Annotated in this window: 52 protein-coding genes; 17 read left to right on the plus strand and 35 right to left on the minus strand. The window is 67.1% G+C overall.

All coding sequences use genetic code 11. From position 1 onward, the window contains the following. Positions 1-49: 49 nt before the first annotated feature. From AC07X5_RS28475 to AC07X5_RS28515, 9 genes are all read right to left on the minus strand, one after another. Entirely contained in the window at positions 50-220 is a 171-nt protein-coding gene (locus AC07X5_RS28475) for a hypothetical protein (RefSeq protein ID WP_409957101.1), read from the minus strand. A 3-nt stretch (positions 221-223) separates the two neighbouring features. Beyond that, the gene (locus AC07X5_RS28480) at positions 224-1156 is read right to left on the minus strand and encodes an ABC transporter substrate-binding protein (protein WP_494772865.1); all 933 of its coding nucleotides are present in this window, start codon (positions 1154-1156) and stop codon (positions 224-226) included. A gap of 8 nt (positions 1157-1164) precedes the next feature. After that, entirely contained in the window at positions 1165-2094 is a 930-nt protein-coding gene (locus AC07X5_RS28485; RefSeq protein WP_494772866.1) for an ABC transporter substrate-binding protein, read from the minus strand. Between the two features lie 103 nt (positions 2095-2197). Next, positions 2198-4051 (minus strand): amino acid ABC transporter permease/ATP-binding protein, encoded by a 1854-nt coding sequence (locus tag AC07X5_RS28490; protein WP_494772867.1) that lies wholly within the window; start codon positions 4049-4051, stop codon positions 2198-2200. A 28-nt stretch (positions 4052-4079) separates the two neighbouring features. Further along, positions 4080-4595, minus strand: a complete 516-nt coding sequence (locus AC07X5_RS28495; RefSeq protein WP_494772868.1) for a GNAT family N-acetyltransferase — start codon at positions 4593-4595, stop codon at positions 4080-4082. Between the two features lie 41 nt (positions 4596-4636). Then, complete coding sequence (locus AC07X5_RS28500) at positions 4637-5839, minus strand: M20 aminoacylase family protein (RefSeq protein WP_494772869.1); 1203 nt, start codon at positions 5837-5839, stop codon at positions 4637-4639. Further along, positions 5839-7188: an LLM class flavin-dependent oxidoreductase gene (locus AC07X5_RS28505; RefSeq protein WP_494772870.1), complete on the minus strand. Its 1350-nt coding sequence runs from the start codon at positions 7186-7188 to the stop codon at positions 5839-5841. The genes AC07X5_RS28500 and AC07X5_RS28505 overlap by 1 nt, the downstream gene beginning before the upstream one ends. Before the next feature lie 23 nt (positions 7189-7211). Next, the gene (locus AC07X5_RS28510) at positions 7212-8213 is read right to left on the minus strand and encodes an LLM class flavin-dependent oxidoreductase (protein ID WP_494772871.1); all 1002 of its coding nucleotides are present in this window, start codon (positions 8211-8213) and stop codon (positions 7212-7214) included. Positions 8214-8367: 154 nt separating this feature from the next. Continuing rightward, positions 8368-9705 carry a branched-chain amino acid ABC transporter substrate-binding protein gene (locus tag AC07X5_RS28515; RefSeq protein WP_494772872.1) on the minus strand — a complete coding sequence of 446 codons (1338 nt, stop codon included), beginning with the start codon at positions 9703-9705 and terminating at the stop codon, positions 8368-8370. A 95-nt stretch (positions 9706-9800) separates the two neighbouring features. Here AC07X5_RS28515 and AC07X5_RS28520 point away from each other — a divergent pair, with 95 nt between their 5' ends. Beyond that, positions 9801-10190, plus strand: a complete 390-nt coding sequence (locus AC07X5_RS28520; protein WP_494772873.1) for an Hsp20/alpha crystallin family protein — start codon at positions 9801-9803, stop codon at positions 10188-10190. Between the two features lie 171 nt (positions 10191-10361). On the opposite strand, the gene AC07X5_RS28525 is transcribed toward AC07X5_RS28520, so the two are convergent. From AC07X5_RS28525 to AC07X5_RS28565, 9 genes are all read right to left on the minus strand, one after another. Further along, positions 10362-10493 (minus strand): hypothetical protein, encoded by a 132-nt coding sequence (locus AC07X5_RS28525; RefSeq protein WP_494772874.1) that lies wholly within the window; start codon positions 10491-10493, stop codon positions 10362-10364. Between the two features lie 27 nt (positions 10494-10520). After that, complete coding sequence (locus AC07X5_RS28530; protein WP_494772875.1) at positions 10521-11834, minus strand: nitrate- and nitrite sensing domain-containing protein; 1314 nt, start codon at positions 11832-11834, stop codon at positions 10521-10523. Positions 11835-11895: 61 nt separating this feature from the next. Then, positions 11896-12252, minus strand: coding sequence for a nitrite reductase small subunit NirD (gene nirD, locus AC07X5_RS28535; protein ID WP_494772876.1), 357 nt, complete (start codon positions 12250-12252; stop codon positions 11896-11898). 10 nt (positions 12253-12262) lie between these two features. Continuing rightward, a complete protein-coding gene (gene nirB, locus AC07X5_RS28540; protein WP_494772913.1) occupies positions 12263-14806 on the minus strand; it encodes a nitrite reductase large subunit NirB in 2544 nt (847 codons plus the stop codon). Positions 14807-15167: 361 nt separating this feature from the next. After that, positions 15168-16373, minus strand: a complete 1206-nt coding sequence (locus AC07X5_RS28545) for an ABC transporter permease (protein WP_494772877.1) — start codon at positions 16371-16373, stop codon at positions 15168-15170. Further along, complete coding sequence (locus tag AC07X5_RS28550; RefSeq protein ID WP_494772878.1) at positions 16373-17110, minus strand: ABC transporter ATP-binding protein; 738 nt, start codon at positions 17108-17110, stop codon at positions 16373-16375. Before AC07X5_RS28550 ends, AC07X5_RS28545 begins: the two co-directional genes overlap by 1 nt. A gap of 8 nt (positions 17111-17118) precedes the next feature. After that, complete coding sequence (locus AC07X5_RS28555) at positions 17119-18519, minus strand: efflux RND transporter periplasmic adaptor subunit (protein WP_494772879.1); 1401 nt, start codon at positions 18517-18519, stop codon at positions 17119-17121. A 153-nt stretch (positions 18520-18672) separates the two neighbouring features. Continuing rightward, positions 18673-20088, minus strand: a complete 1416-nt coding sequence (locus tag AC07X5_RS28560; RefSeq protein WP_494772880.1) for an efflux transporter outer membrane subunit — start codon at positions 20086-20088, stop codon at positions 18673-18675. A 128-nt stretch (positions 20089-20216) separates the two neighbouring features. Further along, complete coding sequence (locus tag AC07X5_RS28565; protein ID WP_494772881.1) at positions 20217-21179, minus strand: AraC-like ligand-binding domain-containing protein; 963 nt, start codon at positions 21177-21179, stop codon at positions 20217-20219. 207 nt (positions 21180-21386) lie between these two features. Between AC07X5_RS28565 and AC07X5_RS28570 the strand changes: the two genes are divergently transcribed. Genes AC07X5_RS28570 through AC07X5_RS28595 form a run of 6 tightly spaced genes read left to right on the plus strand, consistent with a single transcriptional unit; the run spans position 21387 to position 27367 of the window. After that, positions 21387-22580 carry an amino acid ABC transporter substrate-binding protein gene (locus AC07X5_RS28570; protein WP_494772882.1) on the plus strand — a complete coding sequence of 398 codons (1194 nt, stop codon included), beginning with the start codon at positions 21387-21389 and terminating at the stop codon, positions 22578-22580. 4 nt (positions 22581-22584) lie between these two features. Next, entirely contained in the window at positions 22585-23463 is an 879-nt protein-coding gene (locus AC07X5_RS28575; RefSeq protein WP_494772883.1) for a branched-chain amino acid ABC transporter permease, read from the plus strand. Beyond that, positions 23460-24401 carry a branched-chain amino acid ABC transporter permease gene (locus AC07X5_RS28580; RefSeq protein WP_494772884.1) on the plus strand — a complete coding sequence of 314 codons (942 nt, stop codon included), beginning with the start codon at positions 23460-23462 and terminating at the stop codon, positions 24399-24401. The genes AC07X5_RS28575 and AC07X5_RS28580 overlap by 4 nt, the downstream gene beginning before the upstream one ends. Continuing rightward, positions 24394-25152, plus strand: coding sequence for an ABC transporter ATP-binding protein (locus AC07X5_RS28585; protein WP_494772885.1), 759 nt, complete (start codon positions 24394-24396; stop codon positions 25150-25152). The genes AC07X5_RS28580 and AC07X5_RS28585 overlap by 8 nt, the downstream gene beginning before the upstream one ends. Next, positions 25149-25859 carry an ABC transporter ATP-binding protein gene (locus AC07X5_RS28590; protein WP_494772886.1) on the plus strand — a complete coding sequence of 237 codons (711 nt, stop codon included), beginning with the start codon at positions 25149-25151 and terminating at the stop codon, positions 25857-25859. The genes AC07X5_RS28585 and AC07X5_RS28590 overlap by 4 nt, the downstream gene beginning before the upstream one ends. Before the next feature lie 56 nt (positions 25860-25915). Further along, entirely contained in the window at positions 25916-27367 is a 1452-nt protein-coding gene (locus AC07X5_RS28595) for an aldehyde dehydrogenase (protein WP_409959978.1), read from the plus strand. 107 nt (positions 27368-27474) lie between these two features. On the opposite strand, the gene AC07X5_RS28600 is transcribed toward AC07X5_RS28595, so the two are convergent. From AC07X5_RS28600 to tsaD, 8 genes are all read right to left on the minus strand, one after another. Beyond that, entirely contained in the window at positions 27475-27963 is a 489-nt protein-coding gene (locus tag AC07X5_RS28600) for a hypothetical protein (RefSeq protein WP_494772887.1), read from the minus strand. A gap of 25 nt (positions 27964-27988) precedes the next feature. After that, positions 27989-29671: a bluetail domain-containing putative surface protein gene (locus AC07X5_RS28605; protein WP_494772888.1), complete on the minus strand. Its 1683-nt coding sequence runs from the start codon at positions 29669-29671 to the stop codon at positions 27989-27991. Between the two features lie 189 nt (positions 29672-29860). After that, positions 29861-31519 carry a bluetail domain-containing putative surface protein gene (locus AC07X5_RS28610; RefSeq protein WP_494772889.1) on the minus strand — a complete coding sequence of 553 codons (1659 nt, stop codon included), beginning with the start codon at positions 31517-31519 and terminating at the stop codon, positions 29861-29863. 21 nt (positions 31520-31540) lie between these two features. After that, positions 31541-33112, minus strand: a complete 1572-nt coding sequence (locus AC07X5_RS28615) for a bluetail domain-containing putative surface protein (protein WP_494772890.1) — start codon at positions 33110-33112, stop codon at positions 31541-31543. 22 nt (positions 33113-33134) lie between these two features. Beyond that, complete coding sequence (locus tag AC07X5_RS28620) at positions 33135-34718, minus strand: bluetail domain-containing putative surface protein (protein ID WP_494772891.1); 1584 nt, start codon at positions 34716-34718, stop codon at positions 33135-33137. 22 nt (positions 34719-34740) lie between these two features. Beyond that, positions 34741-36303 carry a bluetail domain-containing putative surface protein gene (locus tag AC07X5_RS28625; protein WP_494772892.1) on the minus strand — a complete coding sequence of 521 codons (1563 nt, stop codon included), beginning with the start codon at positions 36301-36303 and terminating at the stop codon, positions 34741-34743. Positions 36304-36454: 151 nt separating this feature from the next. After that, a complete protein-coding gene (locus AC07X5_RS28630; protein WP_494772893.1) occupies positions 36455-38038 on the minus strand; it encodes a bluetail domain-containing putative surface protein in 1584 nt (527 codons plus the stop codon). A gap of 150 nt (positions 38039-38188) precedes the next feature. Beyond that, positions 38189-39238 carry a tRNA (adenosine(37)-N6)-threonylcarbamoyltransferase complex transferase subunit TsaD gene (tsaD, locus tag AC07X5_RS28635; RefSeq protein ID WP_494772894.1) on the minus strand — a complete coding sequence of 350 codons (1050 nt, stop codon included), beginning with the start codon at positions 39236-39238 and terminating at the stop codon, positions 38189-38191. 95 nt (positions 39239-39333) lie between these two features. Here tsaD and AC07X5_RS28640 point away from each other — a divergent pair, with 95 nt between their 5' ends. After that, complete coding sequence (locus AC07X5_RS28640; protein ID WP_409959538.1) at positions 39334-40662, plus strand: phenylacetate--CoA ligase family protein; 1329 nt, start codon at positions 39334-39336, stop codon at positions 40660-40662. Between the two features lie 7 nt (positions 40663-40669). Here AC07X5_RS28640 and AC07X5_RS28645 read toward each other — a convergent pair whose 3' ends face one another. Further along, on the minus strand, positions 40670-41800 hold the full coding sequence (locus AC07X5_RS28645; protein ID WP_494772895.1) for a hypothetical protein: 1131 nt from the start codon (positions 41798-41800) through the stop codon (positions 40670-40672). Between AC07X5_RS28645 and AC07X5_RS28650 the strand changes: the two genes are divergently transcribed. After that, the gene (locus AC07X5_RS28650) at positions 41784-42032 is read left to right on the plus strand and encodes a hypothetical protein (RefSeq protein WP_494772896.1); all 249 of its coding nucleotides are present in this window, start codon (positions 41784-41786) and stop codon (positions 42030-42032) included. The genes AC07X5_RS28645 and AC07X5_RS28650 overlap by 17 nt on opposite strands. An 83-nt stretch (positions 42033-42115) precedes the next feature. Here the strand turns inward: AC07X5_RS28650 and cysC are convergent, their stop codons facing one another. Together cysC and AC07X5_RS28660 are read right to left on the minus strand one after the other, a co-directional pair. After that, the gene (cysC, locus tag AC07X5_RS28655) at positions 42116-42646 is read right to left on the minus strand and encodes an adenylyl-sulfate kinase (RefSeq protein WP_409958741.1); all 531 of its coding nucleotides are present in this window, start codon (positions 42644-42646) and stop codon (positions 42116-42118) included. A 69-nt stretch (positions 42647-42715) separates the two neighbouring features. Then, positions 42716-43876 carry a branched-chain amino acid ABC transporter substrate-binding protein gene (locus tag AC07X5_RS28660; RefSeq protein ID WP_409958743.1) on the minus strand — a complete coding sequence of 387 codons (1161 nt, stop codon included), beginning with the start codon at positions 43874-43876 and terminating at the stop codon, positions 42716-42718. Between the two features lie 207 nt (positions 43877-44083). Here AC07X5_RS28660 and AC07X5_RS28665 point away from each other — a divergent pair, with 207 nt between their 5' ends. The 4 genes from AC07X5_RS28665 to AC07X5_RS28680 all read left to right on the plus strand — a co-directional run bounded on the left by AC07X5_RS28665 (position 44084) and on the right by AC07X5_RS28680 (position 48143). Further along, positions 44084-44710, plus strand: coding sequence for an ANTAR domain-containing response regulator (locus tag AC07X5_RS28665; protein ID WP_409958745.1), 627 nt, complete (start codon positions 44084-44086; stop codon positions 44708-44710). Between the two features lie 381 nt (positions 44711-45091). Continuing rightward, positions 45092-46336 (plus strand): CmpA/NrtA family ABC transporter substrate-binding protein, encoded by a 1245-nt coding sequence (locus tag AC07X5_RS28670; RefSeq protein WP_409958747.1) that lies wholly within the window; start codon positions 45092-45094, stop codon positions 46334-46336. A gap of 62 nt (positions 46337-46398) precedes the next feature. Then, on the plus strand, positions 46399-47322 hold the full coding sequence (ntrB, locus tag AC07X5_RS28675) for a nitrate ABC transporter permease (protein ID WP_494772897.1): 924 nt from the start codon (positions 46399-46401) through the stop codon (positions 47320-47322). Then, on the plus strand, positions 47319-48143 hold the full coding sequence (locus tag AC07X5_RS28680) for an ABC transporter ATP-binding protein (RefSeq protein ID WP_494772898.1): 825 nt from the start codon (positions 47319-47321) through the stop codon (positions 48141-48143). Before ntrB ends, AC07X5_RS28680 begins: the two co-directional genes overlap by 4 nt. A gap of 75 nt (positions 48144-48218) precedes the next feature. Here the strand turns inward: AC07X5_RS28680 and AC07X5_RS28685 are convergent, their stop codons facing one another. Continuing rightward, positions 48219-48656 carry a CBS domain-containing protein gene (locus AC07X5_RS28685; protein ID WP_409958753.1) on the minus strand — a complete coding sequence of 146 codons (438 nt, stop codon included), beginning with the start codon at positions 48654-48656 and terminating at the stop codon, positions 48219-48221. 439 nt (positions 48657-49095) lie between these two features. Here AC07X5_RS28685 and AC07X5_RS28690 point away from each other — a divergent pair, with 439 nt between their 5' ends. Together AC07X5_RS28690 and AC07X5_RS28695 are read left to right on the plus strand one after the other, a co-directional pair. Further along, positions 49096-49389, plus strand: coding sequence for a DUF4148 domain-containing protein (locus tag AC07X5_RS28690; protein WP_409958757.1), 294 nt, complete (start codon positions 49096-49098; stop codon positions 49387-49389). A gap of 76 nt (positions 49390-49465) precedes the next feature. Further along, a complete protein-coding gene (locus AC07X5_RS28695) occupies positions 49466-49759 on the plus strand; it encodes a DUF4148 domain-containing protein (RefSeq protein WP_494772899.1) in 294 nt (97 codons plus the stop codon). An 89-nt stretch (positions 49760-49848) separates the two neighbouring features. On the opposite strand, the gene AC07X5_RS28700 is transcribed toward AC07X5_RS28695, so the two are convergent. From AC07X5_RS28700 to AC07X5_RS28715, 4 genes are read right to left on the minus strand one after another with little or no spacing between them, the layout of a single operon-like run. Continuing rightward, positions 49849-50862, minus strand: coding sequence for a TRAP transporter substrate-binding protein (locus tag AC07X5_RS28700; RefSeq protein ID WP_494772900.1), 1014 nt, complete (start codon positions 50860-50862; stop codon positions 49849-49851). 56 nt (positions 50863-50918) lie between these two features. Then, positions 50919-52214, minus strand: coding sequence for a TRAP transporter large permease (locus AC07X5_RS28705; RefSeq protein WP_494772901.1), 1296 nt, complete (start codon positions 52212-52214; stop codon positions 50919-50921). 5 nt (positions 52215-52219) lie between these two features. Then, positions 52220-52738: a TRAP transporter small permease gene (locus tag AC07X5_RS28710; protein WP_494772902.1), complete on the minus strand. Its 519-nt coding sequence runs from the start codon at positions 52736-52738 to the stop codon at positions 52220-52222. After that, positions 52735-53274 (minus strand): gluconokinase, encoded by a 540-nt coding sequence (locus tag AC07X5_RS28715; protein ID WP_409958202.1) that lies wholly within the window; start codon positions 53272-53274, stop codon positions 52735-52737. The genes AC07X5_RS28710 and AC07X5_RS28715 overlap by 4 nt, the downstream gene beginning before the upstream one ends. 169 nt (positions 53275-53443) lie before the next feature. On the opposite strand from AC07X5_RS28715, the gene gntR reads away from it, so the two are divergent. After that, positions 53444-54469 carry an HTH-type transcriptional regulator GntR gene (gene gntR / locus AC07X5_RS28720; RefSeq protein ID WP_409958204.1) on the plus strand — a complete coding sequence of 342 codons (1026 nt, stop codon included), beginning with the start codon at positions 53444-53446 and terminating at the stop codon, positions 54467-54469. Between the two features lie 134 nt (positions 54470-54603). Here gntR and AC07X5_RS28725 read toward each other — a convergent pair whose 3' ends face one another. Further along, entirely contained in the window at positions 54604-55461 is an 858-nt protein-coding gene (locus AC07X5_RS28725; protein WP_494772903.1) for a DUF6279 family lipoprotein, read from the minus strand. Between the two features lie 88 nt (positions 55462-55549). Here AC07X5_RS28725 and AC07X5_RS28730 point away from each other — a divergent pair, with 88 nt between their 5' ends. Beyond that, positions 55550-55702: a hypothetical protein gene (locus AC07X5_RS28730; protein ID WP_494772904.1), complete on the plus strand. Its 153-nt coding sequence runs from the start codon at positions 55550-55552 to the stop codon at positions 55700-55702. Positions 55703-55859: the final 157 nt, after the last annotated feature.

Below are 55859 nucleotides of genomic sequence, written 5' to 3' on the forward strand. Positions count from 1 at the left end.
GCGGCGTTGCGGCGCTTGTTGATAGCTGAGCTATCAACAAGCGCCTCGCCTAGCATCCCATCCCGAAAAGGGACTTGCGCGGCTTCAAAAAGGCATTGAACAGGCTCACTCCCAGGGCCTCGCCATAGGCGAACAGCTGCAGCGTGTGCTCCAGCCCGTCGAAGGGGTCGGTGTCGGGGAAATTGCCGGGTGACAGAAAGGCGAGATGGCGGATGGGCATGGCTCAGAACTTCGGCAGGCCGGGCGGGTTGGTTTCCGAGCGCGGCAGCGCTTCTTCTGCCAGGCGCCAGCGCGCGAGTGTCTGCGTGTACTTGCCGCTCTGGATGATGGCATTGCCTGCCAGCGTCAGCGCATCGGCCAGGCCGCTACCCTTGCGCGTGGTGATGGCCACATCGGACTTGAGCGGCCAGCCCGCGTTCACCGTGCCCACGAGCTTGATCTTGCCGTCCTTGGCCGCGTGGTAAGCCTGGGGCGCATTGGGGTTGAAGTTGGCATCGGCCCGGCCCGAGACCACGCCCAGCAGGCGCGCGGCATCGTCGTCGAAGTAGACCAGCTCCGCAGGCTTGAGGCCTGCCGCCACGTTCTTGCGGTTCCATTCGAGCAGGATGCGCTCCTGGTTGGTGCCCGAGGCGGTGATGACCTTGAGGCCAGCCACGTCCTTGGGCTCCTTGATGGAGGCGATCTTGCTGTCGGCGCGCACATAGAAGCCGTGCAGGCCCAGGCGGTAGGTGGAGAAATCGAACTTCTCCTTGCGCTGCTCGGTAACGCCCACATTCGAAATCACGGCGTCGTACTTGCCCGACGACAGGCCCAGTGGCCAGTCGGCCCACGCGATGGGCTGCAGCTCGAGCTTCAGGCCCAGCGCATCGGCGATGAGCTGGGCGTAGTCGGGGTCGAAGCCCACCACGGTCTTGGCGTCGCTGGCATAGGTGGAGATGGGCGGCGCAAAGGGCGCGATGGCCACGGTGAACGTGCCCTCCTTGACGAACTTGAAGTCCTTGGGAATGGCGGCAATCGCCGCGGCATTGCGCTCGGTGCGCAGCCGGCCCTTTTGCTCGGGCGTGAAGTCGAAGGTCTGTGCGAGGGCGGCACTGCCCCATGCAACCAGGGCCACGGCGGCCAGCCCGCGCAGAAGGGGTGAAGAGATGGTGCGCATGCGATGCCTCACTTCTTGGGCAGGCCGGGCGGGTTTGTGCGCGAGACCTGGATGGCCTCGGACTGCAGGTTCCAGCGTTCCAGCGACTTGGCGTAGTTGCCGTTCTGGATCTGCGTGTTCAGCGCCGCAGTGATCGCCTCGGCAATGCCCGAGCCCTTGCGCGAGGTCACGGCGATCTCGGCGTTCTGCGGCCAGCCGCCCGAGAAGGTGCCGACCAGCTTGGTGCGGCCGTCGCGCGCGTTGTGCGCGGCAATGCCGTTCGGCGCGAGGTAGGCGTCGGCCCGGCCCGAGAGGATGGCCAGGTACAGCACCACATCGTCGTCGTAGTACTGGATTTCCACGGGCTTGAGGCCCGCGGCCACGTTCTGCTGGTTCCAGCGCAGCAGGATCTGCTCTTGGTTGGTGCTCGCGCCGACGATGATCTTCAGGCCCGCCACATCCTTGGGCTCCTTGATCGCGGTGATCTTGCTGTCGGCCTTCACGTAGATGCCCAGCTGGTCGTTGCGGTAGGTCGAGAAGTCGAACTTCTCCTTGCGCTCCTCGGTCACCGTGACGTTGGAGATCACCACATCGAACTTGCCCGACTGCAGGCCCAGCGGCCAGTCGGCCCAGGCCACCGACACCAGTTCGAGCTTGCGGCCCAGGCTGTCGGCCACGAGCTGGGCGATGTCGGGCGCATTGCCCACGGGGGTCTTGTTGTCGGTGGCATAGGCGCCGAACGGCAGGCGTCCCGTGGTCGTGCCCACGGTGAGCACACCCTCCTTGGCGAACTTGAAGTCCTTGGACACGAGCCGGAGCGCCTCGTCGACCTTGGCCGAGCGCGGCCGCCCGGGTTGTTCGGGGCTCAGGTCCACGGCCTGGGCCGTGGCCTGCAGCGGGGCCATGGCCGCGGCGGCCAGCGCCAGGGCAAGGAAGGTGGAGCGGCGGGTGAAGTTCATCGGATAGTTCCTGAAAAAAGCCATGAAGAAAAGACAATGCGGGCACGCTGGCGCCCAGCCGGGCGCTGCGCGTGCAAGGAAGGGAAAGAACTGCGGCGGGCTGCTAGAGCACCTTGGCCAGGAACTCTGCGGTGCGCGGGTGCTGCGGGTGGTTGAACACCTGCTCGGGCGTGCCGGTCTCCAGCACCTGTCCCTGCTCCATGAAGACCACGGTGTCGGCCACTTCACGGGCAAAGCCGATCTCGTGCGTGACGATGACCAGCGTGGTGCCTGAGCGCGCCAGCTCCTTGATCACGGCCAGCACCTCGCCCACCAGCTCGGGGTCGAGCGCCGAGGTGGGTTCGTCGAACAGCAGCACCTTGGGCTTGAGCGCCAGGGCGCGCGCGATGGCCACGCGCTGCTGCTGGCCGCCCGAGAGCTGGCGCGGATAGCTGTGCGCCTTGTCGGACAGGCCCACGCGGGCCAGCAGCTCCTGCGCCAGGGCCTCGGCCTCGGGGCGCGGCAGGCCGCGCACGCTGATGGGGGCCTCGATGATGTTCTCCAGCACAGTGAGGTGGGGAAACAGGTTGAAGTTCTGGAACACCATGCCCACGTCCACGCGACGTTGCAGGATGTCCTTCTCGCCCAGTTCGTACAGGGTGTCCGCATCCTGGCGGTAGCCGATCAGCTCGCCATCGATGGCGATGAACCCGCCATCCACGCGCTCCAGGTGGTTGATGGTGCGCAGCAAGGTGGACTTGCCCGAACCCGACTGGCCCAGCACCACGGTCACGCTGCCGGGCGGCACGGTGAGCGTCACATCCTTGAGCACCTGCAGCGCGCCATAGTGCTTGGAGACGCCGTGGATGGTGACCTCGCCACCACGCGTGAGGCCGCCGCTCCAGCGCGGCACGGTGCCGGCAGGTGCCGCCTGGGGTGGGGCAGCAGCAGCAGTCTGGTCCACGGGCGGCACAGCCTTGGGAGCAAACCCCAATCGCCGCGCGATGGCCGTGAACAGCGAGGGCGGCGGGTTGCGCAGCGCACCCTTGGCAAAATGCCGCTCGATGTAGTGCTGCATGACCGACAGCACCGTGAGGATCACCAGGTACCAGACGGTGGCCACCATCAGCAGCGGGATCACTTCCAGGTTGCGCCGGTAGATGATCTGGATGGTGTAGAACAGCTCGGGCAGCGCCAGGATGTAGACGTTGGACGTGCCCTTGGCCAGACCGATGATGTCGTTGAAGCCGCTGGGTAAAATGGAGCGCATGGCCTGCGGCAGCACGATGCGAAAGGCCTGGCGGCGGCGCGGCAGGCCCAGCGCAGCCGCCGCCTCGAGCTGCCCCTGGTCCACCGACAGGATGCCCCCGCGCACGATCTCCGAGGCGAAGGCCGCCTGGTTGAGCGTGAGCCCGATCAGCGCCGCCACGAAGGGGCTGATGAGCTGGGTGGTGGGGTAGGAGAAGAAGGTCCAACCCGTGAACGGCACGGAGAGGCTCACCGACTCGTAGAGGTACCCGAGGTTGTTGATGATGAGCAGCAGCACGATCACCGGGATGGAGCGGAAGATCCAGACAAAGGTCCACGACAGGCCCGCCAGCAGCGGCGAGCGCGACACCCGGGCCAGCGCCAGCGCCGTGCCCAGCGTGAAGCCGAACAGCGCCCCCAGCGCCGTGAGCAGCAGCGTGCGGCCCAGGCCCACGAGCACCGGCTCGGCAAAGAACCATTCGGCAAAGATGCCCCAGCCCCAGCGCGGATTGGTGAGCACCGAGTACAGCACCAGCGCGATGACCACCGCGGCGAACACGGTGCCTACCGTGCGTGCCCGGTAGCGGGCGGGTACCACCTTGTAGTGGGAGTAGTCGCCTTTGACGGGCGGTGCGGTGGGGGCTGCCGCAGCGGCTGCAACAGGGGGTGCCGCATGGTGCGCCGGGCCCGCAGGCAGCGCATGGGCATCGAGCGTGGTGGTGGTCGACATCGTGGCGTGTGGGAATGGAATGGGAAACTCAGGCGGCACGGGCCAGCGCAGGCGCCTGCACCAGGATCTTTTCGAACGGCAGCGAGCGGTAGGTGCCCTCGGGCGCCGACGGGTCGAACAGGGCGCTGTAGCCCTGGCCCAGGTACAGCGCCACCGCCTCGGGCTGGCGGAAACCCGTGGTCAGGTAAATGCGCGTATAGCCCTGGCGCAGCGCCTGGGCCTCGAGTTCCTGCACCACGCGGCGCGCCAGGCCCTGGCGGCGCAGGGCCGAATGCGTCCACACACGCTTGAGCTCGGCCGTGCCAGGGTCCGGGTGGCGCTTGAAGGCACCGCCGCCAATGGCCTCGCCGTTTCGCAGCAGCAGCACGAAGTTGCCGCCCTCGGGTGGCGAGAACAGCTCGGCCGGGTACTTCTCCATCTCGCGCGGCCCGCCCTCGCGTTCGTAGAAGTCCCCGTAGCGGCTCTCGTACTCGTGGCTCAGTTCCTCGACCAGAGGGCGCGCCAGCGGATCCAGCGGGGTGGTGTAGACGAATCGTTCGCTCATGGTGTTGTCGCGTCCATCAAGGCAACAGAAAGAAAAGGGGGTCAGACAGCCGGAGCCAGAAAGCGCTCGGCCAGGCGCACCCAGTAGGTGGCCGAGGGCGCGAGGATGGCGTCGTTGAAGTCGTAGTACGGGCTGTGCAGCGAGGCGCCATCGCCATTGCCCACGAAGACATAGCTGCCGGGCCGCTTGAGCAGCATGAAGGCGAAGTCCTCGCTGGCCGTGCGCGGGCGAAAGCCGGCGTCCACGCGCGCGGCGCCAAAGGTGTCCACGGCCACGCTGCGCGCCAGCGCCGTCTCGGCATCGTGGTTGAGCACCGCGGGATAGCCCGGGCGGTACTGCACCTCGGCCGTGGCGCCAAAGCTCTCGGCCTGGGCGCGGGCGATGGCGGGAATGCGCTCCTGCAGGATGGCCCGCACTTCGGGCTTGAAGGCCCGCGCCGTGAGCTTGAGTTCCACGCTTTCGGGGATCACGTTCGGGGCGGCGCCGCCGTGGATCGAGCCCACCGTGACCACCCCCATGTCCAGTGGATCGACGTTGCGCGAGACCACGGTCTGCAGCGCCGTGATGATGTGGGCGCTGGCCACCACCGGGTCCACCGTCTCGTGCGGCGCGGCGCCATGGCCGCCCTTGCCACGCACAGTGATGGTGATCTGGTCCACCGAGGCCATGGCCGGCCCGGTGACGCAGCCGAAGTGCCCTGCGCCCACGCAGGGCCAGTTGTGCAGACCGAAGACCGCATCGCAGGGAAAGCGCTCGAACAGCCCATCGGCGATCATGCGGTTGGCACCGCCGCCGTTTTCCTCGGCGGGCTGGAAGATCAGGTTCAGCGTGCCGTCGAATCGGCCCGATTCGGCCAGGAAGCGGGCCGCGGCCAGCAGCACCGTGGTGTGGCCATCGTGCCCGCAGGCATGCATCACGCCCGCGTTTTCGCTGGCATAGGGCAGGCCCGTGGCCTCGGTGATGGGCAATGCGTCCATGTCGGCGCGGATGCCCAGGGACTTGCCGCTGCTGCCACGAACGAGCCGGCCCACCACGCCCGTGCCAGCAATGCCGGGGGTCACCTCGTAGCCCCAGGCCGCCAGGCGCTCGGCCACGATGGCGGCCGTGCGGTGCTCCTGGAAGGACAGCTCGGGGTGGCGGTGCAGGTCCTGGCGCAGGGCCTTGAACTCGCCGATGAAGGCAGCGATGCCCTCCTCCACGCGCGCCACATCATCAGCGCCGACCGCAGGCAGTGCGGCGCCCATCAGGCGACCTTCCTGTCGGAGGCGCCCAGCCCATCCACAGCCGCATACCGGCTGGCCTTGCGCGGCAGGCCCAGGTGGTCGCGCAGCGTGGCGCCGGGCAAGGTGCGCTCATAGCGGCCACGCGCCTCCAGCACGGGGATGACATGGGTCACGAAGTCTTCGAGCCCCTGGGCCAGCACCGGGAAGCCGAGGATGAAGCCATCGGCCGCGCCCTCGTCCACCCAGCGGATGATCTCGTCGGCCACGCGCTCGCCCGTGCCCACGAACTGCGAGCGTGGCGTGGCCGCCTCCAGGGCCACCTGGCGCAGCGTAAGGCCACGCTCCTTGGCGTCGGCCTTGATGCGGTCGGTGGTGGAGCGGAAACTGTTGCGCCCGATCTCGCCCAGTTCCGGGAAAGGCTCGTCCAGCGGGTACTGGCTGAAATCGTGGTGGTCGAAATAGCGGCCCAGGTAGGCCAGCGCTTCTTCCACCGTGAGCAGTTCGCGGATGGCCTGGTACTTGGCTTCGGCTTCCTCCTGCGTGGCACCCACCACCGGGCCGATGCCGGGGAAGATCTTCACATCGCTGCCCTGGCGGCCCTGGGCCACGGCGCTGGCCTTGACCTGGCGCAGGAAGGCGCGCGTGGCTTCCAGGTTGGGCGAATGGGTGAACACCGCATCGGCGTACTTGCCGGCCAGCCCCACGCCCGCATCGGACGAGCCGGCCTGGAAAATCACGGGCTGGCCCTGGGCCGAACGCCCGATGTTCAGCGGCCCGGCCACCTGGAAGAAGCGGCCCTTGTGGTTGAGCGTGTGCAGCTTGGCCGGGTCGAAGAACTGGCCCGTCTCGCGGTTGCGCACCACGGCATCCTCGTCCCAGCTGTCCCACAGGCCCTGGGTGACTTCGAGGTACTCGTCGGCGATCTCGTAGCGCAGCGCGTGGTCGGGGTGCTGGCGGCTGTAGTTGCTGGCCGTGCCTTCGAGCGGCGTGGTCACCACGTTCCAGCCCGCGCGGCCCTGGCTGATGAGGTCCAGCGAGGCGAACTGGCGTGCCACGGTGAACGGGTCGCTGTACGAAGTGGAGATGGTGCCCGCCAGGCCGATCTTCGAGGTCGCCACGGCCAGCGCCGAGAGGATGGATATGGGCTCGAAGCGGTTCAGGAAATGCGGTATCGACTTCTCGTTGATGAACAGGCCGTCGGCCACAAAGGCGAAGGCGATGCCGTTGGCTTCGGCCTTGCGTGCGGTGTCGATGTAGAACTGCAGGTTCACGCTCGCATCGGCCGGGCCGGCGGGGTGCTTCCACGAATTCATGTGGCCGCCTGCGCCGTGCAGCATCAGGCCGAAGCGGATGGGGGTGGGGTTGCTCATGGGGTGCGTCCTTCAAGGATTAATCAGGCTTCGGCGGTCTGCAGGGCACCCGCGAGCAGTTCCACCGAGGCCAGGCGCTCGGCGAAGCCGGTGACGGGCGTATCGACCACGAACTCATCGATGCCGTAGCGCTCGGCCAGTGCATCGAGCGCATCGCGCACAAAGGCCTGCGAGCCCGCGATCACATGCGGGCGGGTTTCTTCGAGGCGGTAGTCGCTCACACCGGCCTGGCGCGCAAATTCGGCAGCGGCTTTTTCATTGGGCAGGTTCACGCTCTGGCCGGTGGACAGGTGCAGCTTGACCACGCGCAGCGCGCCCACCAGGCGCTCGGCTTCTTCCTGCGTCTCTGCGACCAGGGCATACAGCGCCAGCAGCGGCGCGCGGCCCGAAGCCTCGCGGTAGACCTGCAGCGAGCGCTCGATGTTCACCGGGTCGCCATTGAAGTGGCCGGCATAAACGAACTGCCAGCCGTGGCGCGCGGCCAGCGCAGCGCTGTCGGGGCTGCCACCGAGCAGAAAGCGCTCGGGCAGGCTCGGCGGCTCTGGCAGGGCCACAGCCCCGGCCAGCGGGTGGTCGGCCGCAAGGGTGTTGCCGACGAAGGCATCGAGCTCGGCCAGTTGGGCCGCGAAGTCGGCCTTGCGCGCCGGGTCGCGTGCGGCCTGCAGCGCACGGGTGGACAGGGGCAGACCGCCGGGCGCCTTGCCCACGCCCAAGTCCACACGGCCCGGGGCCAGCGCGGCCAGCAGCTTGAAGGCCTCGGCCACCTTGAAGGGGCTGTAGTGCTGAAGCATGACGCCGCCCGAACCCACGCGGATGCGCGAGGTGCGTGCCAGCAGGTGCGCAACCAGCACCTCGGGCGCCGAGCCGGCCAGGCCCGGGTTGCCATGGTGCTCGGCCACCCAGTAGCGGCGGTAGCCCAGCTGCTCGGCGCGCTGCGCCAGCGCTACGCTGCGCTGCAGGGCCTGGGCCGCGGTGGCGCCTTCGGGGACAGGGCTCTTGTCGAGCAGGGACAGGGCATAGGACACGGTCGGGGCGATTCGCGCATGGGTGATCAATGCCGCAAATTCTGTGGCCCCGGGCCGGCGCGCGTTGCGCTAACTTGTCATATCGATATGCGGACAAAAGGCGTTCCGGCCCTTTGTCCGCGCGGCGTGGAGGGCCCACGCCGCAGGCGCTCTGTCAGGGGCGTTGCATGGTGCAGGTATGGGGTTGTTGCGCCTTGGCGGGAGCGATCTGGCGCACCACGCGGAAACCGTAGCCCGAGCCTTCGACGTCGAACTTGACCCCATTGGCGCCCTTCTTGTCCATCACGCCCACCACCAGCGCCTGCTGGAACTGGTGGTCGGCTGCGCGCATGCTGCCGCCCTGGCCCGAGAGCTGCACGCTGGCCTTTTCCATCTGGCGCGCCACGGCCACCGGATCGGTGCTGCCCGCGCGCTCGATGGACTGGGCCAGCGCCTCCACCATGAGCTGCATGCGCATGTGCACGTAGTCGTCCTGCGGCTTGGGAAAGCGCTCGCGGAAGGACTGGTAGAAGGCCTCGCTCTGCGCACCCGGCACATTGGGCAGCCAGTCGGCCACGGCCACCACCTTGCCGATGCCGGCGTCGCCAATGGCCGCGGGCGCACCCAGCGCATTGCCGTAGAAGGTGTAGAAGCTGCCTTCGTAGCCCACCTCGCGCGCGGCCTTCACCAGGAGCGTGAGGTCATTGCCCCAGTTGCCCGTGACCACGGCCTGCGCGCCGCTGGCCTTGATCTTCACGGCGTAGGGCGCGAAGTCCTTCACGCGGCCCACGGGGTGCAGTTCCTCGCCCACCACCGACACGTCGGGGCGCTGAGCCGACAGCTGCTTCTTGGCCTCGCGCAGCACGGCCTGGCCAAAGCTGTAGTCCTGGCCGATCAGGTAGACGCTCTTCAAGGCCTTGTCGTCGCGCATCACGTCCATCAGCGCGGCCATGCGCATGTCGGCATGGGCGTCGAAGCGGAAGTGCCAGAAGCTGCACTTCTCGTTGGTGAGGATGGGGTCCACCGCCGAGTAGTTGAGAAAGAGCACGCGCTTGTTCGGCTCGCGCTCGTTGTGCTTGTTGATGGCCTCGATCAGCACCGCGGCGGTGGCCGAGGAGTTGCCCTGCAGCACCACCTGCGCACCGTCGTCGATGGCTGCGCGCAGGGCCGACAGGGCCTCTTCGTTCTGGCCCTTGCTGTCGTAGCGCTCCAGCGCCAGCGGCCGTGCACCGCCGGGCAGCGGCACGCCGCCACGCGCGTTGACGCGCTCCATGGCCCAGAAGACGTTGCGGTACACCGCTTCACCGGTGTTGGCGAACGCGCCCGAGAGGCTTTCGATCAGCGCCACCTTCACCGGCTTGCCCGTGGCCGCAGGCACGGCGGCAGCGGTGGATTGCGCCCAGCCGGCGGACACCGGCGCCAGCGTGCAGGCCAGTGTGGCGGCAGCGGCCAAAGCGGTATGACGTAATGCCGCGGCGCCTGATTTCAAGCCCGCGAACCGCAATTTATTCATGCTCTTTTTCCCCTTGAAAACCTTTGCGGCCGTACACAAGTTCTGTCCATGCGGCGACCACGTCGAGAGCCGCGCAGTGTATAGGAGTCCTTTTCATGATCTTCGCCCCCGTCGCCCGCCGTTCCGCCTTCAACGCCCCCCGCTCTGCCGACCTCGCACTGCAGCGCTTTTTGCTGGGCAGTTTTGCCAATGCGGCCACCCCTGCCCGCTCTGCCGGCGTGACCGTCACCCAGGACGACAAGGCCACCACCTTGCAGCTGGATGTGCCCGGCCTGACCCGTGAGCAACTGCAACTGTCCATCGAAGGCAATGTGGTGCGCCTGTCCAGCGTGGAAGGCGCTCCCCGCCAGGTGCAGCGCGCCTGGGAGCTGGCCACCGACATCGATGCCTCGGCCAGCAGCGCCAAGCTCGAAAACGGCGTGCTCACGCTCACCCTGGTGCGCGTGGAGCCCGTCAGCAAGGCCACCACGCTGAGCATCCAGTAAGTCAATACACGGCGCAGTGGAGCGCGGCCTGGTGGCCGCGCTCCACCCCGTGCATGCCTTTTGCTCCTGTCCGGCAAAGGCCTTGCTTCATCAGGGCTTTGCCCCAGTTCTCTCACGCGCCGAACCGCAAGGGTTCATTCAATTTTCATACGCGCGCATTCCCAACAGCACCTACACCGCCAGCCCCAGCAGGCATGACACGGTCTGCCAGAACCGCACCGGATTGCGCTCCACCAGCGGTGGCGCACGCAGACGATGGAACTGCACGCCGGGCGATTGCAGGTCGTGCAGGAACTCGGACACCGCCTCCCGGCGTCTGTGCGCCTAGGATCAAACAGGTTTATCGCCCTTGCGCTCGGGGTGTGCGAACGCCAGGTCCGGCAGGGACAGCGTGGCCTCGGCCACGTCGAGCAGGCGGCGGTTCTGGTCCATCGAGGTCTTTTGCAGCATGCGGAAGGCGACTTCCTCGTTCATGCCCAGGCGGGCCATCAGCACGCCCTTGGCGCGCTCGATCACCTTGCGCTCGTTGAGCGTGCGGCGGGCCGCTTCGAGCTCGGCCTCCATGCTGGCCATGCGTGCCGACTGGGCCTGCAGCAACTGCAGCAGCGAGGCCGATTCGGCGCCCTGCGCGCCCGCTGCAGGCGGCTCCACCGCTGTCGGCGCGATGGCGATGTCGAAGAAGCGGTCCACCGCGTGCGTGCGCTGCGGCGGGTTGTCGCGCAGGCCGCGCAGCAGGCCCTTGGAGTCCTGCAGGTCCTGCTGGGCCCGCACGATGTGGGCCGCGCAGTCTTCGCGCAGGCGCTGCACCAGGTCCACCTGGAGCTGCCACAGCGCGGTGATGCGCTCGGAGCAGACCTCGAACCAGGTGTCGCTCAGATTGCTGTCCAGCGCGGCACCCGGCCGGGCCACGCCCAGGGTGCGGCGCAGGCGCTCCAGCTGGGCGGTGCCAGGTGCCAGTTGCAGTTGTTCCCAGCGGGCACGCAGGGCCGGATCGGCAAACTCAGCAAACGCGCCCAGGCTGCGCTCCTGCGCATCGATCAGGTGCAGCACGCGCTGTTGATGCGCATCGCTGCCCTGGCCGGAGGCGAAGAGCAGCGCACCCATGGCCCGCTCCTGCCCCGCCTCTTCCTGCGCCTGCACCAGGTGCACCAGCGCCACGAGCTGGCGCGAGACGCTGGGCAGGCCGGCGGCATCGGCCACATGGAAGACCAGTTCGATCAACCCCGCGATGAGGTGGCTGAACGCGGCTATGGAGTCATGGGCCGCCATGGCCTGCTTGTCGATCTGGCTGCGCAGCGCAGGCAGCGCGTCCAGGCCCAGCAGCGCCCAGGCCATCAGCGACAAGGCCTTGGCCGTGGCGCCCTGCGCGGGCTCGACATGCTGGGCGAACTCTGAGCGCAGCTTGGCCTCCAGCGCCACGACCTCCTGCACGGTGCGGCCACGCAGATCGGCAAAGCGCTGGCCCTTGGAGGCCAGGTAGACGCCCGAGACACCGCGCTCGCGCTGCAGGCCTTCGATCAACTGCCCGACCACGTCCACCAGCGCAGCACGGCTGGCCAGGTGGCGCACCGCATCGATCTCGAGCTGGCGCGAGCGCAGCACGAGGCTGGAAACGGACAGGGGCGCGGCGGCCAGATCGGGCATGCAGTCACTCCGTGATTCAGGATACGCAGATGCTAACCCCGCCCGGCCCCTGCAGCGGCATTCAAGCGACGGCCACGCTGATGCGCCCGCCCTCGGCACGCACGCTGTGCGCCTGCACGGAATGCTCGGGTGCCTCCAGGCATTCGCCGGTGCGCAGGTCGAAATGGTTCTTGTACAGCGGCGAGGCGACCACGACGCGCTCGCCCAGGTTGCCGATCAAACCGCGCGAGAGCACGCTGGCGCCGGACTTGGGGTCCACGTTGTCGATGGCAAAGAACTGGTCGCTGCCGGTGCGGAACACGGCCACATGGCGGTCGGCCACCAGGGCGCAGACGCCGGTGCTGGGCAGGATGTCGTCGACCGCGCAGATGTCGGTCCAGGCGAGCGAGTCGGTGCTGTTCATGGGGAGTGCGCTCATTTTTTTCCTCTCAGGCGGCCTGGCGGATGGGGATGACCTTGGCAGGGGTCTGGCCACGTTCCTCTGCACGTGCGGGGCGGATCTGTCCACGCTCCTCGACGAAGAGCACGTTCTCGTCGGCCTTGTCGCTGTTCACGAACGAGCGGAAGCGCTTGCGCGTCTCGGGGTCGGTCACGGCCGTCTTCCATTCGCACTGGTAGGTGGCCACCACGTGCTGCATCTGCGCTTCGAGTTCGGCGCACAGGCCCAGGCTGTCCTTTTGCAACACCTCCTTGAGGTAGCCGAGGCCACCCTCCAGGTTCTCGCGCCAGGTGCTGGTGCGCTGCAGCCGGTCGGCCGTGCGCACGTAGAACATCAGCACCCGGTCGATCATGCGCACCAGGTCTTCCTTCCCCAGGTCGGACGCGAACAGCTCGGCATGGCGCGGCTTCATGCCGCCGTTGCCGCAGATGTAGAGGTTCCAGCCCTTGTCGGTGGCGATGACGCCGATGTCCTTGCCCTGCGCCTCGGCGCATTCGCGCGTGCAGCCCGAGACGCCGAACTTGATCTTGTGCGGGGCACGCAGGCCCTTGTAGCGGTTCTCCAGCTCCACGGCCAGGCCCACGCTGTCGCCCACGCCGTAGCGGCACCAGGTCGATCCCACGCAGCTCTTGACCGTGCGCAGCGACTTGCCATAGGCATGGCCGGACTCGAAGCCGGCGGTGATCAGCTCCTCCCAGATCAGCGGCAATTGCTCCAGCCGCGCGCCGAACATGTCCACCCGCGCACCGCCGGTGACCTTGGTGTACAGGCCGTACTTCTTGGCCACCTGGCCCACGGCGATCAGGCCGTCGGGCGTGACCTCGCCACCAGGCATGCGCGGCACCACCGAGTAGGTGCCGTCCTTCTGGATATTGCCCAGGTAGTAGTCATTGCTGTCCTGCAGGCCGGCGAGCTCCTTCTTGAGCACGAACTCGTTCCAGCACGAGGCGAACACGCTGGCCGCCACGGGCTTGCAGATGTCGCAGCCCATGCCCTTGCCATGCCGGGCCAGCAGGTCATCGAAGCTCTTGATCTGGCCCACGCTCACCAGGTGGTAGATCTCCTGGCGCGAGTAGGCAAAGTGCTCGCAGATGTGGTTGTTCACGGCCATGCCGCGGCGTGCCATCTCGGCCTTCATGACCTGGGTGACCAGGGGCACGCAGCCGCCGCAGGTGGCGCCGGCCTTGGTGCAGGCCTTCATCTCGGCGATGGTGCAGGCGCCATTGCCCACGGCCTCGCAGATACCTGCCTTGGTGACGTTGTTGCACGAGCAGATCTGCGCCGTATCGGGCAGGGCATCCACGCCCAGGCCGGGTTTGGCCTTGCCGTCGCTGGAGGGAAAGATCAGGAACTCGGGGTCCTCGGGCAAGGTGATGCCGTTCAGGGCCATCTGCAGCAGCGTGCCGTACTCGGTGGCGTCGCCGATCAGCACGGCGCCCAGCAATTGCTTGCCGTCCTCGCTGATGACGATCTTCTTGTAGACCTGGCGGCGCTCGTCCACGTACTGGCAGGTGCGGCTGTGCGGGGTCTTGCCATGGGCGTCGCCGATGCTGGCCACGTCCACGCCCATGAGCTTGAGCTTGGTGCTCATGTCGGCGCCGACGAAGGCGGCATCGGCCTCGCCGGCGATGTGGCGGGCCGCCACGCGGGCCATGTCATAACCCGGCGCCACCAGACCGAAGGTCTGCTCGTTCCACGACGCGCATTCGCCGATGGCGTAAACGTCGTGGTCGCTGGTGCGGCAGGCGCTGTCGATGGCCACGCCGCCGCGCGGGCCGATGGCCAGCAGGCTCTGGCGCGCCAGCTCATCGCGCGGGCGGATGCCGGCGGAGAAGACGATCATGTCAGTCTCCAGCCAGGTGCCGTCGGCGAACACCATGCGGTGGCGCGCGCGGGCGCCGTCGGTGATCTCCTGGGTGTTGCGGCCGGTGTGCACCTGCACGCCCAACTCCTCGATCTTGGCGCGCAGCACGCGGCCGCCGCCCTCGTCCACCTGCACGGCCATGAGCCGGGGGGCGAACTCGACCACATGGGTTTCCAGACCCATGTCGCGCAGCGCCTTGGCGCATTCCAGGCCCAGCAGGCCGCCGCCCACGACCACGCCGGTCTTGGACTTGGCACCCGAGGCCAGCATGGCCTCCAGGTCTTCGATGGTGCGGTAGACGAAGCAGTGCTCGCGCTCGCGCCCCGGCACCTGGGGTACAAAGGGGTTGGAGCCGGTGGCCAGCACCAGCTTGTCGTAGTGCAGCACCTCGCCGTCCACCGTGGTCACGGTGCGGATGCGGCGGTCCACCGATGCGGCCCGCGCCGCCAGGCGCAAGGTGAAGCCGGTGCGCTCGAAGAAGCCGGGTTCGACCAGGGAGAGTTGCTCGGCCGTGGTGCCGCTGAAGAAGGCGGAGAGATGCACCCGGTCGTACGCGGGGCGCGGCTCCTCGCACAGCACAGTGACTTCGACGCCGGTCATGCCGGTCTCGGCCAGGCTTTCGAGGAACTTGTGGCCGACCATGCCGTGGCCAATGAGAACGATCTTCATCATGCTTGCTCATCCTGCAAGGACCCGGGGAACCAGGGGCACAGGATGCGCCGTGCCGTACCACGGCACTGCACACCCTCCGCGGAACCACGGGCGTGGGTTGGAACTTCCAGGCAAGCGGCGGCGAACGCCATGGCTTGCCCGGGTGTTCCGCCATCATTAGCGGAGGGGTTGTTATCGGACCGCAGGCAGCTTTACCGGCGGACACGCTGTGTTGAGCAAAATGCGTGCCGGCTTTTTGAAGAAGGGTTCTCCCCTGTGGCAGCTGCAGGGATGCATGTCCAAGCGCCTCGCTGCGGTGCAGCACGTCACCAAATTGGGGCGCAGGGCGGCGGGTCTGCCGCCCTGCGCCGGTGCCGCATCACTCGTGGCGCAATGCGTCGATCGGGTCCATGCGCGCGGCACGGCGCGCTGGGAAGTAGCCGAACACCACGCCGATGCCGGCCGAGAACACGAAGGACAGCAGGTTCACGCCCGGGTTGAACAGGTAGGGCACGCCCATCAGCACCGACAGGCCCAGCGATGCCACGGTGGCCAGCACGATGCCGGCCAACCCGCCCAGCGCGGCCAGCACCACCGCCTCGATGAGGAACTGCAGCAGCACCTCGCGCTCGAGCGCGCCGATGGCCAGGCGCAACCCGATCTCGCGGGTGCGCTCGGTCACGCTCACGAGCATGATGTTCATGATGCCGATGCCACCCACCAGCAGGCTCACCGCCGCCACGGCGCCGAGCAAGGTGGTCATGACCTTGGTGGTGCCCGAAAGGGCCTCGCCCAGCTGCTTGGTGTCGAGCACGTTGAAGTTGTCCTCGTCGGTGTCGGAGAGCTTGCGCAGCTCGCGCAGCAGCTGGGTCAGGCTGGCCTTCACGCGCTCGGGCTCGCTGCCGTCCTTCATCGATACCAAGAGGGTGTTCACGCGCACATTGCCCGTGACGCGGCGCTGCAAGGTACGCAGGGGCACGAGCACGGTGTCGTCCTGGTCGTTGCCGAAGGCGCCCTGGCCCTTGGAGGCCAGCACGCCGATCACCTCGCACGAGAAGGCCTTCACGCGCAGCTGCTCGCCCACCGCGTCGCGCGTGCCGAAGAGCTCGCGCCGCACGGTCTCGCCGATCACGCAGGTGGCAGCGCCGGCGCGCAGCTCGTCGTTGGTGAACTCGCGGCCGCTGCGCAGCGTCCAGTTGCCCGTCTGCAGCCAGGCATTGGTGCTGCCGATGATGCTGGTGGACCAGTTGCGCCCGCCCGCCACCACGGTGGCCGAGGCGCGCGACTCGGGCGCCACGGCCAGGATGCCGCCGATCTGCTGGGCAATGGCATCGGCGTCGGTGTCCTTGAAGGCCGGCGCACCCGTGCCGCCGCCCGGGCCCATGCGCTGACCGGGGCGCACCTGCAGCAGGTTGGTGCCCAGGCCCGCGATCTGGTTCTGGATGGAGACGGTGGCGCCGTTGCCCAGCGTGACCATGGTGATCACCGCGCTCACCCCGATCACGATGCCCAGCACCGTGAGGAAGGAGCGCATGAGGTTGCGCCGTATGGAGCGCAGCGCGAGCAGGATGGTGCTGAGGAACATCAGTGCACCCCCGCCTGCAGTGCCGCAGCCGGCGCGGCCAGACCGCACGGGTGAGGATTGACCTCGTCGCTGCCCACCACGCCGTCGACGAAGCGCACGATGCGCCGCGCGTACTCGGCCATGTCGCCCTCGTGCGTGACCATGAGCACGGTGATGCCCAGGTCCACGTTCAGGCGCCACAGCAGTTCCATGATCTCGTGGCTGCGCTGCGTGTCGAGGTTGCCGGTGGGCTCGTCGGCCAGCAGCACGGCCGGCTCGGTGACGATGGCGCGGGCAATGGCCACGCGCTGCTGCTGCCCGCCCGAGAGTTCGGCCGGCGTGTGGTGCTCCCAGCCCTTGAGGCCCACGGCCGCCAGTGCCTTGGCCGCCGCCGCATGGCGCGCCGCGGCAGGCTCGCCGCGGTACAGCAAGGGCAGCTCCACATTCTCTTGCGCCGAGGTGCGGGCCAGCAGGTTGAATCCCTGGAAGACAAAGCCGAAGAAGCGCCGGCGCAGGCGCGCGCGCTCGTCGCGCTGCAGGGCCTCCACATGCACGCCCTTGAACAGGTAGTCACCGGTGGTCGGCCTGTCCAGGCAGCCCAGGGTGTTCATGGCCGTGGACTTGCCCGAGCCACTGGGGCCCATGATGGCCACAAAGTCGCCCTGGGCGATGTCCAGGTCCACGCCCTTCAAGGCCTGGAAGGCGAGCGCGCCTTCGCCGTACACCTTGGTGACCGCGCGCAGGCGGATCAGTGGCATGGCGCCCGTCATCGCGCGGCCCCGCTGCTGCGCTGGTCGGTGATGACGGCCATGCCGGGAGTCAGGCCCTCGCCCACCACCTCGGTCATGCGCCCGTCGCTGATGCCCACGCGCACCTTGAGCGGCTGGGCCGTGCCGTCCTTGAGCACCCAGACCTGGCGCGTCTTCGATGCCGCGTCGTCCGCAGAAGGACCGCCCGCACCGGCCCTGCGCCCGCCCTGGCCACCCGGGCGGGGCATGCGCGGCATGAGCTGCCCCATGATGCCGCCGCCCTGCTGCTGGCCCTGCGCCGATGGCGGCTTGCCGCCGCCTGAGCCCGGGGCGCCTGCCTGTGCGAGCGTGAAGCGAAGCGCCGTGTTGGGCACCAGCAGCACGTCCTTGCGCTCGGTGGACGTGATGGTGGAGGCCGCCGTCATGCCGGGGCGCAGGCTCATGTCGGTGTTGTCCACCTCCAGCCAGGTGACGTAGGTGACCACGTTGTCGGTCTTGGTGGAGCCGAAGGACACGCGCGTGACCTGGGCCGGGTAGCGGCGCGAGGGATACGCGCTCACGGTGAAGCTGGCCTTTTGCCCCACCTGCAGGGTGCCCACATCGGCCTCGTCCACGCTCACGTCCAGGCGCAGGCGCGTGAGGTCCTCGGCCAGGGTGAACAGCGTCACGGCCTGCAGCGATGCGGCCACGGCGTTGCCCGGCTCCACCGATCGGGTGAGCACCACGCCATCGATGGGCGAGCGGATGGAGGCCTTGGACAGGCTGGTCTCGTCGGTGGAGAGGGCGGCGCGCGCATCGTCCACCGTGGCGCGGGCGCTGGCCTCGTCGGCGCGGGCCCGGTCGAGCGTGGCGCGGCCGGTGTCCAGCTCAGCCGCCGAAGGCACCTTGCCGCCCGACAGGCGGGCCACCTCTTCCAGCCGGCCGAGCGCGGCCTGCGCCTCCTTGGTAGTGGCCGCGGCCTGCGCCAGGCGCGCCTGGGCAGAGGCCAGCGAGGCGCGCGAGCGCAGCACCTGGGCGTCGAGCTTGGCGGTGTCGAGCTCCACCAGCACCTGGCCCTTCTTCACCTTGTCGTTCACGTCCACCATGACCTGGCGCACGGTGCCCGAGAGTTCGCTGCCGATGGTCACGAGCCGCGTGGGCTGCAGCGTGCCGTTGGCGGCCACGGTGAGCGTGAGGTCCCCCTTCTTCACTTCTTCGGTCACGTACACGGGGGCGGCGTTGGCGGCGTGGTGCTGCCGCCAGGCATAGAAGCCGGCGCCCGCCAGCGCGATGGCGGCCATGCCCAGCCAGAGCGATGTGCGCCGGTACCAGCGGCGCGGCGGCTCGCCGCCCAGCAGGGCCTGCAGGTCGGCGGGGGACCGGCTGGCGGCGGTGGTGGCGGCAGCGCGGGGCTGCGAATCCTGGGAGGTATCGGTCATGGCAATCAATCGCCTCGGGTGAAATGCAGAAAAAGGGAGGCCGGCACCGCCCGCGCACGCACGGTGCGCCGGGTCGGTGGGCTGTGGCTGCCAGGTGCCCGCGCGGTGTGCGCGGGGCCTCCAGGTGGCTAATGAAAGAGAAGCGGTAGGCGGCTACTGCGGCTGCCAGCCGCCGCCCAGCGCTTTGTACAGGCGCACATGGTCTGCAGACACGCTGGCCACCGTGGTGGCCACGCCGTCCTGCGTGGAGAGCAGGGTGCGCTGGGTTTCCAGCACCGCCTGGAAGTCGATCAGCCCGCTGCGGTAGCGCTGCTGGGCCAGCAGGGCGGCATTGCCGGCTGCGTCGGCCGCGGACGTGAGGCGCACCAGGCGCTCGCGGTTGCCGCGCAGGGAGACAAGGGCGTCTTCCACGTCCTTGAGCGCCGCCAGCACCGCCGCCTGGTAGGCGATGCGTGCCTGCTCCAGGCTGGCCTCCTGCGCGCGCACCTGGGCCCGGTTGGCACCGCCATCGAGCAGGGGCACCGACACGCTGCCCAGCAGCGATGCCGCCAACGCGCTGCCGCCACCCAATGCCCCCAACGTGAGGGCGCGCAGGCCCACCGAGCCGCTGATGCCGAAGTCCGGGTAGCGGGCTGCCTCGGCCTGCGAAACGCGCGACAGTGCGGCGCGGATGCGCTGCTCGGCCGCGCGCACGTCGGCGCGCTGGCGCAGGGTTTCGGCGGGGATGGCCAGGGCCAGTTCGTCGGGCGCCTGGGGCACGGCCGCACTGGCGGCCAGTTGCGCATCGAGCGCGCCCGGCGCCTGCCCGGTCAGCACGGCCAGGCTGTGGCGCGACTGGGCCAGGCTGGCTTCGAGCGCGGGGATCTGCGCGGCGGTTTGTTCCGATGCGGCGCGTGCCTGCTCGGCCACGAGCGAGGTGGTCAGCCCCGCCTGCAGGCGCCACTGCGTGATCTGCAGCGTCTCGCCCTGGCTGGCCAGGTTGCTCTGTGCAATGGCGAGGCGCTGCTGCAGGCTGCGCAGCTCGATGTAGTTGACGGCCACCTCGGCCGCCAGCGACACCTGCACGTCGGCCAGGCTGGCCTCGGCGGCGCGGGCATCGGCTTCGCTGGCGTTCACGCCGGCACGCACACGGCCGAACACATCGGGCTCCCAGCTGGCATCGAAGCCCAGCTGGAAGCTGTTGCCCGTGCCGCTGTTGCCCGAGCGGCTACGCTGCGCCGAGGCCGAGGCCCCCACCTGGGGTGCGAGCCCTGCGGCCTGCACATCGACCTGGGCACGGGCCTGCTGCAGCGCGGCCTGGGCCGTGCGCACGCTGGTGTTGGCTGCCAGGGCCTGCTCGACCAGCGCGGTCAGTTGCGCGTCACCCAGGCGCTGCCACCACAGGGCGAGCGGGGTGGCGGGGCCGGTGGTGCTGCTGCCCGTGGACCAGGTGGCGGGCACGGGCGCATCGGGCAGGCGCGCATCCTGCGGCGTGAGGCCGGCGCAGCCTGCCAGGGCTGCGGCCAGCGCCAGCACCGGCCAGCGCGGTGGTGCTTGGCGGCGGGAACCGGTCGGTGAAGAAAGACGCATGAAAAGCTGTGCTCCGGGTTGTTGCGTCCATTGTGCGGAGCCACCCCTTCGCGAAGATAGTCAATGCGTCAAGCCCATGTAAAGAATTGCTGCAATGCAAAAAGAAAGGCCCGAAGGGCCTTTGCTGTTCAGTGTGGCTGCACAGCCCGCATCCGGTACTCGCTCGGGCTGCAGCCTGTATGGGCCTTGAACACCCGGCTGAAATGCCCGCTGTTGCGAAAGCCCCAGGCCAGGGCGATGTCCGTCACCGAGCGGTGCGTGTGCGCGGGGTGGCGCAGCTCGCGCAGGCAGGCCTCCAGCCGGCGCTGCTGGATGGTGGCGGCCAGCGTGTCGCCATCGTCCGCCATGGCGTTGTACAGGTGCCTGCGGCTGCAGTTGAGCGCCTGGGCGATGCGGTCGATGCTGAGGTCGGGGTCGGCCAGGTGGCGGTCGATGTACTGGCCGATGCGGTCGCGCAGGGCCTCGCGCTGCGACATGGCGCTGTGCTGGCCGTTGCGCTCCAGCAGCGACAGCTGCACCAGATGGGTGATGACGTCGGCCACGCCGTCGGCGGCCGCGTCGGACATGGTGGGCAGCTCGGTGAACGCGGCGCGCATGGTGTCCCAGGCCAGGCGCGAGACACCGCTGGTGCCCGAGAAGCGCTGCACCATGAGGTCGTCGAGCCGCATCCTGCGCTCGGGCAGGTGTTCCTTGGGGATCATCAGCACCATCTGGCGCACGGCATCGGGGTTGCTCACGGCGTAGGCGCGCGTGGTGTCGTACACGCTCCACTCGCCCGGGGACAGCCAGACCTGGCGGCCGTTCTGCTCGAAGCAGGCGCGCCCTTCGAGCTGCGCCACCACCTTGATGTAGGCCCGGTCGCTGCCGCGGATGAGGCTGGGGGTGCGCACCACGCGGTGGCGGCTCACGTCGAGCTGGCACAGGTTGACGTAACCCGCCTGGCCCGAGGTGATGTGGCCCGCGAAGGCCTCATCGCCAAAGGCGTCGGACTCCAGCCCGCCAATGAGGCGCCACACCGCGTCGCCCCACAGGTGCAGGCGGTCGCGCGGTGCCACGGTGTCGGTGGATACCTCGGTCAGGGTGTGGGCCATGCTGTCTCCAGTGCAGAGGCGGGTTCCCCCGATTATCGGTGGGGGTGCTAATCCTTTGCGCAGCGCGGAAATCCGGGTAAACCCGCTGGCCCGTGCACGCTGGGAGCAGCGTTTTGTGCACGCTCAGCACAGCGCGCCAAAGCCCTTCTTCCTACCATCGGTCAACGGCCTGCACTGCGCGGGCTGCCCATCCGAGGAGACAGAAAAATGGTTCAACAATCCAAGCGCCAATGGATCAAGGGCATGGCCGCCACGGTGGGCGCCATGTCGGTCGCGCCCCACCTGCTGGCCCAGTCGGGCCCCGTGCGCATCGGCTACGCGATTGCCCGCACGGGCCCCTGGGCCGCGGGCGCCCAGGTCAGCCAGGAGCCCAACTACCTGCTCTGGGCCGAGCAGGTGAACGCGGCCGGCGGCCTGTCCGTCAAGGGCGCCAAGCGCCCCATCGAGCTCATCGGCTACGACGACCGCAGCGAGACCGAGACCTGCGTGCGCACCTTCGAAAAGCTCATGGGCAGCGACAAGGTGGATTTGATCCTGCCGCCCTGGGGCTCGGGCGCCAACTTCGCCATCGCGCCGCTGGCCAACCGCTTCGGCTACCCGCTCTTGGCGCCCACGGCGCTGTCGCGCAAGCTGATCGACATGAACCTGCCCTACTTCTTCTCCCTGCTGCAGCAGCCCGACAAGATGATGGGCGCGCTGGTGGACATGCTGGTGGCCAACGGCGTGAAGTCGGTGGCCATCGTCTACATGGACGACCTGTTCGGCCTGGAGAATTTCGCGGCGCTGAACAATGCGCTCAAGAAGACCAGCATCCAGGTGGTGGAGCGCAAGAGCTACCCGCTGGGCGTGAAGGACCTGGCGCCCGTGCTGCGCGGCATCAAGGACCTGAACCCCGATGCCTTCATCGGCATCACCTATCCGCCCGACACCATCCTGGCCAGCCGCCAGGCGCGCGAGGTGGGGCTGAACCCCAAGTTCTTCTACGCCTCGGTGGGCACGGCCTTCCAGCTCTACAAGAACGTGATGCAGGCCAACACCGAGGGCGTGATCGGCATGGGATCGTGGAGCGTGAAGACCAGCCCCGAGGCCAAGGCCTATTTCGACGCCCACGTGAAGAAGTTCAGCAAGGAGCCCGACCGCTGGGCCAGCGGCCATGCCTGGGCGGGCCTCGAGATCCTGCAGCAGGCCGTGGACAAGGCGGGCCTGGACCGCAAGGCGCTGCGCGAGCACATCGCCAAGAACGAGTTCAAGACCATCCTGGGCGGCATCCGCTTTGCGGGCAGCGAGAACGCCTCCATCCCCGGCACCGTGAGCCAGTGGCAGGGCAGCGACTTCGAAGTCGTGTGGCCCAAGGACCGCGCCACGGCGCAATTGAACACCGCGAAACCAGCCTGGAAATAACAAAGTGTCTCTGACTTCCTGGGCCGAACTGGTCGCCAGTGGCCTGATTACCGGCGGCATCTATGCGCTGGTGGCCATGGGCCTGAACCTGCAGTACGGGCTGATGCGCATCATGAACATCTCGCACGGCGAGTTTTTGATGCTCGGCGCCTTCATCACCTGGTGGGCACACACGGCCTGGGGCTGGTCGCCCCTGCTGCTGATGCCCATCGCCTTCATCGCGCTGTTCGTGCTGGGCGTGGCGGTGCATGCGCTGTGCTTTCGGCGCCTGGCGGCGCGCGCACCGAATGTGGACGTGTTCGAGGCGCGCAGCCTGATGGTGGGCTTCGGCCTGATGTTCCTGGTGCAGAACACCGCCCTGGTGATCTGGGGCGGCGACCTGCGCGGCTACGAGTACCTGGCCGACCCGGTGCAAGTGGCGGGCATGCGCTTCACCGAGAACAAGCTGGTGCTGTTCGGCGTCGCGCTGGCGCTGTCGGCGGCGCTGATCGCGCTGCTTCGCCTCACCTTGCTGGGCAAGGCCGTGCGGGCGCTGATGCAGTCGCCCACGGGCGCGCAGTTGGTGGGCATCAACACCCGGCGCCTGCACCCCATGATGTTCGGCATTGGCCTGGGCCTGTCGGGCGTGGCGGGGGCGCTGCTGTCGATGACCTACGAGATCTCCCCCTCGATGGGCGAGCCCTACACCGTGACGGCGCTGATCGTGATCACGCTGGGCGGCTTCGGCAGCCTGGCGGGCAGCCTGGCCGGCGGCCTGCTGCTCGGTGTGGTCGAAGCCCTGGGCATGCACTTCAGCAGCCCGTCTCTCAAGATGCTGCTGAGCTATGCGGTGTTCATCGGCGTGCTCATCTGGCGCCCCAACGGCCTCTTTTCCAAGAAATGAAATCCCTCCATTCCAACAAGCCCTGGTTCGCGCTCGCAGCGGGCACGGCCGTGGTCGGCACCCTGCCCTGGCTGGTGTCCGAGTTCGTGGCCTCGGTGCTGCTCAGTTGCCTGATGTACATCGCGCTGGCCACCAGTTGGTCGCTGTTCTGCGGCGCCACACGCTACCTGTCGCTGGCCACCTCGGCCTTCTTCGGCATCGGGGCCTATGCCAGCGCCACGCTGCTGGGCAGCCTGCCCTGGCCGCTGGTGATACTGGCCGGTGCGCTCATCGCGGCGGTGGTGGCCATCGTGATGGGTGCGGCCGTGCTGCACCTGCGCGGCACCTATTTCGCGGTGCTGACCTTCGGCATGACGGAGCTGATCCGCCATGCTGTGACCTTTGTCGAAAAGCAGGTGTCAGGCACCGTGGGCCGCGTGCTCACGGTGGTGCCCAACAACGAGACGGTGTACCTCACGGTGCTGCTGATCGCCGCCGCGGCCATTGCCACATCGATTGCGGTAAAGCGCAGCCGCTTTGGCCTGGCGCTTGCAGGCATCGGTGCCGACGAGCAGCGCGCACAGACGCTGGGGGTGGACACGCGCCTGGCCAAGATCGCGGGCTTCGGCATCACTGCGGCCTTTGCGGGCGCCGTGGGTGCGGCCATGGCCGTGCGCTGGACCTACATCGAGCCGGCCGCGGTGTTCAGCCCCTTCATCGGCTTCCAGACGGTGCTGATCGCGCTGATCGGCGGCGCGGCCAGCATCGGCGGGCCGGTGCTCGCGGCCATCGTCTTCAGCCTGCTGGCCGAGACGCTGCGCCTGCAGCTGCCCTATGGCTACATGATGGTGCTGGGCCTGCTGCTCATCCTGTGCGTGATGTACCTGCCCAACGGGCTGGCCACGCTGTGGCAGCGCAAGCGGGCGGCCACGCCTGCAGTGGAGGCGGGCCATGTCTGAGGCACTTTTGACCATCGACGCCGTGACCGTGCGCTTTGGCGGCCTGACCGCCGTGGACGGCGTGAGTGCCACGCTGCATGCGGGCGAACTGATCGGCATCATCGGCCCCAACGGCGCGGGCAAGACCACGTTCTTCAACGCCATCTCGGGGGTGCAGCCGCCCACCTCGGGCCGGCTGGTGAGCGGGGCGGACGAGCTGACCGGCAAGGGCCCCCACCACTATGCGGCGCACGGCATTGCGCGCACCTTCCAGACGCCGCGTGTGTTCCCCGACATGACCGTGCGCGACAACGTGCGCTTCGGCATGCAGTTCGCAGGCCGCTACCGCCAGGGGCCCGTGGGGCTGCGCAGCGAGGACGAGATCCTGGCCATGCTGGGCCTGTCGGCACTGGCCGAGCGCCCTGCCGCCGATGTGACACCCTCGCAGCAGCGCCTGCTGGAGATCGGCATGGCCCTGGGCACGCGCCCGCGCCTGCTGCTGCTCGACGAGGTGGCCGCCGGCCTGACCGAGGCCGAGGTCGATGCCATGGCCCAGCGCATCCGCCGCCTGCGCGATGACTGGGGCCTCACGGTGGTCTGGATCGAGCATGCGGTGACCACGCTGCTCAAGTACGTGGAGCGCGCGCTGGTGCTGCACCAGGGCCGCAAGATTGCCGACGGTACGCCGGCCGAGGTGGTGCGCAACCCGGAGGTGATCGAGGCCTACCTGGGCGATGAGATGGCTGCTACCAGCGAAGGAGCGACGGCATGAGCGGCGCACAGCTTTCTGTACAGGGCCTGACCACGGGCTACAACGGCTTCCAGGTGCTGCAGGACCTGTCGCTGGAGGCCCGGCCCGGCATCACGGTCATCGTGGGCCCCAATGGTGCGGGCAAGACCACGCTGCTCAAGGCGCTGGCCGGACTGCTGCCACGCCAGGGCACGGTGCTGCTCGACGGCCAGGCCGTGCCGGCCCTGAACGCGACCGCCTGCGTGCAGCGCGGCCTGGCGCTGGTGGCGGAGGGGCGCCAGCTCTTTCCGCAGATGACGGTGACCGAGAACCTGGAGCTCGGTGGCTGGCTGGTGCCGGCGCGCGTGCGCGCCGAGCGGCTGGCCCAGGCCTTCGAGGACTTTCCGCGCCTGAAGGAACGCGCCCAGCAGCTGGCCGGCACCATGAGCGGCGGCGAGCAGCAGATGGTGGCCGTGGCCCGCGCATTGATGAGCGGCCCGCGCCTGTTGATGCTGGACGAGCCCTCGCTGGGCCTGGCGCCGCGCATGGTGGACGAGCTGCTGGCCATCGTGCAGCGCATCGCGGCCCAGGGCGTCACCGTGCTGATGGTGGAGCAGAACGTGCGCAAGGCGCTGCAGGTGGCGCAGCGCGGCTATGTGCTGGAGCGCGGGCGCATCGTGGCCTCGGGCGAGGCATCAAGCCTGTTGCAATCGGATGCAGTGCGGCAGGCCTACCTCGGCGTAGCCTGATCTCTTTTTTTCTTCTTCTTGTCTTTTCTTTCCTTGTTGTTCAGGAGATTGATTCCATGACTGCCATTTCCATGCTGATCAACGGCGAGCGCGTGCAGGCCACGGGCGGCGCCACCTTCGAGCGCCGCAACCCGCTGGACGGGTCAGTGGCCACTACGGCCCCGGCTGCCACGGTGGCCGATGCCAAGGCGGCTGCCGATGCCGCGGCCAAGGCCTTCCCCGCCTGGTCGGCTCTGGGGCCCAATGCGCGCCGTGCGCTGCTGCTCAAGGCCGCGCATGCGCTCGAAGCCAAGGGCGACGCCTTTGCCGCCGCCATGGCCGCCGAGACCGGCGCCTCGGGCCTGTGGGCCGGCTTCAACGTGCACCTGGCCGCCGGCCTGCTGCAGGAGGCCGCGGCCCTGACCACGCAGATCGCGGGCGAGGTGATCCCGTCGGACGTGCCCGGCAGCCTGGCCATGGGCGTGCGCCAGGCCGCGGGCGTGGTGCTGGGCATCGCACCGTGGAACGCGCCCATCATTCTCGGCGTGCGTGCCATCGCCACGCCGCTGGCCTGCGGCAACACGGTGATCCTCAAGGGTTCGGAGCTGAGCCCCGCCACGCACGGCCTGATCATCGAGGCCCTGCAGGAGGCCGGCCTGCCCCCGGGCGTGGTGAACTTCGTGACCAATGCGCCTGCCGACGCCGGTGCGGTGGTCGAGGCCATCGTGGCCCACCCTGCCGTGCGCCGCGTGAACTTCACGGGCTCGACCAAGGTCGGCCGCATCGTCGCGCAGACCTGCGCCAAGTACCTCAAGCCCACAGTGCTGGAACTGGGCGGCAAGGCCCCGCTCGTGGTGCTGGACGATGCCGACGTGGACGCGGCCGTGGATGCGGCCATCTTCGGCTCGTTCGCCAACTCGGGGCAGATCTGCATGTCCACCGAGCGCATCGTGGTGGACGACGCCATCGCCAACGACTTCGTCGCCCGCTTCGCAGCACGCGCCCAGGCCCTGCCGCTGGGCGACCCGCGCAAGGGCCCGGCGGTGCTGGGCTCGGTGGTGGACATGGCGACCGTGCAGCGCTGCAACGCCCTGATCGACGACGCCCTGGCCAAGGGCGCCAGGCTGGTGTGCGGCGGCAAGAGCGAGAACACGCTGATGGCAGCCACCATCATCGACCACGTGACGCCCGAGATGGACATCTACCGCGAGGAATCCTTCGGCCCCCTGAAACCCATCGTGCGCGTGAAGGGCGTGGAGGAAGCGATTGCCTGTGCCAACGACAACGAGTTCGGCCTGTCCGCTGCCGTCTTCGGCCGCGATGTGGCCCGCGCCTGGAACGTGGCCGCGCGCATCGAGTCGGGGATCTGCCATGTCAACGGGCCTACGGTGCATGACGAGGGACAGATGCCGTTTGGCGGGGTGAAGAATTCGGGGTGGGGGCGGTTTGGGGGGATGGCGGGGGTGCGGGAGTTTACGGAGTTGCGCTGGATCACGGTGCAGACTACGGCGCGGCATTATCCGTTCTGAGAGCCTCTGGCTGCCTGGGCCGTTCATGGTGCACAGCCAGGCGAAGCGCCATGGAACCCGTCCATGGCGTCCGCAAAACGTGTCCCCGGGTCATTGCATGCTGTAGCTCACTGCACATGCTCCACCACCGCCATGCCAGTCAGAGTTACCGCGTTGGTAACGGGCGAAGGGGAGACATTGGCAGGATTGGACGAGTAGGCGTACGCATCGACCACCTCCTTGTTCCACGCCACGGCGGCTGCGCTGAACGCGGCCTGATCTCCTGTTGCGTTTTCCAGGCCTGACAGGAGCTGCCCCAGCTGCAAGGCCACGACACCTACGTTGGCCTTTGCCACAGATACCAAGTAATCCGTCAAAGCGGTGTGCAGACCTGCATTGGGCCAAACCCCCAGGTTGACCAGGAGCTTGGCGGACAATATTTCTTCTGACAAGCCGTTGAAAGCCGCGCCAAACTGCAAGGCGTAGGCGGTGTTCCCGGCCGACGTAGCCATCTCCACCTGTCTGGTGTAGACCGCATGCACAGGGGATTGATCGTTGAACGCCCGGTTCAGGATCGTAGCGACGACGTACGGTTCATCGAAAAAGTACTGTGCCATCAAAAAGCTCCGGAAAAAGGGCCGATCAGGCCGAGGCCCATGAGGCGTCTGCCAATGACGACACACCGGCCAGTTTGACGAGGCTGTCGTTGGCGTTCAGGGTCGCCACAGCATCGTTCACCAGGATGTAGGTGTCGGCCCCGTAACGAAAGACAATGGCCTTGTTGGCGCCCGCCATGGTGGCTGCCAGGGCCGTGGCGTCCAGCAGGGACGATGCATCGGAAATGCCAGCCAGTTGCAGGCTGGTCGGTGTCGCCTTCGCCGTCGCAGTCTCGGCCGCCAACACCAGCCTGTCGGTACCGCTCACGAAGTCGGTCACCACGATGGCAGACCAGCCCAGCCCGACGGAGAAACTGGTCTCCAGATCCTTGGCGGCGGCACCCGCCAAGCCGGTGAGGTTCAGCGTATCGGCGCCACCGCCCAGGGTGATGCTGTGGGCATTGGCGGCGCCCACGGTGATCGTGTCAGCTCCGTCTCCCGCGGCGATGGTCACCTGGGCGCCAGAGGCATCGTTGATGACAAAGGTATCTGCCCCCTTGCCGCCCGTGATGGTAACGGCCCTCTGCGTGGTGGCAAACGCCAGGGACAGCGCGCCGGTCAGCGCCGAGGCATCGATCACCGAGACCTGGGCGCCCACCACGGTGGTCTTCAAGGCCTGTTCGCCGGTGAGCACGATCTTTTCGGCCGCGTTGGCGGTGATCCTGGCTGTATTGGCGGCTCCGTCCGTGGAACTGAACCCCTGGCTCCTGACGTTCAGGTTCTCAACCGCGTCCACGATCACCTCATCATTGCCAGCAGCCCTGAAGAGCACCAGGTTCGCAGTGTCTGCGCTACCGCTGGTTCCCGCAAACGCCACCGTCAGTGCACCGCTCCCGCCGCTACCAGTGCCATTGATATTGCGGATACCGACGGTGGTGGCCAGGTCCACGCCGTCAAACTCGGCAGGACCTGCTGTGGACTCGCGCCACAGCTCCGTGATGCCGGTTGCGCCGGACACCCCGAATTTCGATTTTGCTCCTGCCTGGATGAACACCCGCTCCACACTCTGCAGCGTGGGTGCCACCGTCGCACCCGCGGCCAGCGTGGCCCTGAGCGTGTCCATCCCGCCTGCGCCATCGATGGAGTCGGCGGTGGACAGGAAGCCGGCAGTGGTCGCCACAATGGTGTCGTCATAGGCCGTTGTCTTGAACTTGGCCTGCGCAGACGAGGGCGATAGGGCGTCCGCTTCCGCGGTGAGCGACAGCGTCACACCCACAGGGAGATCGGGCCCGGGCGACACTATCGGCCCGGAATTCGCGGGGTTGCTTGAATACGCATGCGAAGCCGTCACTTCTTCGTTCCACTTCACCGCGGCCGCCGCATACACAGACAGATCACCGGTGGCGTTTTCAAGCCCCGAGAGGATGCGCCCCAACTGCAGTGCAACGATGCCCACATTGGCCTTGCCGACAGACACAAGATAGTCCCGCAAGGCAGTCTGCAAGCCCGCATTGGGCAGCACGCCCAAGTTCATCAGCAGCTTGGTGGACAGCGCATCCTCGGTCAGCGCAGTAAAGCCGGCACCGAACCGCTGGGCAAAGGCCGTGATGCCGATGGGCACGACCGCCGCCACCTGGTTGACATAGACATTGTGCGAAGGGGACTGGTCGTTGAATGCCCGGTTGAGCATGGTGACGTCGGCATAGGTGCCAGAGACTTGGACAGGCATGCGTTCCTCCAGTGAGTAGTGTTGTGATGTGCGCTGTGAGCCTAAGGTGCGTCCCGCCAGCAGGGTGTGGCAGCAGTCACAAAGAAACTTTTTGACACCAACCACTGCCGTCTGCCCACAAGGGTCACGGCCACCACGAACACGCGACCAGCCCGGGCTCTGTGCGGAAAGGATCGCCCTCGCGTCCGATCAGGCCATGGCCCACGTCGCGTCCGCCAGCGCTGCCACGCCGGCGAGCTTGACCAGGCTGTCGTTGGCGCCGAGCGCAGCCACGCCATCGTTCACCAGGATGTAGGTATCGGCACCATAGCGGAAGGCAATCGCTTTGCTGGCACCTGCCGTGGTGGCGGCCAGGGCCGTTGCCTCCAGCAGCGAAGGCGCTGCGGCAATGCGGGCCAGTTCCACGCTGCCAGGGGTGGCCTTGGCCGTGGACGCAGCACCTGTCAGCCGGAGCAGGTCGGCGCCACTGGCAAAGTCCCGCACCTCGATGGCCGAAGCCGCCAGGCTGGCCGATGTCCCGGTATCGATGTCCTTGGCCGCAGGGCCGGCCAAGCCGGTGATGTTCAGCGTGTCGGCACCCACCCCCAGGGAGATCAGATGGGCGTTGTGGGCGCCGATGGAGATGGTGTCGGCGCCATGGCCGGCCTCCACGACGACCCGCGCCCCTGATGTGTCGTCGATGGTGAAGGTATCACCACGCGTGCCGCCGCTGATGGAGACCGCCGTCAGGCCTGTGGTAGCAAACGCCAGGGTCAGCGCGCCCGTGAAAGCCGAGGCGTCGATCACCGAGACATGGGCACCCTTCACGGTGGTCGTCAAGGCCTGGTCACCCAGGATGGAGATCTTTTCGGCGGCGTTGGCCGTGATCTTGACCGTATTGGCTGCGCCGGACTTCTGGCTCTTGATGCCCAGGTTCTCAACAGCATCCACGATCACCTCATCGTCGCCAGCGGCACCCAGGAACACCAGCGTCGCAGCGTCTGCGCTGCCGCCCGTGCCTGCAAAGACCACGCTCAGTGCGCCACCGCTGCCGGAGTTGCGAATGCCGACGGTGGTGGCCAGGTCCACGCCGTAGAACTCGGCCGGACCTGCCGCAGCCTCCCGCCACAGCTCGGTGATGCCGGTCGACTGAGTCGCCATGAATTTCGAATGGGCGCCTGCCTGGAGGAACACATGCTCGACGTTCTGCAGCATCGGCTCGACGGTCGCATCGGCCGCCAGCGTGGCCTTGAGCGCGTCAACCCCTCTACCGCCATCAATGGAGTCACCACTGGACAGCAGGCCCGCAGTGGTTGCCATGATGGTGTCCCCATAGTCCGTCGACCGGAGCCCGGCCAGTGCTGCAGTAGGCGAGATGGAGTCATCGCCCATGGTCAGCGCCAAGGTAACACCCGCGAGACCGACCCCTATCGGCATGGCCGGCGGAAAATTCGCCGGGTTGTTCGAATAGGTGTGCGAGGAGAAGATGTCCTCATTCCATCGCACCGCAGCCGCCGCGTACGTGGCCTGATCGCCCGTGGCGTTTTCCAGCCCGGAAAGGATTTGCCCCAGTTGAAGGGCCACGATGCCCACGTTGGCCTTGCCGACAGACACCAGATAGTCCCGCAAGGCGGCCTGCAGGCCCGCATTGGGCAGCACGCCCATATTGCCCAGAAGTTTGGTGGACAGAGCGTCTTCGGTCATCCCGGCAAAGCCCGCACCGAAGGTCAGGGCGAAAGCCCGGATACCGTTCGCTGCAGCCCAGGCTGCCTGGTTGTTGTAGGCGGTGTAGGAAGGCGACTGGTCGTTGAACGCCAGGTTCAGGATCGTCGCGGCGACAAAAGAATCGTCGGGAAAGTTGTGTGCCATCCGGAGCTCCAAAAAAGGCCATCAGGCCGAGGCCCAAGCGGCATCGGCCAGCGCCGCCACGCCGGTCAGCTTGACCAGGCTGTCGTTGGCGCCGAGCGCCGCGGCGGAATCGTTGACCAGAATGTAGGTGTCGGCACCATAGCGGAAGGCAATGGCTTTGTTGGCGCCCGCGGTGGTGGCGGCCAGCGACGCAGCGTCCAGCAGCGAGGCTGCCCCTGCCATACTGGCCAACTGAGCATCGCTCGGGGCTGCCTTGGCTGTCGATGAGGTCCCATGCAGTCGGATCACATCGGTGCCGCTCGCGAAGCCCCTTACCTCGATGGTCGATGCGGCCAGTGTGGCCGTCGACCCCAGGTCAATGTCCTTGGCCAGAGCGCCTGCCAGGCCTTTGATGGACAAGGCATCGGCTCCTTCGCCCAAGGTCACTTTATGGCGGGCCTCGGCGTTGACAGTGATGGAAACACCCCCAGGAGTACCCGCCAGCCTGAGGTCCAGCGCCGAAGTGAAGACCGACGCATCGATCACGGACAGCTTGGCACCAGTCACGGTCGCGGTCAAAGCCTGGTCACCAAGGACGACGATGCTTTCCGCCTGAGCAGCTGTGATCCTGGCCTGGTTGACCGTGGTGGCGAAGACCGTGCCGGCTGTGCTGCTTACCACCAGGTATTCGATGTTCGCCACGATGATCTCGTCATTGCCCGTGGCATCGGCCAGCGTGATGCGGGCCGTATCCATGGGGCCCGAGGCACCGCTGAAGTTCACGGTCAAGGCACCGCCCGCCAGGGAGTTCTGGATGCCTGCATTGGTGGCCAGGCCTACGTTGGAAAAAGTGGCGGGGCCCTGCGCGGCATCGATCCGGAGTTCCTGCAGGCCGGCGGTATCCCCGGCGCCAAACTCGGCCCCCGCGCCTGCGGTGATGTAGACCTTCTCGACATTGCGCAGCACGGGGGCGGCCTTGCTTGCGGCTGCAAGGGCCGCCCTGAGGGTATCGAGACCCTCCGCGCCATCGATCACATCCGCCGTCGAGAGAAAGCCCGCGGTGGTTGCCAGGATCGTGTCCTTGTCGGCCGTGGTCTTGAACCTTTCATCTGCCGCTGCAGGCGATACCGCATCGTCACCGGAAGTCAGCGAAAGGGTGACACCCGTCACGGGCGGACTGTGCCCTGCGCTGACGCCGTACGGGTCGCTCGAGTATTTGTAGGAATCCACCAACTCCTTGTTCCATGCCACGGCGGCCGCATTGAACGCCGATGGGGCGCCCGTGGCGTGCTCCAGCCCCGAGAGGATCTGGCCGAGCTGCAGGGCCACAACGCCGACATTGGCCTTGCCCACGGACACCAAGTAGTCCCGCAGCGCGGTCTGCAGGCCCGCGTTGGGCAGCACGCCGAGGTTGCCAAGCAGCTTGGTGGACAACTGGTCTTCCGTCATGCTGGTAAAGCCAGAGCCAAATGACAGCGCAAACGCATGGGTGCCGTTCGATGCGACCCTTGCGACCTGGTTGTTGTACACCGCGTAGGCAGGTGACTGGTCGTTGAACACCCGGTTCAGGATCGTCGTGACAACGAGGGGATCATCAAGAAAGTTCTGTGCCATCAAAAGCTCCGCAAACAGCCGATCAGGCCGAGGTCCACGAGGTTTCGGCCAGCGCCGTCACACCGGTCAGCTTGACCAGGCTGTCGTTCACACCCAGTGCAGCCGCGGAGTCGTTCACCAGGATGTAGGTATCCGCGCCGTAGCGAAAGGCAATGGCCCTGTTGGCGCCTGCCGTGGTGGCGGCCAGGGCCGTTGCGTCCAGGAGTGAAGAAGCCGCCGCGATGCTGGCCAGCTCCGTACTTCCGGGGGCGGCCTTCACTGTCCCCTTGGCGCCGTCCAGTTGGATCGAGTCGGTGCCGCTGGCAGCAAAGCCGGTCACTTCGATGGCCGAAGCCGCCAGCGTGGCCGATGTGCCGAGATTGATGTCCTTGGCCTCGGCGCCCGCCAGGCCCATGATTTTCACGGTGTCGGCACCGGCGCCCAGGTTGATCTTGTGCGCGGCCTGGGCGTTGAGCGACACGACAACGCCATTTGTGCCTGCGAGCGTCAGCCCCAGGGCCTTGGTCAGTGCGGTTGCATCGACCACGGCCACCTGGGTGCCGGTCACCGTGGTGGTCAGGGCCTGGTCGCCAAGGATGGCGATCCCTTGGGCCTGGGCCGCACTGATCTTGGCCTGGTTGACCGTGGTGGCGGCCACCGTGCCGGCAGTGCTCCTCACAGTGAGGGATTCGATGTTCGCCACGACGATTTCGTCATTGCCCGTGGCATCGGCCAGCACGATGGTGGCGGCATCCGTGGGGCCCGAAGCGCCGCTGAAGCTCACGGTCAAGGCGCCGCCGGTAAGGGAGTTCTGGATGCCTACGACGGTGGCCAGTGGGACACCGGAGAACGTGGCTGGGCCCTCGGCAGCATCGATCCGAAGTTCCTGCAGGCCGGTGGCACCTCGGGCATTGAATTCGGCCCCTGATCCTGCGGTGATGAAGATTTTCTCGACGTTGCGAAGTTGCGGAGCCACCGTACTGCCAGCGGCCAGGGTCGCAATCAGCGTGTCGACACCCGCTGCGCCATCGATCACATCGGCGGTTGCAAGGAGCCCCGCAGTGCGCGCAAGGAAGGTGTCGTTGTTGGCAGTGCTCTTGAATTTGGCCTCAGGCGCCGTGAGCGAAATCGAGTCATCGCCGGCCGTCAGCACCAAGGTGACGCCGGTGACGGGTTGCTCCTCCTCCTCAGGTGGCCCGCTCCATGAGTTGGCAGGATTGCTGGAGTAGTTGTAGGAATCCACCAGTTCCTTTTTCCATGCCACAGCCGCGGCATTGAACGCCGCCAGATCACCCGTGGCCTGTTCCAAACCCGAGAGGATCTGGCCCAGCTGCAGGGCCACGATGCCGACATTGGCCTTGCCCACGGATACCAGGTAGTCCCTCAAAGCGGTCTGCAGGCCCGCGTTGGGCAGCACGCCCAGGTTGCCAAGGAGTTTGGTGGACAGTTGGTCTTCCGTCAGGCCGGCAAAGGCGGCGCCATATGACAAGGCAAAGGCGTTGATGCCATTCGACGCGGCCATGGCCACCTGCTTGGTGAACACGGGGTAGGTAGGCGACTGGTCATTGAACACCCGGTTCAGGATCGTCGCAACAACGTAGGGCTCATCGAAAAAGTTCTGTGCCATCAAAAGCTCCGTAAAAGGCCGATCAGACCGAGGTCCACGAGGCATCGGCCAAGGCCGTCACGCCGGCCAGCTTGACCAGGCTGTCGTTTTCACCCAGCGCAGCAGCACCGTCGTTCACGAGGATGTAAGTGTCCGCTCCATAGCGGAAGGCAATCGCCTTGTTGGCGCCGGCCGTGGTGGCGGCCAAGGTCGCGGCGGCCAGCAGCGAGGAGGATGCGGCGATGCTGGCCAGCTCGCTGCTGCCGGGTGCGGCCTTGGCCGCAATGCTGGCGCTGGCCAGTTGCACCCTGTCCGTGCCGCTCACAAAGCCAATCACCTCAATGGCCGAAGCAGCCAGCGTGGCTGCTGTGCTGAGGTCCATGTTCTGGGCCGCGAGGCCCGCCAGGCCGATGATGGACACCGTATCGGCGCCAGCGCCCAGGGTGACCTTGTGCGCGGCCTGGGAGTTCAGGGCGATGGAAACACCCTGCGTTCCTGCAAGCGTCAGGTCCAGTTTGGCCCTGAAGATGGCCGATGCATCGACCACGGCCACTTTGCCGCCCGTCACGGTGGTGGTCAGTGCCTGGCCGCCTCCAATGACGATCTTCTCAGCCTGGGCAGCCGTGATGCGGGCCTGATTCGTCGTGATGGCAGCCAAGGTGCCTGCCGCGCTATTGACATTCAGGGTTTCGATATCTGCGACGATGATTTCGTCGTTGCCCATCGCGTCCGCGAACACGACCTGCGCGGAGTCGGCAGGTCCGCCGGTACCGGCAAATTTCACGGTCAGGGCGCCCCCTGGGCCGGAGTTCTGGATACCGACAGTGGTGGCCAAACCCACCCCGGAGAATGTGGCGGGGCCTGCCGCTGCATCGACCTTCAAGTCCGTCAAGCCGGTCGCACCAGTCGCGCTGAACTCGACTCCTGCACCTGCGGTGATAAGCACCTTTTCAACGCTCTTGAGCGTGGGCGCCACCACTGCATCTGCTGCCAGGGTGGCCTTGAGGGTATCGATGCCAAAGCCGCCGTCGATGGCGTCCGTGCTGGACAACGTGCCATTGAGAGGCGCCAGGATCGTGTCTCCCCAGGGTGTGGTCTGCGCAGAGGTGATGGCGTCATCACCCGACGTCAGCGATACGGTCTTGCCAAAATCACCGAGAGGGCCCGCGGGTGAAGAAACGACGTTGGCGGGATTGACTGAATACGCAAACGACGCCTCCAGTTCGGCATTCCATGCCACCGCCGCAGCCTTGTACACGGCCATGTCGCCCGTGGCGTCCTCAAGGCGCGACAGGATGTCGCCCAATTGCAGGGCAACGATGCCGACATTGGCCTTGCCTACCGAAACCAGATATTCCTTGACGGCGGTTTGCAGACCTGTGTTGGGCAGCACACCCAGGTTGCCCAAAATTTTGGCGGACAACTCGTCCTCTGTCAGGCCGGCAAAGCTGGCGCCGAACTGGAGCGCAAACGCCTTGCTTCCAATCGAGGTGTGCTGTGCTACCTGGTTGTTGTACGACGCGTTGGACGGGGACGCATCGTGGAACGCGCGGTTCAGAATATCGACGTATTCGTACAGAGGATATGTTCCGCTCACTTTGGGCATCGCCAACTCCACAACAACAAAAGTGCATGGAGCGTATCTGGGCGAGCCGGCCAACCCATGTGCCAGCCGTCACAAGAAAACATTTTGAAACCTGGCACGCGCCTGCGCCACTTCCAGCAGCGATTACACAAAAGTCGCAGTACAAGGCACCTCAGGCCACAGCCCAGGATGCATCGGCCAGCGCCGTCACACCGGTCAGCTTGACCAGGCTGTCGTTCTCACCAAAGGCCGCAGCACCGTCGTTCACCAGGATGTAGGTGTCCGCTCCATAGCGGAAAGCGATGGCCGTGTTGGCGCCGGCCGTGGTGGCGGCCAGTGTCGCCGCGGTCAGCAGCGAGGAGGATGCGGCGATGCTGGCCAGCTCGCCGCTGCCGGGTGCGGCCTTGGTGGCGGGGTTGGCGCTGGTCAGCCGAATCGCATCGGTACCACTCGCGAAACCGGTCACCTGGATGGCCGAAGCGGCCAGCGTGGCCGCGGTGACGAGGCCGAAGTCCTTGGCCGCCGTGCCAGCCAGGCCGGTGATGCGCACCGTGTCGGCACCATCCCCCAGGGCAACGGCGTGTGCTGCCAGGGCATTGAGTGCAATGGAGACCCCTGAGGTACCGGAAAGCGTGACATCCAGGGTATCCCGGAGCCCCGATGCGTCGATGGCGGTCACCTTGCCCCCGGTCACGGTAGTGGTCAGGGCCTGGTCGCCGGTGAAGACGATCTTCTCGGCCTGGGCGGAGGTGATGCGGGCCTGGTTGGCAGTGGTGGCCGCAACGAGGCCCACACCGCTGTGCACGTTCAGGGTTTCGACGCCTGCCACGATGATTTCGTCATTGCCCGTGGCATCCGCGAACACGAGGTTCGCCGAGTCGGCGGAGCCCGACGCACCGGCAAACTTCGCGGTCAAGGCACCGCCAGCGCCCGAGTTCTGGATACCGACGGATGTCGCCAGGTTTACACCCGAGAAGGTGGCTGGGCCCGCGGCGGCCTCGACCCACAGGTGCATCAGACCGGTTGCGCTGGAGGCGCTGAATTCGGCCCCCGCACCCGCCTTGACGAAGACGTTTTCCACGCTGGTCAGCGTGGGTGAGACCACTGCTGCCGCCGCCAGTGTCGCCTTCAGGGTGTCGGTACCCGCAGCACCATCGATCACATCCGCCGTCGAAAGAAAGCCCGCGGTGGGCGCAAGGACGGTGTCGCTGTGGACCGTGGACTTGAATTTGGCTTCTGCGGCTGCAGGCGATATCACATCATCGCCGGAGGTCAGCAAAAGCGTCACGCCTGGCAGGCTGGGGGCGATGGGGCCGATGGGCGAGGGCCAGATGTTGGCGGGGTTGGCGGAGTAGTTGTACGAGGCCGCCAGCTCGGTGTTCCACGCCAGGGCAGCCGCGCTGTAGGCGGCCTGATCACCGGTTGCATTCTCCAGGTTCAACAGGATCTGCCCCAATTGCAGTGCGACGATACCGACGTTCGCCTTGCCCACGGCGACCAGATAGTCCTTGACCGCCGCTTGCAGCCCCGCATTGGGCAGCACGCCCATGTTGCCGAGGATTCTGGCGGACAGCGCTTCCTCCGTCAGGCTGGCAAAGCTGGCACCGAACTGCAATGCGAAAGCCGTGTTGCTCACGGAGGTCGTACCGGCAGCCACTGTTTGGCTTTGGAACAAGGCATTCGAGGGGGCCTGGTCGTTGAACGCACGATTCAACAGGATGACGGGGTCGTACATGGGCCAGATGACTGCAGGCATCGCGCACTCCAAAGCAGCAAAGATGCGCGAAGCGTAGGGGGCTCACGGGCAGGCCCGTGTGTCAGTCGTCACAAAAAAACATTTTGCAACCTATCGTACGGCCCTGCGCCGGGCGGCAGCGAACCGACAGCACAGGCTGCCGCCACGGGCTCAGGCCACAGCCGTGATCGAATCCAGCGGCCAGCGCGGCTTCACGTCGAAGGCATACTCGGTCGAGGCCTGCTGCTGCCCCGATTCCAAACGCATGGCAGCCGCCATAGCGATCATGGCGCCGTTGTCGGTGCACAGGTGCAGTTCGGGGTAATGCACGCGCACCTTGTTCTTGGCGCAGGCCTCGTTGAGATGCTTGCGCAGGTGGCGGTTGGCGCCCACGCCGCCGGCCACGACCACGCGCTTCATGCCCGTCTGCTTGAGGGCCGCCAGGGTCTTCTTCACCAGCACCTCGACGATGGCGGCCTCGGTGCTCGCGGCCAGGTCGGCCTTGCGCACTTCGAGGTCATCGCCGAGCTTCTTCGCCTGCGTGAGCACGGCGGTCTTGAGGCCCGCGAACGAGAAATCGAGGTCGCCGCTGTGCAGCAGCGGGCGCGGCAGCTTGAAGGCCGTGGCGTCGCCCTGCTCGGCCAGCTTCGACAGTGCGGGGCCGCCGGGGTAGCCCAGACCCATCAGCTTGGCCGATTTGTCGAAGGCCTCGCCCGCCGCGTCGTCGATGGTCTCGCCCAGGATCTCGTAGCGGCCCACGCCGTCCACGCGCATGAGCTGGGTGTGCCCGCCGGAGACCAGCAGCGCTACGAAGGGGAATTCGGGCGGGTCGGCGCTCAGGAAGGGCGAGAGCAGGTGCCCCTCCAGGTGGTGCACGCCCAGCACGGGCTTGCCCAAAGAAGCTCCCAGGGCGCAGGCCACGCCCGCGCCCACCAGCAGCGCGCCGGCCAGGCCCGGGCCGCGGGTGTAGGCCACCACGTCCACGTCGGCCAGGCTCTTGCCGGATTCGCCCAGCACCTGGGTCGCCAAGGGCAGCACGCGGCGGATGTGGTCGCGGCTGGCGAGCTCGGGCACCACGCCGCCATAGGCCTGGTGCATCTCGATCTGGCTGTGCAGCGCGTGCGACAGCAGTGCGGGCACCTGGCCGTCCGCGCGCGTTTCCACCAGGGCCACGCCGGTTTCATCGCAGGAAGACTCAATGCCCAGTATCAACAACGTCATGCCCCAAGTGTAGGGGGCTTGCGCGGGCCGCGAGGCGCCACAATCGGACAACCCCACGCATTGCAGGCACGCACCGCCTTTTTCTTTTCGCTTCCATGGCCGACGCCCTCCACTTCCACTCCCCGCAGTTGGCGCAGATGCTGCTTCTGGCCCAGCAGGTGCGTGCCTGGGAGCGCGTGCCCCCCGCCGAGTACCAGGCCCTGCAGCAGCGCCAGCTGCACACGCTGATGCGCCACGCGCACCAGCATTCGCCCTTCTGGCGCCAGCGGCTGGAGGCCGCAGGCTGGTCGGCAGAGGTGCCGCCGCACACCGTGCTTGCCCGCCTGCCGGTGCTCACGCGCGCCGACCTGCAGGCGCACTTCGCCCAGGCCCGCGCACGCTGGCCGGGGCTCAAGGACGAGGAGGTGGCCACCTCCGTCACCTCGGGCTCCACGGGCGAGCCCGTGCGCGTGGAAAAGGCCAGCGCCATGTACGCGCCCTTGTATGCCGCCATCTCCTGGCTCGAGGCCCAGTGGCACCAGCGCGATGCGCGGCGCAAGATCGCCGTGCTGGGCACGGGCCTTACCGACGGCACCCGCGACAGCTGGGGCGACATGTACACCGCCATGGGCCTGCGCGGCCCCTGCGTGGTGCGCAACATCACCCAGCACGGCATGGAATCGCATCTCGACTGGCTGCTGCAGGAGCGGCCCGACTACCTCAAGTGCAGCCCTTTCGCGGCGGCAGAGCTCGCGCGCATGGCGCTGGCGCGCGGCGTGCAGTTGCCCATCCGGCAGGTGATCTCGCAGTCCGAGCGCGTCACGCCGGCCCAGCGGGCGCTGTGCCGGCAGGCCTTTGGCGCGACCATCGTGGACCGTTATTCCTGCGAAGAAACGGGCTGGATCGCCCTGCAGTGCCCCACGCACGAGCACCTGCACCTGCTGGGCTCCACCACGCTGATGGAGATCGTGGACGAAGCGGGCCGGCCTTGCCCGGCAGGCACACCAGGCCGGGTGCTGGTGACCAGCCTGCACAGCTTTGCCATGCCCATCCTGCGCTACGAGCTGGGCGACATCGCCGAATGGGGCGCACCCTGCGGCTGCGGCATGGCCCTGCCGGTGATCGCGCGCATGGGCGGCCGCACGCGGCACCTGGTGCAGACCGCGAATGGCCCGTTGCCCATGCCCTTTCTGGGTGATGAGCTGGGCCGCATCGAGCCGATCCGCGCCTTCCGCATGCGGCAGTATGTGGACGGCACGCTGCAGTTGGAGATCGAGGCGCCCCGCGCGCTCACGGCCGAGGAGCATGCCGCCGTGCGCGCGGTGTTTGCCGCCAACGGCATGGCGGACCTGCCCCTGCATGTGGAGCAGTTGGCCCGCATCGACTGGCCTGTCGGGCGCAAGCGCGAGGAGTTCGAGCGCGTGGACCGCGCCTACGAGCCATAGAACCCGCTCACTGCGGCCAGACCTTGCCCTTGTTCACGAAGGCACCACTGCCGGCCCGGAAGCCGAAGTAGACCTCTGCATTGGCGGCCCGCATTTCCGCGTCGGTGAAGTCCAGCGAGGGCCTGAACTGCAAGGTGGCGGCATTCGCCACCTGGCTGGCGAAGGCGGCACCCTCTGCATCGGCCGGCACCTGGCTGGCCCAGGTGCCATCGCTCTTGCGGAAGAACCACAGGTCCGGGGCCGCGCCCTGGGCCGGAATGCGCGCCGCCACCCATGCGCTGAGCTTTGGGTTGGCAGCCACATCGGCCGCTGCCTGCGCCAGGGTGATGGCCAGCTGCAGCGGCTGGCCGGCGGTGGACAGCACCGCGGTCGAGACCGTTGCGGCCGCAGCCGCGGGGGTGGCCGTCGCCACCGGGGTGCTCGCAACCGTCTGCTGGTTGGTGGTGCTGGCGGTGCCCACGGCAGGGCTCGGGCCCTCCACCGGGTCGGGGTAGGTCGAGGTGGTCCAGGTGATGGCGGCATAGCCGGCTGCGTACTTGTCCATGTCCACGTCGATGGCGCCCTGCACGTCGTACAGCGGGCTGCCGCTGACCTGGCGCACGTAGAGCCAGTTGCCCTGGCTGGTGCTGCCCTTGCTGGCGTCGAGCTGGCCGCCCACGAAGCGCACCGTGCCGCCGCCGTCGTGCACCACGAGGTGGTCGGCACCGGGCTCGTTGACCAGGCGCGAGAAGGTGGTGTCGATGTGCTCGCTCGCCTGGGTGCTGGCGTACTCCGCCGCGCTCAGCGCCGCCTCACGGACCGGCGCCGAGCCGTAGCGCAGGGCAAAGGCCGATTCCGTGCGTTGGGGCGCATAGCCCGAGAACAGGAAGGAGCGCGTGCCCGCGGGGATGTAGATCTTGAATTCCTTGTACTGCAACTGGTAGTTGGTGAACTCCGGCAGGGCGAGCGATCCGCCGCCGGGAAAGGCACAGCCGCTGGAGGAAAAGCCGATGGCGCAGCCGGTGACACCGGTGGGCGCGTACTGCTGCTGAAAGCCGATCTTGCTGTCGAAGCTGTAGTCGTAGGTCCCGGCGGCGGGCGGCAGGGCGATCCTGAGGGGTGACTGGTGAAGAGAAACGAAATTGGCGGCATGGGACAACGACGCCGCCGCAGAAAGGCACACAACCAACAAAAACCGCATCCAGACCACTCCAGGACAAAAAAAGGACATAAAAAAGCGCCCCGCCAACGCCACGGGCCCGGCCCGCAGCGCCCGCCAGGGCACCTGCCATTCAGTGATGAAAAATAACTTTTGCAACCACCTGCATGCCGCAAAAAGCAGCGTGCGCAAACCCGCCCAGCCGCTTCATGCGGGCGAAGCGAGGCTCTGAGAGGCAGCCCGGGCGGGAAGTTCCTGTAAAGATGCGTGCGTTACATCCGCCCGCTGCGGGCTGCGCCGCGTCCGGGCACCGCGTCAGGACTGCGGGGTGCGGGCGGCCAGGAGCTGCTGCACCATGGCCGCCACCGCGATGGCCTGGGTGTCGTACTGCGACTCCGGGGCGCGGGGCACCTCGTAGGTGCCATCCAGGCCGGTCAGGCCGGTGATCAGCCCGGCTCGGGCGCGCGCATACAGGCCCTTGGGGTCGCGCCGGGCACATTCCTCGACCGAGGTGCTCAGGTGGACCTCATGGAACTCGCCGGGCGCGAACAGGGCGCGCACCCGCTGGCGGTCGGCCTCGAAGGGGGAGACAAAGGCGCACACCACGGTCAGGCCATTGCGGGCCATCAGCCGCGCCACCTCGCCCGCGCGGCGGATGTTCTCGGCCCGGTCGGCGGCCGACAGGCCCAGGTCGGAGCACAGGCCCTTGCGCAGCTCGTCGCCGTCGAGCACGCAGGCCCGGCCGCCGGCCTGGTTGAGGGCATCGGCCAGTGCGCCGGCCAGGGTGGTCTTGCCTGCGGCGGGCAGGCCGGTGATCCAGTAGACGAGGGGATTCGAGCAAGGCATCGCGGCTTGGCAGAGGTAGCTGAGGTGCGCCTACTGTATGCCAGCCTTGCCGCCACGCCCTTCGCTTTGTTACCAGCGGTCCGAGCGCATGCGCAGCTCCCACCCGCCACCGCGCAGTTCGTACACGCCCACGGCGCCGTAGCGCTGCTCGCCCTTGTCGTCCCAGGTCATGGTGCCGATCACCGGCGCATAGCCGTTGATGCTGTGCATGGCCTTGGTGATGTCCTTGGGGTCGGCGGACTTGGCCTTCTGGATCGCGGCGGACAGCACGTAGGTGCTGTCGTAGCTGTAGTGGCCGCCGTAGGCCGGGGGCTTCTTGAATTCGGCCACGTACTTTTCGAGGAAAGGCTTGCCGGTGGCGAACTCCTTGGCCTCCAGCACCGGCGAGGTGGCGTAGATGCCCTCCACGATGCCGGCGCCCTTGGCCATGTCGGTGGTCTTGATGGTGTCGCCGCCAAGCAGGCGCACCTTGGTGTGGTCGACCTTCTTGAGGGCTTCCAGCAGGGCGATGGCCTGGAAGTCGTTGAGGGTGGAGACGATGACCTCCACCTTGGCGGCCTTGAGCTCGCCGGCCAGGGCGTCGAAGGCCGTGGTCTTGTCGTCGAAGGACTTGCGCACCACGACTTCCTTCTTCTCGGCCTTGAGCTGCTCGGCCGCGCCATCGGCCAGGCCCTTGCCGTAAGGCGTGCCGTCGTCCAGCGCGGCATAGCGGCTGGCACCCAGCTGCGTGGCGGCGAACGAGCCGATGGCACGCGCCTGCAGCGTGTCGTTGGCCACCATGCGGAAGGTGGTGGGAAAGCCCAGCTGCGTGAACTTGGGGTTGGTGGAGATGGCGATCTGCGGGATGTCCTTGGCCGCGTAGATGGGAGCGGTCTCGATGCTCACACCCGAGTTGAGGTGGCCGATGACGGCGACCACGCCCGAATCCACCAGTTGCTGTGCCACGGTCTTGCCGGTGGCGGCATCGGCCCGGTCGTCCACCGGCACCACCTCCAGCTTCACCACCTTACCGTCCACGCTGTAGCCGCCCTTGTTGAGCTCGGCCACTGCCAGGTTGACGCCGTTGAGCAGGTCCTGCCCCAGGGCGGCCAGGGGCCCGCTCAGGGGCTGGGCCACCCCGATCTTGATGGTGTCGGGCACTTTGCCGCAGCCTGCCAACAAGGCGGTGGCGGCCACAGCGGCGAAGGCCAGGTGGGCCGGGAATCGGCGCCGGTCGATGGACTGGTTCATGCAGGAAACTCCAAATCTGTATGTCAATGTGTCCGGATGTATATGCGACGCCGCAAAGAGGCGCTATCGGGTATGCCCTCCCAATACTCACTCTATTAGCAAGTTTCAGGCCCCCGGAGCCGCGCGGGTTGCAAAACCCAGGGTAGACCCCTGCCTGCACCAGCCCCGCGCACCAATTTGTGGCGCAAATCTTGCTATGCTGACGGCATGAACGAGGCCTTGCGCATAGTGGTGGTCGCCCCCGATCTGGCGGTCGCCGACCCCGACGACGAGCACGCCCTGCTGCAGGCAGAGCGCTCGCGGGCGCTGCGCATCGGCCTGCTGGAGAACAATTTCAACCTCGTGGCCACCCTGCCGGCCGACGTGTTCCTCAGCGAGCGCCTGGCGCAATTGCAGCCCGACCTGATCATCGTGGACGCGGAAAGCGAGGCGCGCGATGCGCTGGAGCATGTGGTGATGGCCACGCGCAACGAGCGCCGCCCCATCGTCATGTTCACCAACGACGAGGACACCTCGCACGTGAAGGCGGCCGTGGCCGCCGGGGTGTCGGCGTACATCGTGGCCGGCCTGGCACCCCAGCGCATACGCCCCATCCTGGACGTGGCGATGGCGCGTTTCCAGCACGAGCAGGCGCTGCGCGCCGAACTGGCCGATGCCAAGACCGAGCTCAAGGACCGCAAGACCATCGACCGCGCCAAGGGCCTCTTGATGCAGCGCCAGGGCCTGAGCGAGCAGGCCGCGTACGAAAAGCTGCGCAAGACGGCCATGGACAAGGGCCTCAAGCTCGTGGACGTGGCGCAGCGCATGCTGGACGTAGCCGACCTGCTGGGCTGACCCCCGCGCCATCGCCCGCACCACTCCCGCCACCACCCACCCCGTGGTGGTGCACCGCACAAAACCTGTGCATGCCGATGCCAGGCACGCAAGCGCGCCAAGCCATGCCGCGCTTTGCCCTGAAGGCCCTACTGGCAATGATCTGCCGCTATGAAAAGCAGAGTACACCGAGGCTGGAGAGAGCTGGCACAGGGCTTGCATCGGTTGGTGTGAGACCAACGAAGGTCTTCGATGAGCGGGGATGTGGCCAACGGCGGACAACTCCCCCTCGCACCGGACAGAGGCGTCCCACCCGCGCTAGGCGCTGCATGGCTTTCGAGCCGCAGCAGCCTTGCGCCGGGGGGACGCCTTTTTTGTTTTCTACGCCACCAGGGAAGCCCCATGACCGATCTGCTCAAAACCAGTCTCAACCGCCGCACCGTGCTGCAGGCCGCCACCGTGGGCGCCGTCGGCGTGAGCCCCGCGCTGCGCGCCCTCGTCCACGCACAGGGTTCGGACGCCCCCGAGAAGAAGGAAGTGAAGATCGGCTTCATCCCGCTGACCGACTGCGCCAGCGTGGTGATGGCCTCGGTGCTGGGCATCGACAAGAAGTACGGCGTGACCATCATCCCCACCAAGGAAGCGAGCTGGGCCGGCGTGCGCGACAAGCTGGTCAACGGCGAGCTGGACTTCGCCCACGTGCTCTACGGCCTGGTCTACGGCGTGCACCTGGGCATTGCCGGCCCCAAGAAAGACATGGCGGTGCTGATGAACCTGAACCAGAACGGCCAGGCCATCACGCTGTCCAAGAAACTCGCCGACAAGGGCGCCGTCAATGGCGCCGGCCTGGCCAAGCTCATGGCCAGCGAAAAGCGCGAGTACACCTTCGCCCAGACCTTCCCCACCGGCACGCATGCCATGTGGCTGTACTACTGGCTGGCCGCGCACGGCATCGACCCGATGAAGGATGCCAAGGTCATCACCGTACCCCCACCGCAGATGGTGGCCAACATGCGCGTGGGCAACATGGACGGCTTCTGCGTGGGCGAGCCCTGGAACCACCGCGCCATCATGGACGGCATCGGGGTGACCGCCACCACCACGCAGGACATCTGGAAGGACCACCCCGAGAAGGTGCTGGGCACGACCTCGGAGTTCGTGCAGAAGTACCCCAACACGGCCCGTGCCGTGACGGCCGCCATCCTGGAGGCCGGCCGCTGGATCGACGAAGGCCTGGCCAATAAAAACAAGATGGCCGAGACCATTGCCGGCAAGGCCTATGTGAACACCGGCGTGGACGCCATCAACCAGCGCATCCTGGGCCGCTACCAGGACGGCATGGGCAAGACCTGGGACGACCCCAACCACATGAAGTTCTACAACGACGGCGCGGTGAACTTCCCCTACCTGTCGGACGGCATGTGGTTCCTGACCCAGCACAAGCGCTGGGGCCTGCTCAAGGACCACCCCGACTACGCCGGCGTGGCCAAGTCCATCAACCGCGTGGACGTCTACAAGCAGGCGGCCACCGCCTCCAAGACCCCGCTGCCCAAGAGCGACATGCGCAGCCACAAGCTCGTGGACGGCGTGGTCTGGGACGGCAAGGACCCCAAGAAGTACGCCGACGGCTTCAAGCTCAAGGCCTGAGCGCCCCAGGCCCAGGCCCCACTCTGATCGCCCCACGTTTCCACCCGCACAGGAGATCCACCATGGTCAGTGCCGTTTTTCACTCCCCTCCCCCCGCGCTGCCGGCCGAAACGCACGCGGCGCCCACGCGCAGTGCCGCCGCCCCAGCCGCCGAGGCCCGCACGGAGGCGCCCGTCCCGCGGGCCCCGCGCGACTGGGCCGCCGTGTCGCGCAACTTCTGGATGGCCGTGCTGCCGCCGCTGTGCGGCCTGGGCCTGCTCATCGGCCTGTGGGCGGTGGTCTCCACCACCACCGGCGGCAGCATCCCCAGCCCGCAGGCCACCTGGGCGCAGGCGCTGGAAATCTTCAGCAACCCGTTCTACCGCAATGGTCCCAACGACCAGGGCGTGGGCTGGAACGTGCTGATGTCGCTGGAGCGCGTGGCCATCGGCTTCGGCATGGCGGCGCTGGTGGGCATCCCGGCCGGCTTCGTGATCGGGCGCTTCAATTTCCTCTCGCGCATGTTCAACCCGTTGATCAGCCTGCTGCGCCCCGTGTCGCCGCTGGCCTGGCTGCCCATCGGTCTGCTGGTGTTCAAGGGGGCCAACCCGGCTGCCATCTGGACCATCTTCATCTGCTCCATCTGGCCCATGGTCATCAACACCGCCGTGGGCGTGCAGCGCGTGCCGCAGGACTACATGAACGTGGCCCGCGTGCTCAACCTGTCGGAATGGAAGATCGCCACCAAGATCCTGTTCCCCGCCGTACTGCCCTACATGCTGACCGGCGTGCGCCTGGCGGTGGGCACGGCCTGGCTGGTGATCGTGGCCGCCGAGATGCTGACCGGCGGCGTGGGCATCGGCTTCTGGGTCTGGGACGAGTGGAACAACCTGAACGTCAAGAACATCATCATCGCGATCTTCGTGATCGGCATCGTGGGGCTGGCGCTGGAGTTCGCGCTCATCAAGCTGGCCACCGCATTCACATTCGAAGAGGTGAAGGCATGAACACCACAACCAACACAACGCCCAACGGCAAGTTCATCGAAGTCCAGGGCGTCGGCCAGACCTTCAAGACCGCCAAGGGCCTGTTCCCGGCCCTGCGCGAGATAAACCTGAGCATCGCCAAAGGCGAGTTCGTGGCCCTGATCGGCCACTCGGGCTGCGGCAAGTCCACGCTTCTGAACCTGATCGCCGGGCTCACCACGCCCACGGCCGGCGCCCTGCTGTGCGCCAACAAGGAGATCAAGGGCCCCGGCCCCGAGCGCGCCGTGGTGTTCCAGAACCACTCGCTGCTGCCCTGGCTGACCTGCTTCGACAACGTCTACCTGGCGGTGGAGCGCGTGTTCGGTGGCCGCGAGAACAAGGCCCAGCTCAAGGCGCGCACCGATGCCGCACTGGCCCTGGTGGGCCTGACGCACGCCGGCGCAAAGCGCCCCGGCGAGATCTCGGGCGGCATGAAGCAGCGCGTGGGCATTGCCCGCGCCCTGTCGATGGAACCCCAGGTGCTGCTGATGGACGAGCCCTTCGGCGCACTGGACGCCCTCACCCGCGCCAAGCTGCAGGACGAGCTGCTGGAGATCGTGGCGCGCACGCAAAGCACCGTGGTCATGGTCACCCACGATGTGGACGAAGCCGTGCTGCTGTCCGACAAGATCGTGATGATGACCAACGGCCCGGCCGCCACCATTGGCGAGGTGCTGAAGGTTGACCTGCCCCGTCCGCGCAAGCGCGTGGAGCTGGCCGAGGACGCACAGTACGTGCACTACCGCAAGGCGGTGATCGACTTCCTGTACACGCGCCAGGGGCACGTCGAGAAAGCCGCTTGAAGCCGCGCGCCGCCAGGCGCGGCAGCATCACGCCAAAGGCGCTGGCCGGTCCCGGTCAGCGCCTTTTTCACAGGGTCAATGGCTTCCTGTGATGTACTGCTCCAGCTGTTCGATGATGAATTTCTGCTCGGAGATGATGTCCTTGACCAGGTCACCGATAGAGATCATGCCCACGAGCTTGCCGTTGTCCACCACGGGCAGGTGGCGCAGGCGGCCGGTGCTCATCATCTGCATGCACTGTTCGCTGGTCTGGTCGGGCCGCACGAAGCGCACGGCCGAGGTCATCACGTCGCGCGCCAGCGTGGCGGCCGAGGTGCGGCCCAGGAGGGCGATCTTTCGCGCGTAGTCGCGCTCGGTGAAGATGCCCACGATGGCATCCCCTTCGGTGACCACCAGGGCGCCGATGCCCTTGTCGGCCATGAGCTGCAGGGCAGAAAGCACGGAATCCGTGGGCCGGATGGTGTGCACGGTGGCGTCAGGCTTGGACTGAAGAATCTTGGCTACGACGGTCATGGAAACCTCCCTCTGAGAGACGTGGATCGGGCACAAGGTCATTTCAGCCCATCTGCTCTCCGAGTGCAACCCGCAGCATCCCATGCTGATGTTTCTGCGCTGTTGCATTCCGCCGCTGTCGAAACAAACCGAAAAGAAACGAAACCGCGACGAGACCCCCGATAGGGGTTAACCCGGCACGATACATCCATGTTCAACGCGCTGGCTCTCTCGGGAACAAGCCTGGTGGACACCGCAGGAACTCTGTGGATTGTTTCTGATACCGGAACAGTTAATTGGCGACTAGGTGGTTTTTCAATGAACACCCCAGGCGTACAGTTCAACCCATCGATGAGCCGAACCCGCAAGGCGACTCACCGAACCCGGTTCAGCAGCTTGTTCGTATCGCAGCCGTTCCGGTTTTTTTGAGACGCTTTTTCAACTTTTCAAGGATTTCATCATGAACACGACCGCACGCTTCCTCTCCATCGCCGCTGTTGCCGCCTTTGCATCGTTCGGTGCCCAGGCCGACGAAGCCGACGCTTCGCAATTCGCCACCAAGTTCGAAACCAACCGCACCCGCGCTGAAGTGGTGGCCGAAGCCTCTGCCGTCGCCAAGACCCGCAGCATCGAACCCGCTGGTTCCCGCGTGGTGACCTACCAATCCACGGCCGACCGCGCTGCCGTGCGTGCCCAGGCCGCAGATGCCGTACGCACCGGCCAGATTTCTGCTGGCGAAATCGGCGCACTTTAATTCGCATCCAGATTGCGTCTTGCCCCGTATTCCTCAGTACCTCATCCTTATTTTTGAATTTCACAGGAGTTTCACCATGAACACCGCCGCACGTTTCCTCTCCATCGCCGCCGTTGCTGCCTTCGCCTCCTTCGGTGCCCAAGCTGACGAAGCCGATGCTTCGCAATTCGCCACCAAGTTCGACACCCAGCGCACCCGTGTCGAAGTGATGGCCGACGCCGCCAGCGTGGCCAAGACCCGCAGCACCGAACCCGCTGGTTCGCGTGTGGTGTCTTACCAATCGACCGCCGACCGCGCAGCCGTGCAGGCCCAGGCTGCCGACGCCGTGCGCACGGGCAAGATCTCGTCGGGCGAACTCGGCTCCATGTAATTCTCAGAGCTGCAGTCCAAAAAAAGGCCGGAGCCCCCTTGGGGCCCCGGCCTTTTTGCATTGGCGCCGCGATGGTCCGCAGGGCTTGCTTACTTGCGAGCGGCGGCCACGGCGCCCTGCACTTCCTTCCACAGGTCTTCGCCCACGTTGGCGGCGATGCTGGCGTTCACGGCACCGAGCTTTTCGCGCATGCGGCTGGCTTCGGCAGACGACAGCTCATTGACCTGCATGCCCTTGGCCTTGAGGTCGGCAAGCGCCTTGGCGGCTTCGTCGCGCGTGTCCTGGCGCTCGAAGTCGCGGCTCTTCTTGGCGGCGTCGAGCAGCACCTTCTGCTCGGCCTTCGAGAGACCATCCCAGTACTTCTTGCTGACCAGCACGATCCAGGGGCTGTAGACGTGGTTGGTCACGGTGAGGTACTTCTGCACCTCGTAGAACTTGCTCGACAGGATGGTGTTGTAGGGGTTCTCCTGGCCGTCCACGGTGTTGGTCTCCAGGGCCGTGAACAGCTCCGAGAACGGCAGCGGCACGGCGTTGGCGCCCAGGGTCTTGAAGCTGTCGAGGAACACGTTGTTCTGCATCACGCGCAGCTTGATGCCGTTCATGTCCTCCAGCTTGGCCACGGGGCGCTTGCTGTTGGTCAGGTTGCGAAAGCCGTTCTCCCAGTAGACCAGGCCGACGAGGCCCTTTTCCTGCAGCTTGTCCATCACCTTCTGGCCCACGGGGCCGTCGAGCACGATGTCGGCCTCCTTGGCGTTGTTGAACAGGAAGGGCGTGTCCCAGATCGCCATTTCCTTGGTGATGCCGACCAGCGTGGCGGTGGAGCCGACCATCATCTCCTGCGCGCCGCCGATCAGCGCCTGCTGCATCTGCACGTCAGAGCCCAACGCGGCGGCGCCGATGGCACGCACCTTCATCTTGCCGCCGGAGGCCTTTTCGACCTCCTGGGCGAACAGCTTGGTGGCGCGGCCCTGGTTGGACACCTCGTTGAGGCCATAGCCGAAGCGGATGATGCGCGGCTTGAAGTCCTGGGCGGCGGCCTGGAACGAGGCGGCGACAGCGGCGACCGACAGGGCGGCCAGCAGGGTACGGCGGAAAGTCTTCATGGTTGTCTCCATTGGCAAGGGAAAGAAAGGCACGGAAAAAGAGAGGCGCACCGGCATCACCGCATCCACAGGACAGGCATGGTCACGATTTGCGGGAACACCACCAGCAAGGCGAGGATCAGCACATAGGTGAGCAAGAACGGGTTGACGCCCTTGATGACGCTGTGCATCGAGATGCGCCCCACGCCGGCCACCACGTTGAGCACGGTGCCCACGGGTGGGGTGATCAGGCCGATGGCGCCGTTGAGCACGAACATCAGGCCGAAGTAGACCGGGTCAATCCCCGCCTTGACGGCGATGGGCAGCATCACGGGTGCGAAGATCAGGATGGTGGGCGTGAGGTCCAGCGCCGTGCCAATGAGCACCAGCACCACCATCATCACCGCCATCAGCAGGCGCGGATTCTCCACCAGCGGGCCGAGCCAGCCGGTCAGCACCGTGGGCAGGTCGGCCAGGGTGATCATGTAGCTGGCCACCTGGGCACCGGCGCACAGGAACATCACGATGGCCGTGGTCTTGGCGGCGCGCACCAGCACGCCGTAGATCGCGGGCACCTTCATCTCGCGGTGGACGAACAGGGCCACGGTCAGGGCATAGAAGGCGGCCACGACCGCGGCCTCCGTGGGGGTGAACACGCCCGACTTCATGCCGCCGATGATGATGAGCGGCATGAGCATGGCCCAGAACGCCTTGCGCGTGGCGTGCAGGCGCTCGCGCAGCGGCAGTGCGGGCCGGCTCGGCGGCAGGTCGATGCCGCGCAGCACCCAGCGCCACGCGAAGATCAGGCCCACGCCCATCATCAGGCCGGGCACGATGCCCGAGACGAACAGCGCCGAGATCGAGGTGTTGGTCGTCACACCGTAGATCACGAAGGGCATGGAGGGCGGGATGATGGGCGCGATGATGCCGCCCGAGGCGATCAGCCCGGCGGAGGTGTTCATCGGGTAGCCCTGCTGGCGCATCATGGGCAGCAGGATGGTGGCCAGCGCGGCCGTGTCGGCCAGGGCCGAGCCGCTCATGCTGGCCATGAGCACCGCGGCGCCGATGGCCACGTAGCCCAGGCCGCCGCGGATGTGGCCCACCCAGGCCTGTGCCATGTCGATGATGCGGCGGCTGATGCCGCCGGAGTTCATGAGCTCGCCGGCCAGGATGAAGAAGGGCACGGCCAGCAGCGGGAAGCTGTCGACCCCGGCCACGAGGTTCTGGGCCAGCAGCTGGGTGTCGAAGAAATCGAGCACCCAGGCCATGCCGGCGCCGGTGAGCACCAGGGCCAGGCCCATGTTCATGCCGGTGCCCATGAACACCAGCATGCCCAGCGAGAAAACGATGAATGCCTGCGCTTCGGGACCCATGTCCATCACTCCACTTCCGCGCCGTGACCGAGGTCCAGCGGCTTGCGTTGAATCAATTCGATGAGTGCCATCACCCCGATGGCCGCCGCGCACAGGAAGGCCGGCAGCGGCAGCAGCGCCGCCGAGTAGCCGAGCACCACCGAGTGGCTGCCCAGACCCACCACGACCTGCTGCCAGGCGCCCCAGGCCAGCATGCCGCAGGCAGCGATCACCAGCAGCCGGATGAACGCGGACAGCAGTGCGAAGGCCAGCGGCCGCTTGGCCAGAAGCCCCGCCAGGCTGGTGAAGGCCATGTGCTCGCCCGCCGGGTAGGCCGCCGCGGCACCGATGAACACCATCCATACAAAAAGCAGGCGCGAGAGTTCTTCGCTGGCCACGATGCCGCTGCCGAAGCCGTAGCGCAGCACCACGTTGATGAAGACGGCCAGCGCCATCACGCCCAGGCAGGCGGCCATCAGGACCTCGGCGAATCGGCCGAAGCGGCGGCGGGATCCCTGCTCGGGATGGGAGGTTTCAGCGCTCATGGGGCGGCTTTCGTGGAGTCGGCAAGCCAGGCGGACACCTGGGCCTGCAGGGTGGCAATGCTCTGCAACGCATCCAGGCGCAGCACGCCGGGCTCGCCCACGGGCGATTCCAGCGTGGCGAACTGGCTGTCCACCAGGGTAGTGGAAAAGAAGTGGGTGTTCACCCGGGCCGCCACGCGCTCGGCGGCATGGGCCCGATCAATATCGAGGAAGGCAAAGCGCAAGGCCGGGCAGGCGGCACGCAGGCGGTCGCGGTAGGCCTTCTTGAGGGCCGAGCAGGTGAGCACGGCACCTTCGGGATGGCCCTGCAGCAACTGGCCCAGTGCAGCGAGCCAGCCATCACGGTCGGCGTCGGTCAAGGCAATGCCCTGGCTCATCTTGGCGCGGCTGGCCGGGCTGTGGTGGTCGTCGCCTTCGATCAGAGGCAATCCCTGGGCCTGGGCCACGGCAGCGCCCAGGCTGGACTTGCCGCAGCCGGCCACGCCCATGACCACGAGGAAGACCGGTGACAGCACCGGTGAGGGCAAAACATTCATGTTGGTAGCGCTATCCAGCAGGCTTCAAAAAAACATCCCGGTGGGGGATGCTGGAAAAATCGGACGCCGAAGGAGAAAATGACACACTCGCACGCGCGCTGGCCTTGCTCTTGCCTTTGGACAGCGCTATCCTAATTCCATTCAGCCGACTCTATCCGAGGGAAAACCCTTGCCCAGACCCGAAATCCGGCGCCGCTCCAGCGGCCGTGTCACCCTGAGCCATGTGGCCGAGGCCGCCAGCGTGAGCCCCATCACGGCCTCTCGCGCACTGCGCGGCGAGCGCGGCGTGGCCGAGGAACTGGTGCAGCGCGTGAAGGCCGCCGCCGCGCAGCTGGGCTATGTGCCCGACCCCGCCGCGCGCGCCCTGGCCTCGCAGCGCAGCGTGCAGGTGCCGGTGCTGGTGCCGCTGCTGTCCAACGCACTGTTCGTGGATGTGCTCGATGCCGTGCACCGCACGCTGTTCCCGCACGGCTACCAGGCCCTGATCGGCGTGACCCACTACGACCCCGACGAAGAAGAGCAATTGCTGCGCACCTACCTGGCGCACCGCCCGGCAGGCCTGCTGGTCACGGGCTTCGACCGCACGGAATCCGCGCGCCAGATGATTGCCGCCAGCGGCGTGCCCTGCGTGCACCTGATGGAGATGACCACCGCGCCCGGCGTGTACTGCGTGGGCTTTTCGCAGCAGGACGCGGGCCACCGCATCACGGCCCACCTACTGGAACGCGGCCGCCGGCGCGTGGCCTTCGTGGCGGCGCAACTGGACCCGCGCACCATGCAGCGCGCCGAGGGCTACCGCCGCTGCCTCAAGGATGCCGGCCTGTACGACCCACAGCTGGAACTGCTCAGCCCCGAGCCCTCCTCCATCCGCCTGGGGGCTGGGCTGTTCGAGCAGATGCTCCGTACCCGGCCCGACGTGGACGCCGTCTTCTTCTGCAACGACGACCTGGCCCAGGGCGGCCTGCTGGCCGCGCAGCGCCTGGGCATCGCCGTGCCCGGCAAGGTGGCGGTGGCCGGCTTCAACGACCTGGCCGGCAGCGACCAGATGCTGCCCACATTGACCACGGTGCGCACGCCGCGCTTCTCCATCGGCGAGGCCAGCGCGCGCATGCTGCTGGCCCTGATGCGCGGCGAAGCGCCCGAGCACAACTCGGTGAACCTGGGTTTCGAGCTGACGGTGCGCGAGAGCACATGAAGGAGCCAAAGACGTTGAAAAATGGACCGCTGCGGCGGTTTTGCAGCCAACAGCCCTCAAGCCCGACTGCCTCCTGAACAGAGTTTCTGCACCCGAGATGGAGGAGACGACTGCCTCGACAAGCCTGGTGGCTTTCAGCGGCTCGTGGAAGGCGATGCCGAAGTTTCAGGACCTGCCGAGGCAATGCTGGTTGCAGCCCCCAGCGCTCTGACGTCGACCTCCCAGGCGCGCAGTTTGTCGCGAGCATGGCGGCGCTGCTCGGGTGTGGTGCTGTTGTGCAGCTCGGCCAGCCAGGCGCAGTTGTTCTCCACCACCTTGCGCTGATAGGCTGCATAAGCCGGACGCGGCGAGCGCAGCCAGCTGCCCATCAAGGCCTTGACCTGCGCCTGGGCGACCGACGCCGCCAGGGCGCGACCGTCGCCGGTGAGCGAACGCAGCGTTTGCAGCGTGTCACGCTGGCGGGCCAGGCGCTCCTGCTGCCACACCTCGGCGTCGTAGGGCGACGCGGCCAGCGCCTTGGACAAGCGCTCTCGCTGCGCATCGTCCAGCCGGCCATAGAGCGTTTCGAGCCGCTCGACGGTACGCTTGTGCCGTTCCTCTCGGCGCTCATCCAGGTCGGGCTGCAGGTAATCGTCGCGGAACTCCTTGTTGCTGCGCTCGTAGCGCTTCTCGATGTGGCGCAGTTGCTGTGGCCTCAGCGACACCGCCAGCTCGGTCGCGGGCACCACGGCTTGCGCCAGCGCGGCCTCGGTCCGCAGGAGAAATTCGGGCTCCCAGCGGCACAGCTCGGCGCCGGTGGTGTTGTCCATCACCTGCGCCTGCATGCGGGCCAACATCCCTGCGTACTCCGGCAGTTGCGTGCTGCGGTGCCAGCGGAACCAGGCGCCGATGGCGTCACGGGTGCGGGGGCCCTGCTCGTCGTCCAGGTCGGCGTAGTTGTCGATCCACACGGAGGCCCAGTTCGGGGCCTGGTTGTAGGCCAACCGGACCACGGTGCAGCCGGCGAGAGCGAGTGCCAGCAGGCTGGCGCCGACTATCCGCGCCCCCTTTCGCCATGGAATTACACAGAAAGATTCGCGCATGATTCTCCATATGGTCCTGGTGGCTGCGGGCCAGGATACCCGCATGGCCTCCGATTCACCCGGCCAGCTGCAACGTGCGTTCGATGCCACCGCCTCGCTGCAGACAAAAAACACAAAATACGCTGATGAGCCCGGTGGCTTCACTTTCTGACCAGGTGGATGCGCGTGAGTTCCGACGGCTTGCAAAGTCGAAGCACGAATCCAGGCCATAGTGCTGCGCCGTTGTTGACATCAATGCAAGTTCCAATCTTGCAGCTGACGATCCGGGGTGTTTTGGCTTGCAAGGTGGGCATGGACGAAAGACTCTC

The sequence above is a fragment of the Acidovorax sp. GW458-11-26-14-TSB4 genome (assembly GCF_059423865.1).

Excerpts from the sequence above, each read along its gene's own strand:
- AC07X5_RS28475 (WP_409957101.1), bottom strand. The coding sequence starts at position 220 with ATGCCCATCCGCCATCTCGCCTTTCTGTCACCCGGCAATTTCCCCGAC.
- AC07X5_RS28640 (WP_409959538.1), top strand. The coding sequence starts at position 39,334 with ATGGCCGACGCCCTCCACTTCCACTCCCCGCAGTTGGCGCAGATGCTG.
- AC07X5_RS28570 (WP_494772882.1), top strand. The coding sequence starts at position 21,387 with ATGGTTCAACAATCCAAGCGCCAATGGATCAAGGGCATGGCCGCCACG.
- AC07X5_RS28615 (WP_494772890.1), bottom strand. The coding sequence starts at position 33,112 with ATGGCACAGAACTTTCTTGATGATCCCCTCGTTGTCACGACGATCCTG.
- AC07X5_RS28505 (WP_494772870.1), bottom strand. The coding sequence starts at position 7,188 with ATGAGCAACCCCACCCCCATCCGCTTCGGCCTGATGCTGCACGGCGCA.
- AC07X5_RS28580 (WP_494772884.1), top strand. The coding sequence starts at position 23,460 with ATGAAATCCCTCCATTCCAACAAGCCCTGGTTCGCGCTCGCAGCGGGC.
- AC07X5_RS28520 (WP_494772873.1), top strand. The coding sequence starts at position 9,801 with ATGATCTTCGCCCCCGTCGCCCGCCGTTCCGCCTTCAACGCCCCCCGC.
- nirD (WP_494772876.1), bottom strand. The coding sequence starts at position 12,252 with ATGAGCGCACTCCCCATGAACAGCACCGACTCGCTCGCCTGGACCGAC.
- AC07X5_RS28700 (WP_494772900.1), bottom strand. The coding sequence starts at position 50,862 with ATGAAGACTTTCCGCCGTACCCTGCTGGCCGCCCTGTCGGTCGCCGCT.
- AC07X5_RS28595 (WP_409959978.1), top strand. The coding sequence starts at position 25,916 with ATGACTGCCATTTCCATGCTGATCAACGGCGAGCGCGTGCAGGCCACG.
- AC07X5_RS28500 (WP_494772869.1), bottom strand. The coding sequence starts at position 5,839 with ATGGGCGCCGCACTGCCTGCGGTCGGCGCTGATGATGTGGCGCGCGTG.
- ntrB (WP_494772897.1), top strand. The coding sequence starts at position 46,399 with ATGGTCAGTGCCGTTTTTCACTCCCCTCCCCCCGCGCTGCCGGCCGAA.
- AC07X5_RS28710 (WP_494772902.1), bottom strand. The coding sequence starts at position 52,738 with ATGAGCGCTGAAACCTCCCATCCCGAGCAGGGATCCCGCCGCCGCTTC.
- AC07X5_RS28480 (WP_494772865.1), bottom strand. The coding sequence starts at position 1,156 with ATGCGCACCATCTCTTCACCCCTTCTGCGCGGGCTGGCCGCCGTGGCC.
- AC07X5_RS28555 (WP_494772879.1), bottom strand. The coding sequence starts at position 18,519 with ATGACCGATACCTCCCAGGATTCGCAGCCCCGCGCTGCCGCCACCACC.
- AC07X5_RS28515 (WP_494772872.1), bottom strand. The coding sequence starts at position 9,705 with ATGAATAAATTGCGGTTCGCGGGCTTGAAATCAGGCGCCGCGGCATTA.
- AC07X5_RS28685 (WP_409958753.1), bottom strand. The coding sequence starts at position 48,656 with ATGACCGTCGTAGCCAAGATTCTTCAGTCCAAGCCTGACGCCACCGTG.
- AC07X5_RS28560 (WP_494772880.1), bottom strand. The coding sequence starts at position 20,088 with ATGCGTCTTTCTTCACCGACCGGTTCCCGCCGCCAAGCACCACCGCGC.
- AC07X5_RS28730 (WP_494772904.1), top strand. The coding sequence starts at position 55,550 with ATGATTCTCCATATGGTCCTGGTGGCTGCGGGCCAGGATACCCGCATG.
- AC07X5_RS28680 (WP_494772898.1), top strand. The coding sequence starts at position 47,319 with ATGAACACCACAACCAACACAACGCCCAACGGCAAGTTCATCGAAGTC.
- AC07X5_RS28695 (WP_494772899.1), top strand. The coding sequence starts at position 49,466 with ATGAACACCGCCGCACGTTTCCTCTCCATCGCCGCCGTTGCTGCCTTC.
- AC07X5_RS28530 (WP_494772875.1), bottom strand. The coding sequence starts at position 11,834 with ATGCCCGATCTGGCCGCCGCGCCCCTGTCCGTTTCCAGCCTCGTGCTG.
- AC07X5_RS28490 (WP_494772867.1), bottom strand. The coding sequence starts at position 4,051 with ATGTCGACCACCACCACGCTCGATGCCCATGCGCTGCCTGCGGGCCCG.
- AC07X5_RS28605 (WP_494772888.1), bottom strand. The coding sequence starts at position 29,671 with ATGCCTGTCCAAGTCTCTGGCACCTATGCCGACGTCACCATGCTCAAC.
- AC07X5_RS28620 (WP_494772891.1), bottom strand. The coding sequence starts at position 34,718 with ATGGCACAGAACTTTTTCGATGAGCCCTACGTTGTTGCGACGATCCTG.
- AC07X5_RS28610 (WP_494772889.1), bottom strand. The coding sequence starts at position 31,519 with ATGGCACACAACTTTCCCGACGATTCTTTTGTCGCCGCGACGATCCTG.
- AC07X5_RS28705 (WP_494772901.1), bottom strand. The coding sequence starts at position 52,214 with ATGGGTCCCGAAGCGCAGGCATTCATCGTTTTCTCGCTGGGCATGCTG.
- AC07X5_RS28565 (WP_494772881.1), bottom strand. The coding sequence starts at position 21,179 with ATGGCCCACACCCTGACCGAGGTATCCACCGACACCGTGGCACCGCGC.
- AC07X5_RS28590 (WP_494772886.1), top strand. The coding sequence starts at position 25,149 with ATGAGCGGCGCACAGCTTTCTGTACAGGGCCTGACCACGGGCTACAAC.
- AC07X5_RS28630 (WP_494772893.1), bottom strand. The coding sequence starts at position 38,038 with ATGCCTGCAGTCATCTGGCCCATGTACGACCCCGTCATCCTGTTGAAT.
- AC07X5_RS28485 (WP_494772866.1), bottom strand. The coding sequence starts at position 2,094 with ATGAACTTCACCCGCCGCTCCACCTTCCTTGCCCTGGCGCTGGCCGCC.
- nirB (WP_494772913.1), bottom strand. The coding sequence starts at position 14,806 with ATGAAGATCGTTCTCATTGGCCACGGCATGGTCGGCCACAAGTTCCTC.
- AC07X5_RS28600 (WP_494772887.1), bottom strand. The coding sequence starts at position 27,963 with ATGGCACAGTACTTTTTCGATGAACCGTACGTCGTCGCTACGATCCTG.
- AC07X5_RS28625 (WP_494772892.1), bottom strand. The coding sequence starts at position 36,303 with ATGCCCAAAGTGAGCGGAACATATCCTCTGTACGAATACGTCGATATT.
- AC07X5_RS28545 (WP_494772877.1), bottom strand. The coding sequence starts at position 16,373 with ATGTTCCTCAGCACCATCCTGCTCGCGCTGCGCTCCATACGGCGCAAC.
- AC07X5_RS28690 (WP_409958757.1), top strand. The coding sequence starts at position 49,096 with ATGAACACGACCGCACGCTTCCTCTCCATCGCCGCTGTTGCCGCCTTT.
- AC07X5_RS28670 (WP_409958747.1), top strand. The coding sequence starts at position 45,092 with ATGACCGATCTGCTCAAAACCAGTCTCAACCGCCGCACCGTGCTGCAG.
- tsaD (WP_494772894.1), bottom strand. The coding sequence starts at position 39,238 with ATGACGTTGTTGATACTGGGCATTGAGTCTTCCTGCGATGAAACCGGC.
- AC07X5_RS28585 (WP_494772885.1), top strand. The coding sequence starts at position 24,394 with ATGTCTGAGGCACTTTTGACCATCGACGCCGTGACCGTGCGCTTTGGC.
- AC07X5_RS28665 (WP_409958745.1), top strand. The coding sequence starts at position 44,084 with ATGAACGAGGCCTTGCGCATAGTGGTGGTCGCCCCCGATCTGGCGGTC.
- AC07X5_RS28495 (WP_494772868.1), bottom strand. The coding sequence starts at position 4,595 with ATGAGCGAACGATTCGTCTACACCACCCCGCTGGATCCGCTGGCGCGC.
- AC07X5_RS28660 (WP_409958743.1), bottom strand. The coding sequence starts at position 43,876 with ATGAACCAGTCCATCGACCGGCGCCGATTCCCGGCCCACCTGGCCTTC.
- AC07X5_RS28550 (WP_494772878.1), bottom strand. The coding sequence starts at position 17,110 with ATGCCACTGATCCGCCTGCGCGCGGTCACCAAGGTGTACGGCGAAGGC.
- cysC (WP_409958741.1), bottom strand. The coding sequence starts at position 42,646 with ATGCCTTGCTCGAATCCCCTCGTCTACTGGATCACCGGCCTGCCCGCC.
- AC07X5_RS28715 (WP_409958202.1), bottom strand. The coding sequence starts at position 53,274 with ATGAATGTTTTGCCCTCACCGGTGCTGTCACCGGTCTTCCTCGTGGTC.